At 57.6% G+C, this 55,967-nt stretch carries 58 protein-coding genes (1 of these 58 only partly in view); 32 read left to right on the top strand and 26 right to left on the bottom strand.

What is annotated here, in order from left to right:
- On the bottom strand, window positions 1–545 hold the 5' portion of the coding sequence (gene queA, locus ACR0KS_RS07525; RefSeq protein ID WP_170564950.1) for a tRNA preQ1(34) S-adenosylmethionine ribosyltransferase-isomerase QueA. The gene continues 502 nt to the left of window position 1, outside the view; only the first 545 of its 1,047 coding nucleotides appear in the window; it begins with the start codon at window positions 543–545; the stop codon falls past the left edge of the window.
- 44 nt (window positions 546–589) lie between these two features.
- Window positions 590–3,976, bottom strand: coding sequence for a YhdP family protein (locus ACR0KS_RS07520; RefSeq protein WP_480693161.1), 3,387 nt, complete (start codon window positions 3,974–3,976; stop codon window positions 590–592).
- 68 nt (window positions 3,977–4,044) lie between these two features.
- Here ACR0KS_RS07520 and ACR0KS_RS07515 point away from each other — a divergent pair, with 68 nt between their 5' ends.
- From ACR0KS_RS07515 to aqpZ, 6 genes are all read left to right on the top strand, one after another.
- Complete coding sequence (locus ACR0KS_RS07515) at window positions 4,045–4,506, top strand: peroxiredoxin (RefSeq protein ID WP_170413802.1); 462 nt, start codon at window positions 4,045–4,047, stop codon at window positions 4,504–4,506.
- Window positions 4,507–4,590: 84 nt separating this feature from the next.
- Entirely contained in the window at window positions 4,591–5,406 is an 816-nt protein-coding gene (locus ACR0KS_RS07510; protein WP_170565936.1) for a ferritin-like domain-containing protein, read from the top strand.
- A gap of 180 nt (window positions 5,407–5,586) precedes the next feature.
- Window positions 5,587–6,912 (top strand): DUF5930 domain-containing protein, encoded by a 1,326-nt coding sequence (locus ACR0KS_RS07505; RefSeq protein WP_170382733.1) that lies wholly within the window; start codon window positions 5,587–5,589, stop codon window positions 6,910–6,912.
- On the top strand, window positions 6,902–7,402 hold the full coding sequence (locus ACR0KS_RS07500) for a polymer-forming cytoskeletal protein (protein WP_170564956.1): 501 nt from the start codon (window positions 6,902–6,904) through the stop codon (window positions 7,400–7,402). Before ACR0KS_RS07505 ends, ACR0KS_RS07500 begins: the two co-directional genes overlap by 11 nt.
- A 119-nt stretch (window positions 7,403–7,521) precedes the next feature.
- Window positions 7,522–8,352, top strand: a complete 831-nt coding sequence (locus ACR0KS_RS07495) for a M90 family metallopeptidase (protein WP_170564959.1) — start codon at window positions 7,522–7,524, stop codon at window positions 8,350–8,352.
- 69 nt (window positions 8,353–8,421) lie between these two features.
- Window positions 8,422–9,108 carry an aquaporin Z gene (aqpZ, locus tag ACR0KS_RS07490; protein ID WP_170564962.1) on the top strand — a complete coding sequence of 229 codons (687 nt, stop codon included), beginning with the start codon at window positions 8,422–8,424 and terminating at the stop codon, window positions 9,106–9,108.
- 49 nt (window positions 9,109–9,157) lie between these two features.
- Here the strand turns inward: aqpZ and ACR0KS_RS07485 are convergent, their stop codons facing one another.
- Together ACR0KS_RS07485 and ACR0KS_RS07480 are read right to left on the bottom strand one after the other, a co-directional pair.
- On the bottom strand, window positions 9,158–9,706 hold the full coding sequence (locus ACR0KS_RS07485) for a peptidylprolyl isomerase (protein WP_170564965.1): 549 nt from the start codon (window positions 9,704–9,706) through the stop codon (window positions 9,158–9,160).
- Window positions 9,699–10,205 (bottom strand): peptidylprolyl isomerase, encoded by a 507-nt coding sequence (locus ACR0KS_RS07480; protein WP_170564967.1) that lies wholly within the window; start codon window positions 10,203–10,205, stop codon window positions 9,699–9,701. The genes ACR0KS_RS07485 and ACR0KS_RS07480 overlap by 8 nt, the downstream gene beginning before the upstream one ends.
- Before the next feature lie 132 nt (window positions 10,206–10,337).
- Between ACR0KS_RS07480 and ACR0KS_RS07475 the strand changes: the two genes are divergently transcribed.
- The 6 genes from ACR0KS_RS07475 to ACR0KS_RS07450 all read left to right on the top strand — a co-directional run bounded on the left by ACR0KS_RS07475 (window position 10,338) and on the right by ACR0KS_RS07450 (window position 16,178).
- Window positions 10,338–11,528 carry a phosphoglycerate kinase gene (locus tag ACR0KS_RS07475; RefSeq protein ID WP_170696091.1) on the top strand — a complete coding sequence of 397 codons (1,191 nt, stop codon included), beginning with the start codon at window positions 10,338–10,340 and terminating at the stop codon, window positions 11,526–11,528.
- A gap of 124 nt (window positions 11,529–11,652) precedes the next feature.
- On the top strand, window positions 11,653–11,952 hold the full coding sequence (locus ACR0KS_RS07470; RefSeq protein ID WP_170382720.1) for a septum formation initiator family protein: 300 nt from the start codon (window positions 11,653–11,655) through the stop codon (window positions 11,950–11,952).
- Window positions 11,953–12,104: 152 nt separating this feature from the next.
- The gene (gene pdhA / locus ACR0KS_RS07465) at window positions 12,105–13,100 is read left to right on the top strand and encodes a pyruvate dehydrogenase (acetyl-transferring) E1 component subunit alpha (protein ID WP_170564973.1); all 996 of its coding nucleotides are present in this window, start codon (window positions 12,105–12,107) and stop codon (window positions 13,098–13,100) included.
- Window positions 13,101–13,103: 3 nt separating this feature from the next.
- Window positions 13,104–13,493 (top strand): VOC family protein, encoded by a 390-nt coding sequence (locus ACR0KS_RS07460; protein WP_170564976.1) that lies wholly within the window; start codon window positions 13,104–13,106, stop codon window positions 13,491–13,493.
- 3 nt (window positions 13,494–13,496) lie between these two features.
- Window positions 13,497–14,867 carry a pyruvate dehydrogenase complex E1 component subunit beta gene (locus tag ACR0KS_RS07455; RefSeq protein ID WP_170564979.1) on the top strand — a complete coding sequence of 457 codons (1,371 nt, stop codon included), beginning with the start codon at window positions 13,497–13,499 and terminating at the stop codon, window positions 14,865–14,867.
- 12 nt (window positions 14,868–14,879) lie between these two features.
- Window positions 14,880–16,178, top strand: coding sequence for a pyruvate dehydrogenase complex dihydrolipoamide acetyltransferase (locus ACR0KS_RS07450; RefSeq protein WP_170564982.1), 1,299 nt, complete (start codon window positions 14,880–14,882; stop codon window positions 16,176–16,178).
- 153 nt (window positions 16,179–16,331) lie between these two features.
- On the opposite strand, the gene cysE is transcribed toward ACR0KS_RS07450, so the two are convergent.
- Window positions 16,332–17,141: a serine O-acetyltransferase gene (gene cysE / locus ACR0KS_RS07445; RefSeq protein WP_170382710.1), complete on the bottom strand. Its 810-nt coding sequence runs from the start codon at window positions 17,139–17,141 to the stop codon at window positions 16,332–16,334.
- A gap of 84 nt (window positions 17,142–17,225) precedes the next feature.
- Here cysE and ACR0KS_RS07440 point away from each other — a divergent pair, with 84 nt between their 5' ends.
- Entirely contained in the window at window positions 17,226–17,564 is a 339-nt protein-coding gene (locus ACR0KS_RS07440; RefSeq protein ID WP_170564985.1) for a TraR/DksA C4-type zinc finger protein, read from the top strand.
- On the opposite strand, the gene ACR0KS_RS07435 is transcribed toward ACR0KS_RS07440, so the two are convergent.
- The gene (locus ACR0KS_RS07435; protein ID WP_480693160.1) at window positions 17,545–17,841 is read right to left on the bottom strand and encodes a DUF7742 family protein; all 297 of its coding nucleotides are present in this window, start codon (window positions 17,839–17,841) and stop codon (window positions 17,545–17,547) included. The two genes, ACR0KS_RS07440 and ACR0KS_RS07435, sit on opposite strands and share 20 nt — an antisense overlap.
- An 8-nt stretch (window positions 17,842–17,849) precedes the next feature.
- Window positions 17,850–20,384, bottom strand: a complete 2,535-nt coding sequence (locus ACR0KS_RS07430) for a baseplate multidomain protein megatron (RefSeq protein ID WP_170564988.1) — start codon at window positions 20,382–20,384, stop codon at window positions 17,850–17,852.
- 661 nt (window positions 20,385–21,045) lie between these two features.
- Between ACR0KS_RS07430 and ACR0KS_RS07425 the strand changes: the two genes are divergently transcribed.
- Window positions 21,046–22,308 (top strand): DEAD/DEAH box helicase, encoded by a 1,263-nt coding sequence (locus ACR0KS_RS07425; RefSeq protein ID WP_170564991.1) that lies wholly within the window; start codon window positions 21,046–21,048, stop codon window positions 22,306–22,308.
- A gap of 34 nt (window positions 22,309–22,342) precedes the next feature.
- Here the strand turns inward: ACR0KS_RS07425 and mltG are convergent, their stop codons facing one another.
- The 7 genes from mltG to fabD form a co-directional block, all read right to left on the bottom strand.
- Complete coding sequence (gene mltG / locus ACR0KS_RS07420; RefSeq protein ID WP_170564995.1) at window positions 22,343–23,503, bottom strand: endolytic transglycosylase MltG; 1,161 nt, start codon at window positions 23,501–23,503, stop codon at window positions 22,343–22,345.
- On the bottom strand, window positions 23,504–24,769 hold the full coding sequence (gene fabF, locus ACR0KS_RS07415) for a beta-ketoacyl-ACP synthase II (RefSeq protein WP_170564998.1): 1,266 nt from the start codon (window positions 24,767–24,769) through the stop codon (window positions 23,504–23,506). It lies immediately after the preceding gene.
- Between the two features lie 200 nt (window positions 24,770–24,969).
- The gene (locus ACR0KS_RS07410; protein ID WP_170382700.1) at window positions 24,970–25,713 is read right to left on the bottom strand and encodes a 1-(5-phosphoribosyl)-5-[(5-phosphoribosylamino)methylideneamino] imidazole-4-carboxamide isomerase; all 744 of its coding nucleotides are present in this window, start codon (window positions 25,711–25,713) and stop codon (window positions 24,970–24,972) included.
- Window positions 25,714–25,831: 118 nt separating this feature from the next.
- Window positions 25,832–26,371: a GNAT family N-acetyltransferase gene (locus tag ACR0KS_RS07405; RefSeq protein WP_170382698.1), complete on the bottom strand. Its 540-nt coding sequence runs from the start codon at window positions 26,369–26,371 to the stop codon at window positions 25,832–25,834.
- Window positions 26,372–26,511: 140 nt separating this feature from the next.
- Window positions 26,512–26,745 carry an acyl carrier protein gene (locus tag ACR0KS_RS07400; RefSeq protein ID WP_008756330.1) on the bottom strand — a complete coding sequence of 78 codons (234 nt, stop codon included), beginning with the start codon at window positions 26,743–26,745 and terminating at the stop codon, window positions 26,512–26,514.
- Between the two features lie 209 nt (window positions 26,746–26,954).
- Entirely contained in the window at window positions 26,955–27,692 is a 738-nt protein-coding gene (gene fabG, locus ACR0KS_RS07395; RefSeq protein WP_170382696.1) for a 3-oxoacyl-[acyl-carrier-protein] reductase, read from the bottom strand.
- Between the two features lie 41 nt (window positions 27,693–27,733).
- Complete coding sequence (fabD, locus tag ACR0KS_RS07390) at window positions 27,734–28,672, bottom strand: ACP S-malonyltransferase (RefSeq protein WP_170565001.1); 939 nt, start codon at window positions 28,670–28,672, stop codon at window positions 27,734–27,736.
- Between the two features lie 170 nt (window positions 28,673–28,842).
- On the opposite strand from fabD, the gene ACR0KS_RS07385 reads away from it, so the two are divergent.
- Window positions 28,843–30,069: a cytochrome b/b6 domain-containing protein gene (locus ACR0KS_RS07385; RefSeq protein ID WP_170565004.1), complete on the top strand. Its 1,227-nt coding sequence runs from the start codon at window positions 28,843–28,845 to the stop codon at window positions 30,067–30,069.
- A gap of 54 nt (window positions 30,070–30,123) precedes the next feature.
- Here ACR0KS_RS07385 and ACR0KS_RS07380 read toward each other — a convergent pair whose 3' ends face one another.
- Together ACR0KS_RS07380 and ACR0KS_RS07375 are read right to left on the bottom strand one after the other, a co-directional pair.
- Entirely contained in the window at window positions 30,124–30,696 is a 573-nt protein-coding gene (locus ACR0KS_RS07380; RefSeq protein WP_170481267.1) for a YceI family protein, read from the bottom strand.
- A 125-nt stretch (window positions 30,697–30,821) separates the two neighbouring features.
- Window positions 30,822–31,340 (bottom strand): hypothetical protein, encoded by a 519-nt coding sequence (locus ACR0KS_RS07375; protein ID WP_170481264.1) that lies wholly within the window; start codon window positions 31,338–31,340, stop codon window positions 30,822–30,824.
- 284 nt (window positions 31,341–31,624) lie between these two features.
- Here ACR0KS_RS07375 and rpsF point away from each other — a divergent pair, with 284 nt between their 5' ends.
- From rpsF to ACR0KS_RS07345, 6 genes are all read left to right on the top strand, one after another.
- A complete protein-coding gene (gene rpsF / locus ACR0KS_RS07370) occupies window positions 31,625–31,978 on the top strand; it encodes a 30S ribosomal protein S6 (RefSeq protein ID WP_170565007.1) in 354 nt (117 codons plus the stop codon).
- Between the two features lie 28 nt (window positions 31,979–32,006).
- Entirely contained in the window at window positions 32,007–32,234 is a 228-nt protein-coding gene (gene rpsR / locus ACR0KS_RS07365; protein WP_005608650.1) for a 30S ribosomal protein S18, read from the top strand.
- 12 nt (window positions 32,235–32,246) lie between these two features.
- Window positions 32,247–32,873, top strand: a complete 627-nt coding sequence (gene rplI, locus ACR0KS_RS07360; protein ID WP_170382686.1) for a 50S ribosomal protein L9 — start codon at window positions 32,247–32,249, stop codon at window positions 32,871–32,873.
- A gap of 152 nt (window positions 32,874–33,025) precedes the next feature.
- Entirely contained in the window at window positions 33,026–33,502 is a 477-nt protein-coding gene (locus tag ACR0KS_RS07355) for a lytic transglycosylase domain-containing protein (protein WP_170382684.1), read from the top strand.
- Between the two features lie 214 nt (window positions 33,503–33,716).
- Complete coding sequence (locus ACR0KS_RS07350; RefSeq protein WP_170565010.1) at window positions 33,717–34,418, top strand: LuxR family transcriptional regulator; 702 nt, start codon at window positions 33,717–33,719, stop codon at window positions 34,416–34,418.
- Between the two features lie 95 nt (window positions 34,419–34,513).
- The gene (locus ACR0KS_RS07345; RefSeq protein ID WP_170565013.1) at window positions 34,514–35,368 is read left to right on the top strand and encodes an acyl-homoserine-lactone synthase; all 855 of its coding nucleotides are present in this window, start codon (window positions 34,514–34,516) and stop codon (window positions 35,366–35,368) included.
- A gap of 100 nt (window positions 35,369–35,468) precedes the next feature.
- Here the strand turns inward: ACR0KS_RS07345 and tig are convergent, their stop codons facing one another.
- The 3 genes from tig to ACR0KS_RS07330 all read right to left on the bottom strand — a co-directional run bounded on the left by tig (window position 35,469) and on the right by ACR0KS_RS07330 (window position 39,998).
- Window positions 35,469–36,800 (bottom strand): trigger factor, encoded by a 1,332-nt coding sequence (gene tig, locus ACR0KS_RS07340; protein ID WP_170481254.1) that lies wholly within the window; start codon window positions 36,798–36,800, stop codon window positions 35,469–35,471.
- 183 nt (window positions 36,801–36,983) lie between these two features.
- Window positions 36,984–38,108: a porin gene (locus tag ACR0KS_RS07335; RefSeq protein WP_170382678.1), complete on the bottom strand. Its 1,125-nt coding sequence runs from the start codon at window positions 38,106–38,108 to the stop codon at window positions 36,984–36,986.
- Between the two features lie 303 nt (window positions 38,109–38,411).
- A complete protein-coding gene (locus ACR0KS_RS07330) occupies window positions 38,412–39,998 on the bottom strand; it encodes an NAD(P)H-hydrate dehydratase (protein WP_170565020.1) in 1,587 nt (528 codons plus the stop codon).
- A gap of 169 nt (window positions 39,999–40,167) precedes the next feature.
- Here ACR0KS_RS07330 and ACR0KS_RS07325 point away from each other — a divergent pair, with 169 nt between their 5' ends.
- The 5 genes from ACR0KS_RS07325 to ACR0KS_RS07305 all read left to right on the top strand — a co-directional run bounded on the left by ACR0KS_RS07325 (window position 40,168) and on the right by ACR0KS_RS07305 (window position 44,638).
- Complete coding sequence (locus ACR0KS_RS07325; protein WP_170382673.1) at window positions 40,168–40,506, top strand: P-II family nitrogen regulator; 339 nt, start codon at window positions 40,168–40,170, stop codon at window positions 40,504–40,506.
- A 32-nt stretch (window positions 40,507–40,538) separates the two neighbouring features.
- On the top strand, window positions 40,539–41,945 hold the full coding sequence (glnA, locus tag ACR0KS_RS07320) for a type I glutamate--ammonia ligase (RefSeq protein ID WP_170382671.1): 1,407 nt from the start codon (window positions 40,539–40,541) through the stop codon (window positions 41,943–41,945).
- A 95-nt stretch (window positions 41,946–42,040) separates the two neighbouring features.
- Window positions 42,041–42,670 carry an MSMEG_1061 family FMN-dependent PPOX-type flavoprotein gene (locus tag ACR0KS_RS07315; RefSeq protein WP_170565021.1) on the top strand — a complete coding sequence of 210 codons (630 nt, stop codon included), beginning with the start codon at window positions 42,041–42,043 and terminating at the stop codon, window positions 42,668–42,670.
- A gap of 95 nt (window positions 42,671–42,765) precedes the next feature.
- Window positions 42,766–43,527: a lytic murein transglycosylase gene (locus tag ACR0KS_RS07310; RefSeq protein WP_170565939.1), complete on the top strand. Its 762-nt coding sequence runs from the start codon at window positions 42,766–42,768 to the stop codon at window positions 43,525–43,527.
- A gap of 199 nt (window positions 43,528–43,726) precedes the next feature.
- On the top strand, window positions 43,727–44,638 hold the full coding sequence (locus ACR0KS_RS07305) for a hypothetical protein (RefSeq protein ID WP_480693159.1): 912 nt from the start codon (window positions 43,727–43,729) through the stop codon (window positions 44,636–44,638).
- A gap of 36 nt (window positions 44,639–44,674) precedes the next feature.
- Here the strand turns inward: ACR0KS_RS07305 and ACR0KS_RS07300 are convergent, their stop codons facing one another.
- On the bottom strand, window positions 44,675–45,418 hold the full coding sequence (locus ACR0KS_RS07300; protein WP_170565026.1) for a heme-dependent oxidative N-demethylase family protein: 744 nt from the start codon (window positions 45,416–45,418) through the stop codon (window positions 44,675–44,677).
- Window positions 45,419–45,541: 123 nt separating this feature from the next.
- On the opposite strand from ACR0KS_RS07300, the gene dddP reads away from it, so the two are divergent.
- The gene (dddP, locus tag ACR0KS_RS07295; RefSeq protein ID WP_170565029.1) at window positions 45,542–46,885 is read left to right on the top strand and encodes a dimethylsulfonioproprionate lyase DddP; all 1,344 of its coding nucleotides are present in this window, start codon (window positions 45,542–45,544) and stop codon (window positions 46,883–46,885) included.
- A 4-nt stretch (window positions 46,886–46,889) separates the two neighbouring features.
- Here dddP and ACR0KS_RS07290 read toward each other — a convergent pair whose 3' ends face one another.
- Entirely contained in the window at window positions 46,890–47,078 is a 189-nt protein-coding gene (locus ACR0KS_RS07290; protein WP_170565031.1) for a hypothetical protein, read from the bottom strand.
- 239 nt (window positions 47,079–47,317) lie between these two features.
- On the opposite strand from ACR0KS_RS07290, the gene ACR0KS_RS07285 reads away from it, so the two are divergent.
- Window positions 47,318–48,532, top strand: a complete 1,215-nt coding sequence (locus ACR0KS_RS07285) for a bifunctional alpha/beta hydrolase/OsmC family protein (RefSeq protein WP_170565034.1) — start codon at window positions 47,318–47,320, stop codon at window positions 48,530–48,532.
- A 5-nt stretch (window positions 48,533–48,537) separates the two neighbouring features.
- On the opposite strand, the gene ACR0KS_RS07280 is transcribed toward ACR0KS_RS07285, so the two are convergent.
- The 4 genes from ACR0KS_RS07280 to ACR0KS_RS07265 all read right to left on the bottom strand — a co-directional run bounded on the left by ACR0KS_RS07280 (window position 48,538) and on the right by ACR0KS_RS07265 (window position 50,677).
- Window positions 48,538–48,888 (bottom strand): hypothetical protein, encoded by a 351-nt coding sequence (locus ACR0KS_RS07280; RefSeq protein ID WP_170382657.1) that lies wholly within the window; start codon window positions 48,886–48,888, stop codon window positions 48,538–48,540.
- Window positions 48,889–48,898: 10 nt separating this feature from the next.
- Window positions 48,899–49,456: a hypothetical protein gene (locus ACR0KS_RS07275; RefSeq protein ID WP_480693158.1), complete on the bottom strand. Its 558-nt coding sequence runs from the start codon at window positions 49,454–49,456 to the stop codon at window positions 48,899–48,901.
- A 135-nt stretch (window positions 49,457–49,591) separates the two neighbouring features.
- Window positions 49,592–50,179 (bottom strand): biotin transporter BioY, encoded by a 588-nt coding sequence (locus ACR0KS_RS07270; RefSeq protein WP_170565037.1) that lies wholly within the window; start codon window positions 50,177–50,179, stop codon window positions 49,592–49,594.
- A gap of 75 nt (window positions 50,180–50,254) precedes the next feature.
- Window positions 50,255–50,677, bottom strand: a complete 423-nt coding sequence (locus ACR0KS_RS07265; RefSeq protein ID WP_170565040.1) for a DUF6314 family protein — start codon at window positions 50,675–50,677, stop codon at window positions 50,255–50,257.
- A gap of 164 nt (window positions 50,678–50,841) precedes the next feature.
- Here ACR0KS_RS07265 and purB point away from each other — a divergent pair, with 164 nt between their 5' ends.
- The 4 genes from purB (at window position 50,842) to ACR0KS_RS07245 (ending at window position 55,254) form a co-directional block, all read left to right on the top strand.
- Window positions 50,842–52,146: an adenylosuccinate lyase gene (purB, locus tag ACR0KS_RS07260; RefSeq protein ID WP_170415349.1), complete on the top strand. Its 1,305-nt coding sequence runs from the start codon at window positions 50,842–50,844 to the stop codon at window positions 52,144–52,146.
- A 374-nt stretch (window positions 52,147–52,520) separates the two neighbouring features.
- Window positions 52,521–53,063 carry a tetratricopeptide repeat protein gene (locus ACR0KS_RS07255; RefSeq protein ID WP_170565042.1) on the top strand — a complete coding sequence of 181 codons (543 nt, stop codon included), beginning with the start codon at window positions 52,521–52,523 and terminating at the stop codon, window positions 53,061–53,063.
- A gap of 68 nt (window positions 53,064–53,131) precedes the next feature.
- Window positions 53,132–54,223, top strand: coding sequence for a FliG C-terminal domain-containing protein (locus ACR0KS_RS07250; RefSeq protein WP_170565044.1), 1,092 nt, complete (start codon window positions 53,132–53,134; stop codon window positions 54,221–54,223).
- Window positions 54,224–54,330: 107 nt separating this feature from the next.
- The gene (locus ACR0KS_RS07245; RefSeq protein WP_170565047.1) at window positions 54,331–55,254 is read left to right on the top strand and encodes a lysophospholipid acyltransferase family protein; all 924 of its coding nucleotides are present in this window, start codon (window positions 54,331–54,333) and stop codon (window positions 55,252–55,254) included.
- On the opposite strand, the gene ACR0KS_RS07240 is transcribed toward ACR0KS_RS07245, so the two are convergent.
- Window positions 55,255–55,956 carry a DUF1223 domain-containing protein gene (locus tag ACR0KS_RS07240; RefSeq protein ID WP_170565050.1) on the bottom strand — a complete coding sequence of 234 codons (702 nt, stop codon included), beginning with the start codon at window positions 55,954–55,956 and terminating at the stop codon, window positions 55,255–55,257. It abuts the gene before it with no gap.
- Between the last annotated feature and the right edge of the window lie 11 nt (window positions 55,957–55,967).

The raw sequence follows: 55,967 nt of genomic DNA, 5'->3' as shown, positions 1-55,967 counted from the left end.
ACAGCGCCCGAATTGCGGGCCCAGATCGTCTGGTAATCCGTCTTATCCTGTTCGTCCGCCGGACGCTTGGCCGCAATATAGGGCGGCAAGGGCATCGCACCGGCGCCTTCCAGCGCGGCGTCAAAGTCCTCTCCGGTCAGGTTGAACCGCAGGAATGCTTGCCCGTCTTCCACCCGCTCCAGAGTGGCGCTGAGCTGGTCTGAGAACTTGATCTCTTCGTGCAGCTTGACCTTCTTCAGCGGCTTTATCAGCGCGGCCCAAGTTCCGTCGGCTTGCGGGTCCAGCAGAGTTGCCTCGATCGCTGCGGAAACGGGTCCCTGAGCGCTGTCGCGGTGCCGCCGTCCATTCAGGCGTGCCGGTATTACTCGCGTATCGTTGAGAACAAGGCGATCTCCGGGCTGCAACCAATCGGGTAGATCAAACACATGCGCGTCCGAGATCGCGTCGCCATCGGCCACAAGCAATCGCGCCGACGAACGCGGCGTTGCCGGGCGCGTGGCAATCAGGTCTTCGGGCAGGTGGAAATCAAAGTCGCTGAGTTTCATGCGCGCGCCATACAAGGCCCGACCAGATTCAGCAACAGCCCGGTTCAATTATCTTTCGGAGGCGACCCGAAGGTCTGTTTAGGTTCGTCGGGCTTCACCGGCAGGGAATTTGGACCATCCGTCACCGTCGGCGGTGGAGTACGCATCAGATTGCGCAAAAACAGAGGCGCAAGACCCGACAAAGGGTTTACCGCCACTTTGGGCGCTGTCAGAGGACCAGTCAGGTTATAGTTGAAGCCGATCACGCCTTCGCCCTTCTTGGTAAAAACGCTTCCGATCGCGTTGACCAGGTAGATCGGCGATATCGCGCCCCGCAAATTCAGCATCCCAGCTACGGTATCTATCGTTCCATCGAAAGACAGGCCCATGGACGGGCCAACCGCACTACCGCTCAGAACCTTGATCTCGGTCGGAGTGATGCGCATCCGGCTTTCGATGGACGAGAAAAAGATACCCTGCCCCGCCATTTCATCCAGCAAACCAACAAGGCTGATCGCGTTCAGCAGGGCAGCCATTGCCGGTGCATCCGTGATCCGCGTGTTCACGATCTTGAGGTTAACGTCATAGTTCCCGGGCGCGCCGACGGGTTCGAGGCTCATATCGAGCGAGCCGCCGCGAGCCTGAGTGATGACCCCTGCCGATCGTAGCACCTCACCGGCATCCGACGATTTCAGCTCAACCGCGCTGCGTCCGCCGCGCGGGGTGACCTGTCCGCGAACAGACGCACCTCCGTTCACGCCGGCTGTGAACGCCCCGGTAATGCCGCCCGTAGTCTGGAATGATCCACTGAATCCCGTCAGCGCCACCGATTCCGTGACCTGTAGGCGATCCAACACAACGTCCAGCGCTGGCCCGCGCCCGCCGCCTCCGCCTCCGCTGCTGCCTTCGCCGAACGTAGCGCCGCCCAAATTCATGACCCCGCCCAACACCCTGATATCTGGAACGGATGACCCGCGATTCACCAGCTCGGCTGGGACGGCCAACCAGTTGCCCAGATCGAATGAGCTGAACTGAACCTTGTCAAAGTCACCGCCTTCGCGAAACGAGATCGACGCCTTGGTGCGCAGTCCCGCGGCATCCAGTGTCAGTGCATCCACACTTAGTTGGTCGCCCAACGTTGCATCGACGTTTAGTTTCCCGGCAGCCCGAGAACCCTTGCGCCAGCCAAGCTCGGGTATGGCAAGGCCAACGCCGACCAAGTCCGACGTTGCCGTCAGCTTTATGGGATCGCCTGCTCCGATGCCCACGGAAATGTCCGCTGTGCCTTTCCCGGTCAGCATACCCTGCGGCAACCCGGCTTTCAGTTCGGTCATCAGACGGGGTGACAGTTCGATTTCCCCCGTTAGTTCACTGCGCTGCGGCTGGGAACTTCCGATTGGCTGCCGCCATGTCGCTTCGATCGGAACGTCACCGAACAAACCGTATCCGCCGATCTCGACCAACGCTTGATCTCCGGTCAGCTTCAGGCGGTCAGACCGAACAGAGAAGCCGGGCACCAGACGTTCACTTTCCACATCATCTATCGTGCCGGAAAAGTGAAATTCTGTGTCTTTGAACTTCAACCCCTTTTTCAAGGGCAGCGCCAGCGTGCCGGCAAGACTGACCTCTCCTTGAGACAGATCAACCGGCAGCCCGGCTTTCGTGAGCAATTCAAGCGGCTTACGGTCAAGCAGCGAAAGGGCCGCGGTTGTCGATCCATTGGCCACGATGCGCGCGATGGCCGGGGATGGCCCCTTGATCGTTGTGTCCGGAATGATGAATGACGTTCCCGAGGCATCTACGGCTCCGCCGGCGTCGGCGATAACCACGCCACTTTCGGCCGAAGCTGTGAACCGGTCGTCAAGCAAACTGACCCGCCCCTGGGCATCCTGGATCGGCGGCAATGTCTTTGCGAACCTGATCTTTGCCTCATTGAACCCAAAACCCAGATATATGTCCGGCTCGTTCCGAGGCAGCAGACGTAAAGCGAACTCAACATCCGAAAACTGCCCTTCAAAAAGGTTCTCAGACACCCATTTCCTTGGCTTTGGCGCCAATATCTCTGGCCAGTAGTTCAACAAACGGTCGGCCGTCATCGTGTCCAGATGCGCGTCCAGAGAGGCCACCCACCCGTCCGGGCGACCAATCAAATTGCCTGAGGCGCGTAAAGTATGGTCCGCATCCACAAGGGTCAGTTGCCCCAATTGCAACTCAAACGGAGCCAGTTTCATCTGGAAGTCCAGATTTGCACGGGCGGATTCAAGGGATTCAGGGAACAATCCGCCGGGGTAGATATCAATATTGTTCAGGTCCAATTGCGCCGTCAGGCTTTCAAGAACCCCGTTTTCAATACCGTGCAGAAAGGCTTTGCCATTGGCCTGCACCGCGCCAAGGTCCGAAACAATCGACGCCTCGTTAAAGTCTAGGACCTGCTGGCTGGGATCGTAGGTGAAATACGTCCGGGCCGAGTCAAAACGAATGGGCCGCGTTTCAGGTGTGGGCTGGATGACGCCAGCGCCAAGGTTGAGTGTCGCAAACAAAGGGCCGAGCGCTGCCATTTCGTCCACGCTGCCCCGAAGCGCCCCCGAGATCGGAGCCTTGAGAACCTGAAGCCAAGACAGCGCAAGGCTTTGCCCGGCTATGTCTTCAGCCGGCAAATCGGTGATCGAAACGCCGAAACTCGCCTCGGGCGTGCCTAAAACGCTGTTGTAATTTGCCTCGATCGAACTGGCGTAGTCCCGGCCGGTCAAAACCGAAAACCCGGTGGCAAGGCGCATTTCGTCCCCGCTGCGCGTGATCGAAATATGCCCGCCGTCAAAAACCCACGCGCGGCCCAAGCGCAAATCCTGATAGTCCAGCGTCAGGGATTGCAGCTCGACCGATCTGAGCCCCGACAAGATCGGAGAAAGAAACACATCGTCGGATTCTTCGATCAATTCAGTCAGCGTAGGCGCCTGTTGCACGGGCGAGCTGCCCGAACCAACCGTCAGCGACAGCGCCCCATCTTTGCCGCGCGTAAGGGCAATCTGCGCATCTTGCAGGATTATGCGCCTTGGCCGGATCTGCCCCCGCAGAAGCCCTCGCATCGACAGGCGTGTGCGCAGATCGGACACCTGGGCAATCTGCTGTCCGGCTGCATCACTAATGGTCACATCCGTCAAGCGAAGCCGGGGCCGCCACTGCTCATTCACGAAAAAGGTAGCATCGCCAAAGCGGACTTTCAGCCCGCCAAGCGTTTGATCAAGCCGCTTTTCAGCCTGAACCCGCATCCAGTTCGGGGCGTGCAATTGCTGACCGATCAGAAAGAACCACCCAGCAAAAGCCATCGCAGCAAGGGAAAACGCGAACCACAACGTCCAGCGAGCGGCAGTACGACGACGCGACCGACCGCGCCGGGGCTTGCCCGGCGTGTCTGCACTTTTGTCTTCGTGCTGCACCAATTTTCTATCCACGCCTTTCAACCCGCTCGCGCCGCCCTATGATGTCTGACAGCACTTAAAAACCTTTAACGGAGTTTCCAATGCCCGACGTTACAGACATCGCCCCTGATTTCACGTTGCCCCGCGACGGCGGTGGCGAGGTCACGTTGTCAGACCTGCGCGGCGGTGCCGTCGTTCTTTTCTTCTATCCCCGCGATGATACGCCGGGCTGCACCAAGGAATCCATCGGTTTCTCGGAACAACTTCAAGCCTTTGCCGAGGCGGGCGCTCAGGTTTTCGGCATTTCGCGGGACACCATTGCCAAGCACGACAAGTTTGTGGCCAAGCACAACCTGACCACCCCCCTGCTGTCCGACGAGGGATCAACCGTGTGCGAAGACTACGGCGTCTGGGTTGAGAAAAACATGTATGGGCGCAAGTCGATGGGGATCGAACGCTCGACCTTTCTGATCGACGCCGACGGCAAGATCGCTCGCGTCTGGCGCAAGGTCAAAGTCCCCGGCCACGTGGATGAGGTGCTTGAGGCAGCTCGCGCGCTCTGACCCTCTTTCCCACGACCGCCATCCGGTCTAAGACCCGCGCAAACGCAAAAGCGGAGAAACCCGGTGTCGAAAACGCTGACCCAGATGGCGACCGAAGTCCTGACCACTGCGGAAGGGCGCGCAAAAACCGCCCTTTCCAAACGTTACGCTGCCGAGTGGTTTGCGTCGCGCTCGGGTGATGCGCCTGAGATTGAGATCGGGACAGCGACCCCTCCGCTTTATCCATCGCGGCCAGATAAGCCCGAGTTGCTTTCGCCCCGCGATGTTCCCAAACGCCGACCGGGGACCGAGGCCGGGCGGATTGCCCTGCTGCACGCCGTTGCGCATATCGAACTGAACGCCGTCGACCTGCACTGGGACATCATCGCCCGGTTCGGCCACGTGCCTATGCCAATCGGTTTCTACGACGACTGGGTGAAATGCGCGGAAGAAGAATCGCGCCATTTCGAGATGGTTTGCGACTGCCTTGAGCAGTTGGGCAGCCATTACGGTGCCCTGCCCGCCCATGCGGGAATGTGGCGCGCCGCCGAAGACACTGCCGAGGATCTGATGGGGCGGCTGGCTGTGGTTCCGATGGTGCTGGAGGCCCGCGGGCTGGATGTAACCCCCGGAATGATTGACATCTTTCGCAAGGCCAAGGCTGAGCAGGCCATAGCCGCACTCGAGGTGATCTACGCCGAGGAGGTCGGGCACGTGGCCTATGGATCAAAGTGGTTCCATTTCCTGTGCGGGCGCGAGAATGCCGACCCAAAGGATGTGTTCCACGACTTGGTCCGGCGGTATTTCCACGGTGTCCTGAAACCGCCATTCAACGAAGAAAAACGTGCCGAAGCGGGGCTGCCGCCCGACTTTTACTGGCCTTTGACCGAAGACCTGCCTCAGCCCGGACACGACCAATAAACGTGCTTAAGTTGACGTTATCGGCAATTTCTCGCCGAGAATTGGCGGGAATAACCTGCTTTGCAGAGTAAACTGGTTAACAAACTTGCCCAAATCAAGCGCGCCATCTATGCACTTCGGCCAAGGGACGGCTATCACTCACGACCGCTCCCGATCATGGGGATAAAGAGGTGAAGACGCGTGCGAACACGTCTGGCAATAAAACTACACTCACTACTCGAGCGGCACTTTCCAGAACGCAGGGTTTTTCTGAAATCTGACAACGACACCCGGTTCATCCGGCTGAGTTCCGAGACGCAGGTCGCTGCTGTCGCCGGTGTCGCAGTGATCGTGGGCTGGACCGCTGTTGCCACCGCGATCCTGCTGATGGACAGCATTGGGTCCGGGAATTTCCGCGAGCAGGCGAAACGCGATCAGGCTACGTATCAGGAACGCCTGAATGTTCTGTCGGCCGAGCGCGATGTTCGCGCTCAGGAGGCGCTGATGGCGCAGGACCGGTTCAACGCCGCCCTGGAACAGATTTCCGCCATGCAGTCCGAGCTGCTGGCGTCGGAAAACCGCCGCCGCGAGCTTGAGACCGGGATCGAAGTCATCCAAACGACCCTGCGCGCCACGATGAAACAGCGCGAAGACGCCCGCACCGAACTGGCCAAGCTGAACCTCGATGCGGGTTCGGACGAGGTGCAAATGGCAAGCGCCACCAGCCCGGCGCAAATGAATTTTATGACCGAAGCGTTGGTCAGAACCGCAATGGAACGTGATCAAATCGCAGCCGACGCCAAGGACGCGCTGGATCAACGCGACGATCTTGAGCTGGAAATCCAGCTTATGCAGGAACGAAGCGACGAAATATTCCGTCAACTGGAAGAAGCAATGGTCATCTCTGTCGAACCGCTCGACAAGATGTTCCGCAATGCAGGTATGCCTACTGACCGTATCATTGAAGAAGTACGGCGTGGGTACAGCGGCATGGGTGGCCCCCTAACCCCCATATCCTTCAGCACGCGCGGTGAGGAACTGACCCCCGACGAAATCCGCGCGAACACACTGCTGCAGCAGATGGATCAGCTGAACCTCTATCGCATCGCCGCCGAGAAAGCTCCGTTTGCAAGCCCGGTAAACTCAGTTGTGCGTTTTACCAGCGGCTTTGGAACGCGCCGTGACCCCAAGACCGGCGGTCGCCGCATGCATAACGGTGCCGATTTTGCGGGTGCGCATGGTACGGATATTCTATCGACCGCCGACGGAGTGGTCACCCATGCTGGCTGGCAGTCCGGGTTCGGGCGGCTGGTAAAAATCAAGCACGCCTTCGGAATCGAGACACTTTACGCCCATAATACCAAGATCAGGGTAAAGGTTGGTCAAAGGGTCTCGCGCGGGGATCATATTGCTGATATGGGTAGCACCGGACGGTCGACCGGCACGCACCTGCACTATGAGGTGCGTGTGAACGGAAAACCTGTTAACCCAATGACTTATATCAAGGCTGCGAGAAATGTTTTCTAAGAGCAAAATCAACGAGCCCGGTTCCAGTGCACCTGAAGCGGCAAAACCCGCCGCACCAGCAACACCGGCTGCCCCTGCACCGTCGGAAAACAAGGCGAGCACCGCGCCCAAGCCCAAGCCTCCGGCGTCGGTTCTGTCTTCGGACCTGCACATCACCGGCAACCTGAAAACCTCTGGCGATATTCAGGTTGAAGGAACTGTCGAAGGCGACATCCGTGCGCATCTGCTGACGATCGGTGAAACAGCGACCATCAAGGGCGAAGTCACCGCAGATGACGTGGTAATCAACGGCCGCATTGTGGGCCGTGTGCGTGGTCTGAAAGTACGCCTGACTTCGACCGCACGTGTCGAAGGCGACATCATCCACAAGACCATCGCGATCGAAAGCGGCGCGCATTTTGAAGGTTCGGTACAGCGTCAGGACGACCCGCTGAACCCGGGTCGCAGCGCAAAGTCGGGTTCCAACCCGGCTGCCGAGGTCAAGCAGTAAGCACGCCTCGAACGTTATGAACAAGAAAACGCCGCGGTAAAACCTGCGGCGTTTTTTTGTACGATCACGGATAACAGTTTCCGGTTCCAAGCCAAGTTTGTCGCGTATAGGCTTGTCGGATGTGGGTTTTCTTCTCTATTCTGCTTTTGGCCGCCGGGTACTTGGCCTATCGCCATTGGTCCAAAGCAAAAACACGCAGCACGCTGTTGTCCACCCCCCTCACCCCCCGTCAATGCGCCATAGTAGAGGAACAGGTTCCTATAGTACGCCGCCTACCGCCAGAGCTTCGCGGTGCGCTGGATGGCAAAGTAAACCTGTTTCTGGATCAGGTGAGGTTCTACGGGTGCGATGGCTTGGACGTCACCGACGAAATGCGTTTGGCAATCGCGGCGCAGGCGTGTCTCCTGATCGTCAACAGCCCGCTTTGGTACGATCATCTGACGACAATCCTGATTTATCCGAACGCCTTCAAATCCCGTCAGCGCAGGCAGGACGGGTACGTTGTCAGCGAAAAGGAAATCGTCCGCACCGGCGAAAGCTGGGACCGGGGGCCGGTCATCCTGTCATGGTCCCACAGCAGGCAAGGCGCGCTGGATGACCATGATGGACACAACGTGGTCCTGCACGAGTTCGCGCATCAGATCGACGACCTGTCGGGCGGAACAAACGGCGTTCCGATCCTAAGCCACGGTCAGACCTTTACCGAATGGGAACGCGCCTTTCTGGCCGCCTACGACGCCCATGTTCGGTCTGTGGAAAAGGGGCGGCACACAGTCATTGACCCATATGGCGCAGTCGGTCACGAAGAGTTCTTTGCTGTATCGGTCGAGGTCTTTTTCGAGAGACCCCACGCCCTGAAATCCGAAGCGCCCGGTATTTACGAGCAACTGGTAAAACTGTTCCGTCTGGACCCCGCCACCTGGGGAAAAACTTCAACCAGCGGGACGTGATCCCACAAGAGTTTCACAAAATTGATTTTTTGAATTACACTGAACCCATTGTTTTTGGGAGGGCTTTTCATGTCATCGAAACTCATCGCCGAATTCTTCGGCACGTTCTGGCTGGTCTTGGGCGGCTGCGGCAGCGCTGTCTTGGCCGCAGGCGTGGCGGATGTAGGCATTGGCTGGCTGGGTGTATCCTTCGCCTTTGGCCTCACCGTACTGACGATGGCTTACGCGGTGGGCCACATATCGGGCGGCCATTTCAACCCGGCTGTCAGCCTTGGCCTGATGATTGGCGGACGGTTTCCGGCCAAAGACCTCATACCCTATTGGATCGCGCAAGTAATCGGTGCAATCGCGGCGGCCGCTGTCCTGTACGTGATTGTCAGTGGCGCGCCCGAATTTACGGGGGTCGGCAGCTTTGCCACCAATGGTTACGGCGAAGCATCGCCCGAAGGGTATTCGATGCTGTCTGCGCTTGTCATCGAGATCGTGCTGACGGCCTTCTTTATCGTTATCATTCTGGGAGCCACGTCTGAAGGTGCTCCGGCCGGGTTTGGCCCGATCGCTATCGGTTTGGGGCTGACGCTGATCCACCTAATCTCGATCCCGGTAACGAACACTTCGGTGAATCCCGCACGCTCGACCGGCGTTGCGCTGTTTGCGGACGGACCCGCCCTTGCGCAGCTTTGGCTGTTCTGGGTGGCACCTTTGATCGGTGGTGCAGTTGGCGCAATAATCTGGAAAACAATGGGCGACGACTAAGCCCTGTTCTTGAAAGACCCCGGAGCAAAGGGCACCGGGGTCTCACCTGTTACTCAGTTACAGTAACCTTTTTCATCACGTCTGGCTGACCGATGACCGCTCCGTTGGGGCCGTCACCGCGCTTGATCGCGTCAACAACGTCCATCCCGCCTGTCACTTGACCAACAACGGTGTACTGACCGTTCAGGTGCGAGCTGGGCGCGAACATGATGAAGAACTGCGAATTGGCGCTGTTGGGATTCTGCGCGCGCGCCATGCCCACGACACCCCGGTCAAAATTGTAGTCCGAGAATTCCGCAGGCAGGTCAGGTCTGTCCGAACCGCCCGTCCCGGCACGGCGCATGTCGCTGCCTAACCGACCGTGTTCGACATCACCAGTCTGAGCCATAAAGTCTTCTATCACACGGTGAAACACCACGCCATCATACTGACCGGCGGCGGCAATCGCAGTGATCTGCTCGACATGCTTGGGCGCAAGATCTTCAAAAAGGTCAACGGTGACGATGCCGTTCGCACCCTCGCCTTCGATCTCGATCTCAAGGCCCGTGGCCAACGCAGGGCTGGCCAGCAAGGTAAATGCAGCGGCCAGCTTATGCATCGGCAGCCACCTTGACGCTGATCATGCGGTCCGGGCTCGCAGGCGGCTCGCCGCGCACGATCGCGTCCACATGCTCCATCCCGTCGATCACACGACCGTAGACGGTGTACTGGCCGTTCAGGAAATGGTTGTCCTTGAAGTTGATGAAGAACTGCGAGTTGGCCGAGTTCGGGTTTTGCGACCGCGCCGCGCCCAAAGTTCCACGGTCATGAGGCAGCTTGGAGAACTCTGCCGGAACGTCAGGCAGCGACGACCCACCGGTGCCCGCCATACGCAGGTTGAACCCGTCCTCCATGTCGCCGTGCTGCACGTCGCCAGTCTGCGCCATGAAGCCGTCGATCACACGGTGGAAGGCCACGTTGTCATACTCGCCACCACGGGCCAGCTCTTTCATGCGCGCACTGTGCAAGGGCGCCACGTCGTGCAGTAGCTCGATGACGACATTACCGCCCTTCAGCTCGATGATGATGGTGTTTTCGGGATCCTTGATCTCGGCCATGTGGCCCTCCTGTCGTTTGTCTTGCGCAAATACCTATGCGCCGGACGCGTGAAAGCCAAGTGACGCATTGACCTGAGGGCAAAATGCAGGAAAAGAACCGCCTAAATCGGTTTTTAAGGCAAGGATAGGACGATGGGCTGGAAAACGCTGGACGATATGGATCTGAACGGCAAGCGCGTGCTGGTGCGCGTGGATATCAACGTGCCGGTCGTTGACGGTGTTGTGACCGACGCCACCCGTATTCAGCGCATTGTGCCCACCGTTCGCGACATCCTTGCGGCAGGCGGCAAGCCGATCCTGCTGGCGCATTTCGGAAGGCCGGGTGGTGAGCGGCGCGAGAACCTGTCGCTGAAACAACTGGTCCCGACGCTAGAAGCTGCTTTCGGCGCAACCGTCCTGTTCGCCGCCGATTGTGTAGGCACCGAGGCTGAACTTGCCGCCGAGCAGTTGCAGCCCGGTCAGGTGCTGCTGCTTGAAAACACCCGTTTCCACGCTGCCGAGACCAAGAATGACACCGACCTGGCCGCTGGCATGGCCAAGCTGGGAGACGTCTATTGCAACGACGCATTCTCGGCCGCTCACCGCGCCCACAGCTCGACCGAGGCCATCGCCCGCCTGTTGCCTGCCTGTGCGGGCCGTCTGATGCAGGCCGAACTGGAGGCGTTGGAGGGCGCTCTGGGCGCGCCCAAACGCCCAGTGACGGCGGTTGTGGGTGGGGCCAAGGTGTCGACCAAGCTGGAGCTGTTGGGCAATCTGATCGACAAGGTGGACTATCTGGTGATCGGTGGCGGCATGGCGAATACATTTCTGGTCGCCCAAGGTCTCAACGTTGGAAAATCGCTGGCTGAAACCGCGATGAAGGACACTGCGGCCGAGATCATGGCCAAGGCGGAAACCTCGGGCTGCACCATCGTCCTGCCCACCGACATCGTCGTGGCCGAAAAGTTCGAAGCAGGCGCCCCCCATCAGGTCCTGCCCGCTGATCAATGCACCAACGACGGCATGATCCTTGACGCAGGCCCAGACAGTGTCGCTGCAATCTCCGACATCTTCAGCCAAAGCCAGACCCTTATTTGGAACGGACCTCTGGGCGCGTTCGAGATCGAGCCGTTTGACACCGCGACCAACGCGGCTGCGCTGAAAGCAGCGGCCCTGACACGGTCCGGGCAATTGGTTTCTGTCGCGGGCGGGGGTGACACGGTCGCCGCGCTGAACGCGTCAGGTGCGGCAAGGGATTTCTCGTATATCTCGACCGCAGGCGGCGCGTTCCTCGAGTGGATGGAAGGCAAGACCCTGCCCGGCGTTGCCGCGCTGGAGCAATAAAACCGCCAGCCAGCGCGTTTTTATCGAATCAGGGGATTCACAACCCGAATCACCTGTGACATAGTGCGATCAGAGGCCCAAAAGGGTCCGTTATTGAGGCAGACTTCATACGGCGGTAAACAGAGTGTCCCGTTCCAATCGGCCCGGTTTGGGCTCAGTCGCATTCTTTATGGTGGCTTTTGTGCTGGGTGTTTATTTCACCTTCGCCGCCGTGCAGGGCGACTATGGCCTGTTCCGACGGGTCGAGATTGCTGCGGAACGGGACGCTCTGTCGCGCGACCTCGCCAAGCTAGAAGGCGAGATCACGGAAATGGAAAACCTGACCCGCAGGCTCTCGGATACCTATCTGGATCTGGATTTGCTGGATCAACAGGCGCGCTCGGTGCTTGGCATGATCCGGTCGGATGAAATCGTCATTCGCTAATTGCTGTCAAAACGTGCTGGCTTCACGGCGCTAACACGCCGAAATTCGCAGAAGTCGACGCTGCGTCACATTTACCCTCGCCAGATCGCAGCAAATGCTCTATGAAATAGTTTAACGCTAAACTATCTTGCCGAGAGGGGGAGATCGCCGCCATGGCTGCGCGAAAAACCACAAAGAAACCAAATGTTTCTGCGGAAGAGCTTATCACTTACTACCGAGAGATGCTGTTGATCCGCCGATTCGAGGAAAAGGCTGGTCAACTTTATGGCATGGGTCTAATTGGCGGGTTCTGCCACCTCTATATCGGTCAGGAAGCGGTTGTTGTTGGTCTTGAGGCAGCCGCCGAAGACGGCGACAAGCGGATCACCTCTTATCGGGATCACGGTCATATGCTGGCTTGCGGCATGGATCCTGGCGGCGTGATGGCCGAACTGACCGGACGTATCGGCGGCCTGTCCAAGGGCAAGGGCGGCTCGATGCACATGTTCTCGAAAGAGAAGAACTTTTACGGTGGTCACGGCATTGTTGGAGCGCAGGTGCCTTTGGGTGCCGGTTTGGCGTTTGCTGACAAATACAAGGACAATGGCCGCGTGACCTTCACCTATTTCGGTGACGGCGCAGCCAACCAGGGTCAGGTCTATGAGACGTTCAACATGGCGGCCCTTTGGGATCTACCTGTCGTGTTCGTGATCGAAAACAATCAATACGCGATGGGGACTGCTCAGGCGCGCTCGACCTCGACCAAGGACATCTTCCACCGCGGTGAAGCCTTCGGCATCCCCGGTGAAATCGTGAATGGCATGGACGTTCTGGCCGTCAAGGAAGCTGGTGAAAAAGCCGTCGCGCATTGCCGCGCCGGTAAAGGTCCGTACATCCTTGAGATCAAGACATACCGGTACCGCGGCCACTCGATGTCCGACCCTGCCAAGTACCGCACCCGCGAAGAGGTTCAGAAGGTCCGCGAGCAAAGCGACCCGATCGAACATGTGCGTGAACTGCTGCTGACCGGCAAATACGCGGCCGAGGACGACCTGAAGGCGATCGACAAGGAAATCAAAGAGATCGTCAACCAGGCGGCTGAATTCTCGAAAGAAAGCCCCGAGCCCTCGGTTGAAGAGCTCTGGACCGATATCTACGCCGAGGCCTGACAGATGCCGCATTTCGAGATTCACGCCAGCAACGTCGAGCAGGCCAAAGCGTTCTATGCCGGCCTATTCGACTGGGCGTTCACACCGATGCCCGGCGGTGAAGACGTCGGCTATCATCTGATCAATGGCGACCAGATCGGCGACAGCCTAGGGCTGACCGGCGGCCTGATGCTACGCCATGGCGAAGCGCCCGCTGCCGGTAGCCCGGTGCGCGGTGGCACCATGACCTTTGAGGTCAGTGATTGCGACGAACGCTACGCGTGGGCATTGGCAAATGGCGGCGCCGAAGCGCTGCCGCCCGCCGATTATCCCGGCATAGGCCGCTGCGCCTATGTGGAAGATGGACAAGGAAACATCGTCGGGATGATCACCCCGGCCCCGGAAGGAAACTGAGACATGGCAACCGAAATTCTCATGCCCGCCCTTTCGCCCACGATGGAAGAGGGCACACTGGCCAAATGGCTGGTCAAGGAAGGCGACACCGTATCCTCGGGCGATATCATGGCCGAGATCGAAACCGACAAAGCGACGATGGAGTTCGAGGCCGTCGATGAAGGCATTGTCGGCAAGATCCTGATCGCGGAAGGAACCGAAGGGGTCAAGGTGAATACGCCTATTGCGATCCTAGTTGAAGAAGGCGAAGACGCCTCGGCCCTGCCCGCGGCGGCGCCAGCAGCCGCAGCGGTAGCCGAAGCCGCACCTGCGGCGGTTGAGGCTGCCGCTTCTGCCGCAGCACCCGCAGCGCCTGTGGTTGATCTGTCACCGGACTGGCCCGCAGACGCTGAGATGGCCCAGCAGACGGTCCGTGAGGCCCTGCGCGATGCAATGGCCGAGGAAATGCGCGGTGATGAAGATGTGTATCTGATGGGCGAGGAAGTCGCCGAATACCAAGGGGCCTACAAGGTCTCTCAGGGACTTTTGGACGAATTCGGCGGCAAGCGCGTGATCGACACCCCGATCACCGAGCACGGTTTTGCCGGTATCGCGGTCGGTTCTGCCTTTGGTGGTTTGAAACCGATTGTCGAGTTCATGACCTTCAATTTCGCGATGCAGGCGATTGACCAGATCATCAACTCCGCCGCCAAGACGCTCTATATGTCCGGTGGTCAGATGGGTTGTCCGATCGTGTTCCGGGGGCCGAATGGTGCCGCCGCTCGCGTGGCTGCGCAGCACTCACAGGACTACGCTGCATGGTATATGCAGATCCCCGGCCTGAAAGTTGTGATGCCTTACTCGGCCGCTGACGCTAAAGGTCTGCTGAAATCAGCGATCCGCGACCCCAACCCAGTGGTATTTCTGGAAAACGAAATCCTCTACGGTCGCTCCTCCGACGTGCCTCAGGTGGATGATCTGACCATACCGTTGGGCAAGGCACGCATCTGGCGCGAAGGCACAGACGTGACCATCGTCAGCTTTGGCATCGGGATGCAATACGCGCTGGAAGCCGCTGACAAGCTGGCCGAAGACGGCATCAGCGCCGAGGTCATCGACCTGCGCACCATCCGCCCGATGGACACGGGTGCGATCATCAATTCGGTGATGAAAACCAACCGTCTGGTGACCGTCGAGGAAGGCTGGCCGCAAGGCTCGGTCGGCAGCTATATCAGCTCGGTCGTGATGCAGGAGGCGTTCGACTATCTCGACGCGCCAGTCATCAACTGCACCGGCAAGGATGTTCCGATGCCTTACGCCGCCAACCTCGAAAAGCTGGCCTTGATCACCACCGATGAGGTGATCGCAGCCGTCAAACAAGTGACCTACCGGTAAGGAGCGACACAGATGCCCACAGAAATTCTGATGCCCGCCCTGTCCCCGACCATGGAGGAAGGCACTCTTGCCAAATGGCTGGTCAAAGAGGGTGACACCGTATCGTCCGGCGACCTGCTGGCCGAGATCGAAACCGACAAGGCCACGATGGAGTTCGAGGCCGTTGACGAAGGCACTATCGGCAAAATCCTGATCCCCGAAGGCACCGAAGGGGTCAAAGTCAACACCGCCATTGCGGTTCTGCTGGAAGATGGCGAAAGCGCGGATGATATCGCGGCCACGCCTGCCAAAGCGCCCGAAGCGGCCCCGGCCACCGCAGGTAACGAGGCTGCCGCGCCAGCGGTATCCGAGGCACCTGCCCCTGCTCCGGCTGCTCCGGTCAAATCCGATGGTGGTCGCATCTTCGCCTCACCACTCGCCCGGCGCATCGCAGCGCAGAAAGGTCTCGATCTAGCGCAGATCACCGGCTCTGGCCCGCATGGGCGCATCGTCAAGGCGGATGTCGAGGGTGCTACCGCCACTGCGCCCGCTCCGGCACCTGCAGCAGCTGCTCCCGTTGCGGCGGCGGCTGCACCGGCTGGACCTTCAGCAGACGCCGTGGCCAAAATGTACGAAGGCCGCGCGTATGAGGAAATCAAGCTCGACGGGATGCGCAAGACCATTGCCGCGCGCCTGTCCGAGGCCAAACAGACGATCCCGCATTTCTACCTGCGCCGCGATATCAAGCTGGACGCGCTGCTCAAATTCCGCAGCCAGTTGAACAAGCAGTTGGAAGGCCGGGGCGTAAAGCTCAGCGTCAACGACTTCATCATCAAGGCCGTTGCCAACGCGCTGCAACAGGTTCCGGCCTGTAACGCGGTCTGGGCCGGTGACCGGGTGCTGCAACTGAAACCCTCGGACGTGGCCGTGGCCGTCGCCATCGAGGGCGGTCTGTTCACCCCGGTTCTACAGGATGCCGACACCAAGTCGCTATCCGCGCTGTCGACAGAGATGAAAGACCTCGCCGGTCGCGCCCGCGAACGCAAACTAGCCCCGCATGAATATCAGGGCGGCACTTTTGCGATCTCGAATCTGGGCATGTTTGGCATCGACAATTTCGACGCCATCGTGAACCCGCCGCACGCCGGTATTCTGGCTGTAGGCACAGGGGTCAAAAAACCAGTTGTCGGCGATGACGGAGAACTGACAGTTGCGACTGTGATGTCGGTAACAATGTCCGTGGATCACCGTGTGATTGACGGCGCACTGGGCGCGGAACTGCTGCAAGCCATTGTCGAGAACCTCGAGAATCCAATGGTCATGCTGGCCTGACAAACAATGAGACGCCCGGTTTTCTAACCGGGCGTCCGCAACCTGACGCGATGATCGCGCGTGGCGCAGGCAGGTATAGTTTCCTCAAATCGGGAAATGCCTGCGTCCATAGTAATCTAAAGTCTTCCGCAGGCTCGCTGCGCAAAGCAATGACTACTGATCCTTACCCAACATATGATCCATCGAGATCGCAGGTTGATCGCAACCCGCCTCTCCAACGATCTTAGCAGGAATACCCGCAACCGTTTTACATGAGGGAACGGCCTGCAACACAACCGATCCGGCTGCAATGCGGCTGCAATGGCCGACCTCGATGTTGCCCAGAACCTTGGCCCCTGCGCCGATCAGCACACCGTCACCAATCTTGGGGTGCCGTTGTTCTTCTTCTTTACCGGTCCCACCAAGTGTCACGGAATGAAGCATCGAGACATTGTCCCCGACGACAGCAGTTTCACCGATGACGATCGAGTGCGCGTGGTCGATCATGATACCTTTGCCAATCTTTGCGGCCGGATGGATGTCGATCCCGAATATCTCGGACGAGCGCATCTGAAAGAAATAAGCCAGATCGTGACGACCCTTTTGCCAAAGCCAATGGGCAACACGATAGGCTTGCATCGCCTGGTAGCCCTTAAAGTAAAGGATCGGCTGTAGCAGGCGATGACAGGCAGGGTCGCGTTCGTAAACGGCCATCAAGTCGGCGCGCGCCGCCTCAATCAGAGAAGGATCGTCGGCATAGGCTTCGTCTACGATCTCGCGCAGAACCATCATGGACATTTCATTCGAGCACAGCTTGGCCGAAACTCTGTATGACAAAGCTTTTTCAAGGCTGCGGTGGTGCAGGATACATGCGTGCACCAGCCCACCCATCAGCGGTTCGTCTTCGACGGCCGACTGCGCTTCGGTCGTGATGCGATCCCAAACGGGATCGACAGGTGTTACATAACTGCGCGTTTCCAACATGGCATTTGATCCTTTGCTGCGCCTAGAATGCCATTTAGTCGTAAAAACGCAAAGCGCAAACCCGTGATCAACAGGATAACGAAAATGAATAGATCCATGTTGGCCGATTTCGACACTCGGATTCGCAGCCGGTTGGCGGAGCTAGAGCAAAGCTCGGAGGCAGGAAAAAAGGCGCAAGAAGTCGTCCATCTGGATCAGCAAGCAGTTGGTCGCCTCAGCAGAATGGACGCGCTGCAAAACCAAGCAATGGCCAAGGCGCAACAAGCCAACAGAAACCGCGAAATGAGCAGGCTCAAGGCCGCGTTAGTCAGAATAGAGGATGGCGAATTCGGTTTCTGCGAAGATTGTGGCGACGAAATTCCGATTGGACGGCTGAACCTGGACTATGCTGCCAGCAAATGCGTTAGCTGTGCTTCTGGCTAAGGTGAAACTTAACAAGGCAACGGATAACCACCTCGAAACACAGAAAATATTGCAAGTCGTCAAAGCTTGGCTCGTCCGCCAAAGGCCGTGTGCGAGCCGCGTTCATCAATGATCCGTTGCCGTATAATGGGTGTGTTCGCCCCGTCTGTATGACGTATCTATCGGCTATTTCTGCCTCCTCCATCATTCTGGTACATAGCTGATTTCGATCAGCCAACAGCGCACGCAACAAGGCGCGCGCCGCGGCACTTACATCTCCGTGGAGAACTGGCCGCATCCCTGCGCCTAGCCTGCGGCAAGCTCGGCGTACAAGCCGGGGCCATACGCAGCCGATAGCTGAGCAACGCGGAAATCGTAGGGGCCGTCGACGCCGTCCTCCAACTTCATGGCATCCGTGTATGTCCAGCTAGGTTGGTTGACGATTTGTTCGCGGACCAAAGACCCGTCAACCCGAATCTGGATCAGATAGGATTCGGTTTCCTCGCCCAGCGGCACTTCCATTCCGCCCCAGTCATCGCCGTCAATCCGTGTGCGGCGTGTCCATGAAAGTACGTCATCCAGACCGTCAGGGCGAAAGCGCAGATGCACAGGTGCATAGGGACGCAATCCATTCCCATTGAACGCCTCAACCTGATGAACAAAGGATGGGTCGTCATAGCCGCGGGTCGCCGGACCGATTCTGTAGTGCTTTGCAACTCGACGCTCTGAACGCGAGAGAGCGGTCTGGGCAACCCTCTGGTCAAGCAATACAAAAACGGACCCCTCAGGCCAAACATCGGGAATTGCCGCATCAGTCCCAAACTGTCCCCGGAGCCGTTTCGACAAAGCGTAGACACCTTCGGATTGCAGGTCTGCATGCGCGAACTGGAAAACCTCCCAATTGTCCGGCGTCCCATCCCCGATGGCGGCAAAATTGGCTCCGCTCAGCAGCGCTTCGCGTGGACGTGATTCCAGCAGCCCTCCTATGAGGTTAACAAGTAACGGCGCGCCTTCATCCCACAGACCAGCGCTGGCGCGTCGCAGCGGGGCTTGTGTAAACCCGATAACCGCCTGGCCTGAAACGACCTGCTGCAACACGTAGTCTTCATCGGTTGCGGCAGCGTAAACCGCAGCACCTCCCGGCCAAGGATCGGCCGAGATCGCAAGGTGCGGAGCATGGGGGACCTCTGACCCCGTCATGAGGGGTAAATCCAGGAACACTGGATATACTGGAACCGGAGCGACAAATGGGCTCTCTGCCACGATATCATCCGGTAGGTCCGAAGGGGTGTAGACGCCCGGTTCGATCCGAACGGCGTCCGCAATTTGCATCTCAGCCTGCTCAAGGCGGTCGATGCGATAGCGCGCACGCTGTTCATCACCTTTCAGGCTAACGACGTCGCCAACGCCAACATGCGACATCGAAGGCGGCAAGGCAAAACGAGTAGTTTCGCGCGAAACCCTTGCCTCACTAAGCCACCGTTCAACCGTTTGACGCCCTTCAGCTCGTGTCATTGACAGCGGCATCTCGTTCACCGAAACCGCATGCGTACGCGCATCCGGAGGCACCGCTTCTTCGGACACGATTTCATGATCTGCGTCAGACTGAACAAAGCGCAATCGAACTCGACCAGTCATCTCAGCCTCAGCTTCCCGGCGATGTTCGATGATGCCTTCAATTTCGCTACTGGTCGCAAGCTCCTCTGGGTCAAGTGCGACCGGCTTTCGACCGTCGCGCATTTGAAATAGAAGAACGCCGTCACGCTCAATTGCATCAAACCCGTATCTCAACATCAAGGGTTGCAACGCCGACCGCGCATCAGAGACCTGGTCAACCACATATCCGCGCACAATCCCATACAGTCCTGACGTATCGATGTCAGTCACCCCGGCCGCATGACAAATCTCGGCCACGACCGACGCCAATGTTCGTGCGCCGGACCGTCCATTCAGCCAATGACCACGCGCATAGTTCTCGCCATCATCCCACTGGCTGCGCAAGTTCGGAAATGCCGGAAACGGGCGGGCATCCCAGGCCCAGACGTAGGCGTTGGACATGTCCACCATTGGTGCGCCATAGACTTCCGAAACCGGGTTGATGTTTGAGTCGGACCAATAACCAAGTATCGCCTTCAGATACTGATATTGCATGAAGTCGTCGCGCAACCCGTTGGAATATTGCGGCAAATCGGACTCAGACGATTTGGGGTCCAAAAACTTATTAGGCTGATTGGTGCCCTTGTCTATCGCTGCGCACCCCAACTCTGTGAACCAGATGGGCTTTGAACCCGGCACCCAAGCCGTGCGGTCAGCTTGTCGAACGCCAGCAATGCGTTCGTGGTGGGGTTTCGCCCACCAATTGCGCAAGTCCTTGTATCGCCAAATCCAAGGTTCGTCGTGCTCGGTATCCTCGATCGGAGAGCGTATTTGAGCCTCGGCTTCTTCCGGGGATGCATAGTACCAGTCATGCCCTTCACCGCCCTCAATATTGGCGCGCAAGTAATCAATGCGACCCGCCAGCCAGCCTTCAACGTCAAAGGCGCTGTCATCCAGCAGACGCTGCGAGGCTTTGGGCAGCGCGCTCAGTTCGTGCAACGGGATCGAGATACGGTCGATCGACGGGGTTGCCGTCTCAGAGGCGGCGGCGTTCTCATCAGCCCAGCCCGCGCCCACATCGGTGTGGTCGATAAGTACGTCGAACGAGTTCGCCTCGACATTCACCACCGACGCGATCGAACGGATCGAAGCGGTGGATTTCAACACCGACTGGATGATCTCGGCGGTCTGCGGGTCGACCAGATAACTGACCCAGTTGCTTGCCTGCTCCGGCAAGGTTTGCATCCTCCCCGGCACCAATCTGCCTGCGCAGTTCTTCCGCTGCTTGGCGCAGATCGCGAATGGATCGCTCAAGCGACTGCAACAAGTCAGCCGTCTGGGAAATCCGCTCTTCCGGGGTAATCAAAGTCATGTGTGCCTGTGACCTCATGCGTGAGTTTACTCCGCACGAGAGAAGCAAAAGACGGCCACCGGGTTTCCCCGAGGCCGTTACCCACTTCTTCTAGCATGACACAGACTGTACGGAAATAAGTTTGCAAAGTCAATTTGTTACGCAACGCCCACGCAACAAGATCCGTCCTGTCGTTCAACAGTTTGTTAAGACCTGCCACTTCTGGATAGCAGCTTTCTATACCCTCCTCATCAGGCACACCGATTGGGAAACTAGCCAATTACTCAGCGGCAAACTTGACATTCCGTCCCCAAACACGCATGTGCCCCAAAACACAGCGCTGCCGCGTGAGCATAAATGGTCGTATTCGACCTCACAGCGCCCAACTCTCTCCAGTTCCCCTTCACGCAGGGTTCTTGTTGCGATGGCCGGACGGCACAGGACTCGCCCGTGCGTTCCGAGGCTTTGCGAAACCCTGTAGGCTCGTGCGTTATGCACGTGTCGATTTACTTGTTCGTGACTGGTACACGGTCGCGGATTGAAAAGGATGATTACTTGTTCGACTTTGACATGCTGGGCCTCGCCCCGGCTCTGAATGACGCGCTGAAACGCGCAAACTTTACGCAACCCACTCCGATCCAGAACCAGGCCATTCCGATGGCGCTTCAGGGTCACGATATTATGGGGCTGGCGCAAACCGGTACCGGCAAAACTCTGGCCTTTGGGCTGCCGCTGATTGACCACCTGTTGGCGCAACCCGGTAAACCCGCCCCCAAAACCGCCAAGGCGCTGATCCTTGCGCCGACGCGCGAGCTGGTCAATCAGATCGCCGAAAGCCTGCGGAACCTGACGAAGAAAACAAAAATCCGCGTCGCGACCGTTGTGGGCGGTCAGTCCATCGGCAAGCAGATTTCCTTCCTTGCACGTGGAACCGATATCCTCGTCGCGACACCCGGTCGCCTGATCGACCTCATGGAGCGCGGCGCTGTTGATCTCAGCTCGGTCCGTCATCTGGTGCTGGACGAAGCTGATCAGATGCTGGACATGGGGTTCATTCACGCTCTGCGCCGCATTGCGCCCGAACTTGGCACACCGCGTCAAACCATGCTGTTTTCCGCCACTATGCCCAAGCAGATGGAAGAAATCAGCCAGACCTACCTGACGAACCCGCAGCGCATTCAGGTCTCCCCTCCGGGGAAGGCGGCTGACAAAATCACGCAGTCAGTCCATTTCCTGAGCCGGGCAGAAAAGCCCGCCAAGTTGCGCGAGATCCTGTCCAAAGACGTTGACGCTCTGACGTTGGTGTTTGCGCGCACGAAACATGGTGCAGAGAGGTTGATGAAGGACCTCGTCGCCGATGGCTTTAACGCGGCCTCCATTCACGGCAACAAAACCCAAGGGCAACGCGACCGAGCGATCAAGGCGTTTCGCGCAGGTGAGGTCAACGTTCTTGTCGCAACCGATGTAGCCGCGCGCGGCATCGACATTCCCGGCGTGGCATATGTGATCAACTACGACCTACCCGAGGTGCCCGACAACTATGTGCACCGGATCGGCCGCACCGCCCGTGCAGGTCGCGAGGGTGAAGCTATCGCATTCTGCGCGCCGGATGAGTTGGATCAGCTAAAGCAGATTCAAAAGCTGATGAAGATCGAAATCCCTGTCGCCAGCGGTACAATGCCGGAATTTGCAGAGCCTAAAAAGCCGCGCAACCGAGGCGGATTCCGCCGTCGTGGACCAAAACCACAGGCGGCCAATGCTTCGGCTAAGCCCGGATCGAACAAGCGCCGGCGGCAACGCAGAAAACCCGCCGCCTAAATCAAAAAAGGTGCCGCAACACGCGGCACCTTTTTTAGTTTCCTGAACTTTGCCGTTCGGCTTCTATCTCGCGCCATTTGGCAACATTCCGGTTATGTTCGTCCAGCGTCTCGGCAAACGCATGTCCGCCTGTACCGTCCGCAACAAAGAACACATAGTTCGTTTCTTCCGGGGCTACAGCGGCCTCCAGACTTGCAAGACCCGGATTAGCGATCGGAGTCGGCGGCAAACCGTCAATAACATATGTGTTCCAAGGCGTTGCGCGACGAAGCTCACTCCGACGCAGACCACGCCCCAAGGTCCCTTGACCTTTTGTCACACCATAAATGACGGTCGGGTCTGTCTGCAGTTTCATACCACGCTCAAGTCGGTTCACGAAAACACTGGCCACCTGTCCGCGCTCATGCGGAACGCCTGTTTCCTTTTCGATGATCGAGGCAAGGATGAGCATTTCTTCCGGGCTGCTGATCGGCAGATCATCCTGCCGCTTTTCCCAGACCGCATTAACCCGCAACTGCTGCCTGTCTTGCATCCCCTGCAGAATGGCGTTCCTGTCAGCGCCTCGTACCACGTCGTAACTGTCGGGTGCCAACATCCCCTCGGCAGGAATTTCGGTAACATCGCCAGTCAGCGCATCAATCTGTTTCAGCCCTTCGACCACCTGCCACGCGGTAACACCTTCGGCCACCGAAACCCGATAGCGCGTATCAGCGTCGTTGCGTTTCTCGGTATAGGCCGCAGGAGCTTCTTCTTCGGCGACATCGAATGACGCAATCTCATCAAAGTCGAGCGTTGCGGGATTCAACTCGCGTACCCGCGTCTGTATGCGCGTCACACCAATGCGATATTCAATCTCTGACCCGCAGGTGCTTGCACCGCTGCGCGTGATTTCATCGATGATCTGCTCCATCGACGCGCCCTCGCGCACCAGAAAACTCCCCGCCTTCAACTGCGGGGCTTTGTCCGTGTAATCTGCCGCCATCCGGAAGATCATCGCGCTGCTGATCGCGCCCTGATCCTCCAGTTTTTGGCTGACTTCGGTCATGTTGGACCCGCGCTCAACCTGTAGGCAGATCGCGGTTTCCAATGGGCCTTCGTTTTTGTAACGCGATTGCCCCCAAAGAATAAGGCCGCCCGACAAGAACAGGCCGACCACCAGAATGGTCAGCATATTAGACGCCAGTGCGCGCCACATTTAGCTGACCTTTCCGAAGATCACGCTGGCATTCGTGCCACCAAACCCAAACGAGTTGGACAGCGCTACGTCGATCTTACGCTCGCGCTTGGCGTTCGGAGCCAAGTCGATAGACGTTTCAACAGCGGGATTATCCAAATTGATTGTCGGCGGTGCCACCTGATCCCGAATTGCCAGGATCGAAAAGATCGCCTCGATCGCTCCAGCGGCCCCGAGCAGGTGGCCAGTGGCGGATTTGGTAGAAGTCATAGTCGCATTTGCAGCGTGATCACCCAGCAACCGTTCAACCGCGCCCAATTCGATCGTGTCAGCCATGGTCGACGTGCCGTGCGCGTTGATATAGTCCAGATCCTTCGGCTCCAGCCCTGCACTACGCAGCGCGGCTTTCATCGAGCGTTCGGCCCCATCACCATCCTCGCTGGGTGCGGTGATATGGTAGGCGTCGCCGGACATGCCGTATCCCAGCACCTCGGCATAGATTTTGGCTCCACGCGCCTTGGCGTGTTCGTATTCTTCCAGAATGACAATACCGGACCCTTCACCCATGACGAAACCGTCACGGTCGACATCGTAGGGACGGCTCGCGGCTTTGGGGTTGTCTGCATATTTGGTGGACAGCGCTTTACAGGCGTTGAACCCCGCGATGCCGATCTCGCAAATGCAGCCTTCGCCGCCACCTGCGACCATGACATCGGCGTCTCCTGCACGGATAATCCGGCTAGCGTCACCGATGGCGTGGGCACCCGTCGAACATGCGGTTACAACCGAGTGGTTCGGCCCTTTAAAGCCGTGGCGGATTGAAACCTGCCCCGACGCCAGGTTAATCAGCGCACCGGGAATAAAGAAGGGGGACACCCTGCGCGGTCCCTTGTCGCGGATCAGGTTCGCCGTTTCCGCAATGGACCCCAGACCACCAATCCCCGAACCGATCAGAACACCGGTGCGCAGGCGCGCGTCTTCGTCCTCGGGAAGCCAATCGGCATCCTTACAGGCCATTTCCGCAGCCGCGATCGAGTACAGGATAAAATCCTCAACTTTGCGCTGCTCTTTCGGGGACATCCAATCATCGGGGTTGAACGTTCCGTTTGTTCCGTCCCCGCGAGGGACTTCGCAGGCATAGGTCGTGGTGACCCCGCTTGCCTCGGCGTCGAACAGCGTGATCGGTCCCGCGCCGGATTCCCCATCCAACAGCCGCGACCAGGTTTCCTCGACCCCGCTGGCCAACGGAGTGACCAATCCCAGACCGGTTACAACGACTCTGCGCATGAAGTGCCTCTTGCCTGCTTCGTGTTTAAGAAACGCTCATACCCCGGGGCGGGGTGCGGGGGCAAGAGCAACAGCAAAATCTGCGTCCAAGCCCCATAGTCGCAAAAGGCAAGGAAACGCCGAAAGAAAAACAAATCGGCCCAAAATAGAATCCGCCCCCTCAAAATAGATGAGGAGGCGAAAAAGCGTTCGGACTTGTCTTACTGAAACTCAGCCACAGGCTCGTGGGCCGCGCTTGCGACACTCAGGGCTTCTGACAAATCAATGGTCTTGCGGAACAACGCGCGACCGACCAGAGCACCCGAGATATTCGGAATGTAGGCCAAACGTGAAATGTCATCCGCTGTGCGCACGACGCCGCTTGCGATGATAGGCGTACGAGACTTTTCGGCCAGCCCCGAGATCAAACCCAGCTGCGCCTCGACATCCTCCATATCGCTGTCGATATCGGTCACTAGAATGGCGGCGAAAGGCGTATCCGCAAATGCCTCAATAAATGCCTCGGGGGTAAAGGCGCTCTGGCTGCGCCAGCCCTCTGTCATGACCTGACCCTGCCAGACATCCACGGCCAAAACGATCTGGTCCGGGTGCAGCTTGGCTAGTTCTTTAACCAGGTTGGGGTCCCACGCAGCCAAGGTACCGATCACGATCCGCCCGGCGCCTTTGTCGATCCAGTATTCAACCTGCTCGCGGGTGCGCATACCACCAGCCAACTGCACGGGAATCTCTGCCGAACGGATAATCTCTTCGACCAGTTCCGAGTTCGTGTCACGCCCTTCGATTGCATCAAAATCCGTCAGGTGCATCCACTCAGCCCCGGCGGAGGCCCAGCCATGCGCCGTTTCTGCGGGATTCACATGCCAAATCATGGCCTCATCCAAACGGCCCTTGTCCAGTGTGACACACCGGCCGTTCTGCAGTTCCATCGTGGGGTAAATCCTCATGAGCTTGCTCCTCCGCCCAATCATTCTGGAAATCGAGGATACCATACACAGAGAATCCAAACCGGTTTTTACCAGTTTCGGCAAACTACAGACATTTTGCGGCATTGCCCTATACGCTTTAGTGGCGCGTCGGCGGACCGTTTCGGCGCAAAAGATGAACGGGCGAACCCTGAAAACTACACTCTCGCATCAAGATGTAACCCAGCTTTTCTGCCAGGCTCTGAGACGACGAATTTGCGGAATTCACCAATGCAACCAATGGCCCCGGCATGATCCGGTCAAACCAATCATGCGCGGCCTGAGCTGCCTCCAGCCCCAATCCCTGCCCTTGCGCTTCGGGGGCCAGAACCCATCCGGCTTCGGGAAAACTGTCGAAATCTTCACCCAGTGAACGATTCCCGTAGAAGAACCCCGCCTGCCCAATCATCCGACGATTCGATTGCTGAATGATAGCCCACTGACCAAATCCGGCCATTTGCCAGTGACCCGCGTTTCTTAGAAACGAATCCCACGCTTCACCGCGTGATCGGGGTGTGCCGCCGATATGCCGCACAACACAAGGGTTCCGCCATATCTCGGCGAACCGGTTAAAATCTTCGGGCCGCATGCCGCAGAGCGTCAGGCGTGCCGTGTTGATCATCGGGGTGGATCGTATCATGCCCTGCCCGCTCAGATAATTTTGCCTCACGTAAATGGTGACGGAGGAATATCACGACTGGCAAGCAAGAATTCCGTTCGGGCATAAAAAACGGCGCCTCCGTTGCCCGGAAGCGCCGCTTTTAATTGAAAACGAAGGTCTTAGGACGCTTCGGAGATGAATTTGACGGCGTCGCCAAAGGTCTGGATGGTCTCGGCTGCGTCATCGGGGATTTCGATGCCGAACTCTTCTTCAAAGGCCATAACCAGCTCAACAGTGTCCAGGCTGTCTGCGCCCAGATCGTCGATGAAGGAAGCGTTTTCCGCTACTTTGTCTTCTTCAACCCCCAGGTGCTCAACAACGATCTTTTTAACGCGATCTGCGACGTCGCTCATGTCTATTCCTCATTCCGTTTCAGGGCGTAGTGCCCGGTTCTGCCCTTGCCCGCTCAGGCTGGCTTTGATTTGCCCGGTCCGGGCGGTTAAGGTCCCCGATTACCGGGAAAGTAGAAGGCCGACCATTTGGCCGACCCCTGCATTCATGCGCCGCCTATAGCACAGACAACGCCCGAGGCAAACGCTTTCGCACCTGCCCCGATCCGCGTTCACAACATGGCCATACCGCCGTTAACATGCAAGGTGGTTCCGGTAACATATCCAGCTTCGGGGCTGGCAAGGTACAGAACAGCGGCTGCAATTTCCGAGGCATCCCCCATGCGACCCGCCGGAACCTGGTTCAGAATTCCCGATTTCTGATCGTCCGTCAGCTTGTCAGTCATTGCGGTTGTGATGAACCCCGGAGCAACAGCGTTGGCCGTGATCCCCCGGCTGGCCACCTCATAGGCCAGTGACTTGGTCATACCAACCATACCCGCCTTGGATGCGGCATAGTTCGCCTGACCGGGGTTGCCCGTGGCACCCACGACAGACGAGATGTTGATGATCCGGCCCCAACGCGCCTTCATCATGCCGCGCAACACGCCTTTGCACAGCTTCGCAGTCGAGGTCATGTTGACGTCGATCACGCTCTGCCATTCTTCGTCCGACATGCGCATGAACAGGTTGTCGCGGGTAATGCCGGCGTTGTTGACCAGAATATCGACCGACCCCATTGCGTCAGCCGCTTGCTTCGGCAGGGATGCCACAGCCTCGGGGTCGCTTAGATTGCAGGGCAACACATGGGCGCGTTCACCCAGTTCGCCAGCAAGGGCTTCCAGAGGCTCGACCCGAGTGCCCGACAACGCAACTGTCGCGCCCGCAGTATGCAAAACACGCGCGATCTCACCGCCGATCCCGCCCGAGGCACCGGTGATCAGTGCGTTCTTTCCTGTCAAATCAAACATTCGATTATCCTTTTCATACGCATCCCGCGATGCGCTGTGTCTTACGATTCGGCCTGCGTTACATTCTGCACGTCATCCGGCGTGCCAACAGCTTTACCCGCGATCGAGCGGTCGATTTTGCGGATCATCCCAGACAAGGCTTTGCCTGCCCCGATCTCCCACGTTTCGGTCACGCCCTGCGCGGCCATGTACTGAACGCTTTCGCGCCAGCGGACAGAGCCTGTGACCTGCTCAACCAGCAACTGACGGATCAGATCAGGGTCGCTAACGGCCTCGGCCCGCACATTCGCAATCAACGGAACGGCAGGAGCTTTGATTTCAACCCCGGCCAGAGCTTCAGCCATCACATCCGCCGCAGGCTGCATCAGCGCACAGTGGAAAGGCGCGCTCACCGGCAGCATAACGGCGCGCTTTGCGCCCTTTTCCTTGGCGATTTCGGCTGCACGCTCAACGGCTGCTTTCGCGCCCGAGACCACAACCTGAGTCGGATCGTTGTCGTTTGCAGCCTGGCAAACCTCACCCTGCGCGGCTTCTTCAGCTACGGCCCGCACTGCATCCAAATCCAACCCAAGGATCGCGGCCATAGCGCCCTCGCCCACTGGAACCGCGCTTTGCATCGCCTGCCCCCGGGTGCGCAGCAGGCGCGCCGTGTCCGAAACTGACAACGCACCAGACGCAGCCAGCGCAGAATACTCACCCAACGAATGCCCCGCCACAAACGCTGCATCCGTGACGGAAACGCCCTCGGCTTCCAAGGCGCGCATCGCTGCCATCGACGTCGCCATCAATGCAGGCTGCGCGTTCTGTGTCAGTGTCAATTCGGCAATATCGCCTTCCCAGATCAGGCCGCTCAGCTTTTCGCCCAATGCCTCATCGACTTCGTCGAATACCGCCTGCGCGGTAGGATACGCCTCGGCCAGAGCCTTGCCCATTCCGATGGTCTGGGCGCCCTGCCCGGGGAAAACAAATGCGCGTGTCATTGCAACCTCTTGGATGACGTTAGGTTGCGGCGGGGTGTAAACCGACTGCGGGCGCGGCACAAGCGTTGCATTGGGTCTGCACTAAGGCACTTTCGCTGTGCGCGACGCACTATTGTGTCCTGACGGCATGGCTATAGGTTGATTTCAACACCACATTCCCGGAGCGCCTCATGCCCTCGACGAACACATTCTCCAGCTACGGCAGCGTGACCAAGACCTTTCACTGGCTGACCGCCCTGTTGATTTTGACCGCTCTGCCGTTGGGCTGGTTGGCGAATGATCTGGCCCAAGCCATCTATGACCCCGCGATTCCAACGACCGAAGATGACATCGCCCGGGCGGCACGGCTGTTCTCACTCCACAAAACAATCGGTATATCAGTGTTCTTCGTGGCTCTGGCCCGGATTTTCTGGGCGCTCTCCCAAACCAAACCCGGCCTTTTGAACGCAGACAACAAGCCCGAAGCGTTCGCCGCCGAGACCGTTCATTGGCTGCTTTATGGGTCCCTCGCTCTTGTGCCTCTGACCGGCTGGCTTCATCACGCAGCGGCCGAGGGGTTTGCCCCGATCCTCTGGCCGTTCGGACAGAACCTGCCTTTCGTCCCGAAATCAGCGCATCTGGCAGAATTCACCGCGAGTCTGCATTGGCTGTTTGTCTGGACTTTGGCCGGATCACTGCTTCTGCACATCGCAGGCGCGCTCAAGCACCACATCATCGACAAAGACAGCACCTTGCGCCGGATGTTGCCCGGCAGATCGGTCGCGCCAGAGCCGCCAGCGCAGTCTCATTCCCTCATGCCAGCAGGTGCAGCCCTAATAGTCTGGTGCGCCGTTTTGGTCGGCGGGTGGTCGATCGGAGCATTCAGCCACCATTCGACGGCCAGTACCGACACGGCTGAATTGGCAGAGGTTCAATCGGACTGGCAGGTGCAAGAGGGTACGCTCTCTATCACGATCACCCAACTTGGCAGCCCCGTCACCGGCAGCTTTGCAGACTGGACCGCTGCGATCGTATTCGATGAACCTTCTGCGCCCGGCTTAGCGGGCTCTGTGGATGTGAACATTGCCATTTCATCACTCAGCCTCGGCACGGTGACAGATCAGGCGATGGGCGCAGACTTCTTCGACAGCGCACAATTTCCAACCGCCCGGTTCAAGGCTGATTTGTTCAAAACCGAAACCGGCTATGAGGCGCGCGGCTCCCTGACGATCCGAGACAGATCGGCTGACGTTGTCCTGCCCTTCACTCTCGACCTACAGGACGACACCGCTGTGGTTTCGGGCAAGCTAGAACTGAACCGGATGGATTTCGATGTAGGCTCCTCTCAGCCCACAGAAGACTCGCTGGGGTTTGCGGTCGTTGTTTCAGTCGATCTGACCGCCAAGCGCGGCGAATAAAAAACCGCCGGGGCAAGATGCTCCGGCGGTGTCAGAAAAACGTTCTTAACCCGTTTAGTCGGCTTTCTGTGCCTCAACCGAGATGTGGATTTCGACCTCATCGCTGACGAACGGTGCGAATTGGCCAAGGTCAAACTCGCTGCGCACAAGCGTCGTGGTCGCGTCAAATCCAGCCCAAGGCTTGTTCGCCATCGGATGCTCGCCAACCTGATTCAGTTTGGCGTCCAGAACAACGGACTTTGTCACGCCGTTCATAGTCAAGTCACCCGTGATATTCGCCGTGTTCTCACCGGTGACTTCGATACCGGTCGAGGTGAACGTCACCATGTCGCCCTCGGCTGCGCCAAAGAAATCCTCGGTCATAAAGTGGTCTTCACGTGGCTTCCAGCCGGTGATCATTTCAACGACAGGCATGGAAACCGTCACGCTGGAGGCGGCGGGATCTTCCTGATCAAACATGATCTCGCCTTCAAAGCCCGAGAACATGCCGGTCGTGGTCGAGTACCCGAGGTGGTTATAGCTGAAAACGACTTGGCTATGGCTGGGGTCCAGAACGTATTTCTCGGCGCTTGCAAACGCCGAGGTTGCCGAAACGGCCAGTGCAGCAGCAAGAAGGGTGGATTTCATGACAATCTCCGAAATGTTGTGGATGCAAACCTTTTGGATTGCTCAATACAAAAATGTGCCGCCCTGAGGCGGCACACAATCTGTATTCTTTCACAACTTCTGTTCCTATATGAACAGAGTAAATATCACGCGAAGATTGTTACACTTCCGCTCAGCTGACCCTTGAGCGCTCGGCTAACATCCGCCGATTGCAGGGGCAATTTCATAAGCAGGCTACCGTCCACATCAAAAAGCTCGACACGATCATCGGTAAAACGCGCACCGCCCAGGGTGTCATAGCTGCGGCGCAGAACCGTCTGAGGGCGGCCGTTTTCGTTCTTTTGCAGAACGCGGACTTCGCGGCGGATCGGATCGAAATACGCATCAGGCCGCGCATCCAGAACCTGAACGGTCAGAAAGCTGACGCCAACGATCAAAAAGCCCAGGGAAGCGGCCAGTTTGATGGGCCATACTTCGGCAGCCATCATTGATCCAGGTGCCAGCCACATCGAGAAGGACATCACAATAAGAAATGCACCGACAATGCGCGCAAGAACCATTCGGACTTTCCAGTTAGGAGCGAATGTGATCAGCACTGGAACTGATTTCTCAAAAGTCGCGTTGGTCGCGGTCTGTTCAAAAGTAGTCGTATTAATCGCGGTCATTTCTAACACCCTGTCTTCAGGTTCCCGTCTTGGGTCCGGTTTCTCCGGTTCAACCCCGGTATGAAAAACAACTTCGAGCCGAAAAGCGTCAGGAATTGGGCAACCCAGTGGAAATAGCACGACTTCACAAAGGCATCTGTGGCGGGTCTTGCCCCTCGGCCATAAACGTGTATACGGGGCCATCCTTCGCTAATCGTATGAATCGCGCAGCCTCTCGTGGCAGGGTCGCGGAGGGTTGAATGGCCTCGCCTATGAAATGCGCCTTGATAGAAACAGGAGTGCACATGCCACTGTATGAGCATGTAATGATCGCGCGTCAGGATCTGTCCAACGCGCAGGCAGAAAGCCTCGTCGAACATTTCGGCACCGTTCTGGCTGACAACGGCGGCAACGTCGTCGATAGCGAGTACTGGGGCGTCAAGACGATGGCCTACAAGATCAACAAGAACCGCAAAGGCCACTATTCCTTCCTGAAGACCGACGCCCCCGCTGGCGCCGTTCAGGAAATGGAGCGCCTGATGCGCCTGCATGAAGACGTCATGCGCGTTCTGACCATCAAGGTCAACGAGCATGCCGAGGGCCCCTCGGTCCAGATGCAGAAGCGCGACGAGCGCGAAGGCCGCCGCGAGCGCCGCTGATCTAACGCCTGACGAAAGGACATAAACCATGGCCGCAAAACCATTTTTCCGCCGCCGCAAGGTCTGCCCGTTCTCGGGTGAGAACGCGCCGAAGATCGACTATAAAGACACCCGTCTGCTGCAACGCTACATCTCTGAGCGCGGCAAGATCGTTCCTTCGCGCATTACTGCCGTTTCGGCAAAAAAGCAGCGTGAACTGGCTCGTGCTATCAAGCGCGCCCGCTTCCTCGCCCTGCTGCCCTACGCCGTGAAGTAAGGAGAGACTGACATGCAAGTTATCCTGCTGGAACGCGTTGCGAAACTGGGTCAGATGGGCGACGTCGTTGACGTCAAGCCCGGCTTTGCCCGCAACTTCCTGCTGCCCCAAGGCAAAGCACTGAGCGCATCGGACGCCAACATCGCGTCGTTTGAAGCTCAGAAAGCACAGCTTGAGGCACGCAACCTGGAAACCAAACAAGAAGCTGAATCGCTGGCTGAAAAGCTGGACGGTCAGCAGTTCATCGTGATTCGCTCGGCATCGGATGCTGGCGCTCTGTACGGTTCGGTCACTCCGCGTGACGCCGCAGAAGCCGCGACCGAAGCTGGCTTTACCGTTGACAAGAAACAGGTCGCCCTGATCGCTCCGATCAAGGAACTGGGACTTCATTCGGTTGCCGTCAAGCTGCACCCCGAGGTCGAAGTCGAGATCAAGATGAACGTTGCCCGTTCGGAAGAAGAAGCCGAACTGCAAGCATCTGGCAAATCGATCCAGGAACTGGCCGCTGAAGAAGAGGCCGCCGCAGAATTTGAGATCGCCGAACTGTTCGACGACATCGGTTCCGCCGCTTCCGAAGACGAAGATCTGGTGGCCGAAGACGCTCCGGCTGCTGAAGAAGGCGACGAAGCCAAAGCCTGATTTGGCAACTAGAATTGTGAAAAGGCCGCGCGATTTGTGCGGCCTTTTTTGTGCGCTCATCTGACGGGCAAATTTCAGCCAGATTTCTCAGCTACGCTTGCAGTTTGACGTTTGACTCATATCATCGCGCCCAGAAATACCGGAGACTTTTGATGACAAACCTCCTTCGTCGCAGCGTTCTGGCCTTGCTGATCGCCGCCCCCTTGTCCGCATGTGGTGGCCCAGAAACAATGACGCGCGTAGAATTCGATCCCCCGCTGTATCCCAACGAAACACCCGAATTGCGGGCTTCCATCAACAAGTGGGCTGATCATTACGAATTACCGCGCGAGCTGGTTCACAAGCTGGCGATCCGGGAAAGCACACACCGTCCGTGGGCAGTGAACCGGCCCTATTACGGATTGCTTCAGATCCTTCCGGCAACAGCCAGATCAATGGGATATACTGGCAACGCCAAAGGTCTTCTGGACGCCGACACCAACTTGGAGTTCGCCGGAAAGTACCTGCGTGGAGCGTGGCTTTTGTCCGACGGAGATCAACAACGCGCGATATTCCTGTATGCCAAAGGCTACTACCCCGAAGCGAAAGCGCGCGGTATGTTGGTTGAAACCGGCCTAAGACCTGAATAGTCACCTCAGAAAGGTACTCGGACCATCAAAAGGCAAAAAACCGCCTACAACTTGCGGTTTTTGGCTTATTTCTGTTGCCGTTCCCGCGCATTAACCCCGCATGACCCGAACAAATTGCTTGTCTCCCAAGGCTGCGGTAACACAACGTATGATTTAGTATGGACAGATATGGCAATTCTTTGGGGAAAAAATTGCCACCACGAAGGTTGGACAAGTGAAACTCATAGACTTGGCCGCGATCGACCACGAGGAAAAGTCGGCCGCTGACATTATTGACGCTGTCTGCAAGGAATTGGGCTTCGACTTTGCGTCGTATGCCACATTCAACCCTGTCAAAGGGGATGTGCAGGGGTATGCAAACTATCCTGACGAGTGGAAAATCCACTACGGAACACAAGGGTTTCACCATTTTGACCCTACCTTGTATCAATCTGTCCTCAGCATCGCGCCCGTGGATTGGGCACGCTTTAACCATGATGAAAAGTTTCACGCCGTTTTTCGCGACGCGCATGATTTCGGGATAACTTCTCGGGGGTTAACTATTCCGGTGCGCGGTCCTTACGGTGAATGTTGCCTGTTGAATGTCACCCGGGATTGCTCGGACGAAGAATGGGAAAAGCTGAAAAAGCACGTCATGGGCGATTTGCAACTGGCTGCGGTTCAGGCCCATGATACCGTTATGCAGTCTGGCCTTTTGGCCAAAGCTCTGTACCTTCCCGCGCTTTCTACCCGTGAAAAAGAGATCCTGCAGTGGGTGGCCGACGGCAAGTCCCAACAAGATATTGGCGACATTCTTTCGATTTCCCATCGCACGGTCGAAGTTCACATGCGATCAGGTCGGGAAAAGCTCGGTGCGTTAACCACACCGCAGGCCATTGGGCGCGCCATTGGCCTCGGTTTGATCGCACCTGGTTAGTCAAAATCTCACCTCTCTACGGGATACCCCCAATAGCCTAGATTGGGAACATGGTTAACGTGCCCCCTACGGTAATAAGACGTAGGGGGATGGATATGATCATAGTAATTGATGGTATCAACCAACATAAATTTGAAGATGTCCTTGATGAAATGCACCAACTGCGCGCACGCGTTTTTGGGGACCGCTTGGGCTGGGATGTAAATATCAAAGACGGGCGTGAGCGTGATCATTTCGACGATCTGCACCCCGCACATGTTGTCAGCCTCAACGACGATGGGGACGTTGTCGGCTGCATGCGGCTGTTGCAGACCACCGGGCCGCATATGCTGTCCGACGTTTTTCACTCGATTCTGGACGGCCAACCTCCGATCCGCAGCGCACAGGTATGGGAGGCAACCCGCTTTTGCGTCGACACCAATAAGTTGGGCAAGGGTCGCGGCGAGAACACAGTTTCCTACGTTACCAGCGAAGTCATGATTGGCTCGTTTGAATACGCGATGGCCGCCGGGGTTCAGGATTCAATTGCCGTCATTGATCCGGTAATGAACCGGGTTCTTCAACGCTCTGGAAACGCGCCTTACGACTATGTGGGCACGGCCAAGCCCATGGGCAAAGTAGTGGCGATGGCGGCAATGATGGATTGTTCCGAAGAACGAATTTCGGGAATTCGTGAGTACGCGGGCATCAAACACGATGTCTTTCTTAGCGACGACGCCGCTGTTGATCTGTTCGCAGGGACGAAAACCATCACCAGACGTGCGGCAAACTATGACCGCAAGCCGCTGAGCCGGCTGGAGAAGTACTTTGTAGAACAGATGAAATCGGCGACCACGAAAGCGGAAATCGAGGCGGTTCTAAACCTGATCGAAGCTCTTTCCGACCGCTTCACGCCAGAGCAGAAGATCGCTCTGCTGAATACCCCCTGTGCTTTAGCTAATGAGGCCTAACCCCCTTACCTCAATCCACTAAAGCCACACTGTCGGAGCCGTCTTATTGCAGACGGCTCCGATTTTATTTTTGCCCAATGCAATATCGGGCGGAAAAGGATTACTCCTCTTCCAGCGCCTCTACGGCTTTTTGCAGGTCGTCTTTGCTGACTTCTTTGTCTGCAACCTGGGCCAGCTCGACGATGTAGTCGATGACCTTGTCTTCAAAGATCGGCGCGCGCAGTTGCTGCTGCATCTGAGCGTTCTGCTGCACGAACTCAAAGAACTGACGTTCCTGACCCGGGTACTGACGCGCCTGGTTCATGATCGCCTGAGTCATCTCGGCATCGGTGACCTCAACTTCGGCCTTCTGACCCAGTTCTGCCAGCAGCAGACCCAGACGCACGCGGCGCTCGGCCAGCTTGTTGTGCTCGTCGGTGGGCTCGATCTCACCGTGATCGTGGCCTTCAACTTCGGGGTTTTCTTCGTGCCACAGCTGATGTGCGATCTGCTTGGCTTCGGCTTCCACCAGCGACGGCGGCAGGTCGAACGAGACCTTCTCGTCCAGCACGTCCAGCAGCGCACGCTTCATCACCGCGCGCGAGGCGCCAGCATACTCGGCTTCCAGACGCTCGGAGATCTGACCTTTCAGGGCTTCCAGATCTTCGGCACCGAACTTGGTGGCCAGCTCGTCGTTAACCTCGGCTGCGACGGGCTCTTTCACTTCTTTAACGGTGCAGGTAAAGACAGCCTCTTTGCCCGCCAGATGCTCGGCACCGTATTCTTCGGGGAAGGTGACGTTGACGTCTTTTTCTTCCTCGGCCTTCACACCAACCAGCTGCTCTTCAAAGCCAGGGATGAAGCTGTTGGAACCCAGAACCAGAGGATAGTCTTCGGCGGAGCCGCCTTCAAATTCTTCACCGTCCACTTTGCCGACGAAATCGATCACAACCTGATCGCCGTCCTTGGCTTTGGAACCCTTGCGACGCGCTTTGAAGTCCTGCGCGGTTTCGGCCAGATTGTTCAGCGCTTCTTCGATGGCCGCGTCGTCGGCCTTGACGACCAGCTTTTCCAGTTCAACCGATTTCAGGTCAACTTCGGGGATCGCAGGCAGCGCTTCATAAGACATCTCGACATGCACGTCGTCGCCTTCTTTCCAGTCCTCGTTGGTCATCTTGACCTCGGGCTGCAGGGCAGGACGCTCACCGCTGTCTTCAAAGTGCTTGTTCATCGCACCGTCGATGCTTTCCTGCATCGCTTCACCCAGCAAGCGTTGGCCAAACTGCTTTTTCAGCAGCGCCATCGGCACCTTGCCTTTGCGGAAGCCCTTCATTTCGACTTCCGGCTGCGCTTCGGTCAGCTTTTCGTTGACCTTTTCATCCAGCTCAGCTGCGGAAACGACGATGTTGTAGCCGCGTTTCAGACCTTCGTTCAGCGTCTCGGTAACCTGCATTATGGTAGTCCCCATAGGATTCGGGGCGCGCAAAACGGCGCGCCGGGCAAATTTGACGCCTTCTATTTGTCCTGCCGCCCACGTGCAAGAGGCAAAGCCCGGATCGGCCTTGTTTTGCCGCCAAATTGGACAAAAAAACGCCCCGAATTGCGTCGGAGCGTTCTTGAGCAATTTGCTCTTGGATCAGAACCGCCAGCGCGCGCCCAAGGCCCAGGCTTCGTTCTTGTCAAAGTCCACCGTGCCGTCGAAATCGTGGCTGCGGTATTTCAGATATGCATCCGTATTGATACTGTCGATCCGCTGTACAACCGCGATCCCCCATGACTTGGTGCTGGACCCCTCGGTGTCGAAGTCCGAGCCATCGAAATAGTCTACGCCGATCCCGGTTTTGCCCCACGATACCCAGTCATCCTCATAGGCAACCTTAGCATACCAGTAACCCGGATCGCTTGCTCCGGCAGCGGTATCATCGCGCGAACCGAGCGCGGCGGTAAAGCTGAACCCGCTGGGCAGCAGAACCGACGCGGACCCGATCGTATCTTTCCGATCGCCCGAACTGTCGTCGAAATCGCGAACTGCGTAGGCGATGCTTGCCGCGAATTCCACGCCGTTCGCAAAGGTGTTTCCATATGAAACCGCGATGTCATAGTAGTCATCGTCATCGCTATCGGAGAGAATGTTTTGCCCATAGGCAATTGCCGCCGAGAAGCCATTGAAATCAGGCGTATCATAGCGAATTCGCCCCCTGCGGCCCCCGTCGAAGTTGCTGGCCGAGTCTCCGACCGTGATGGCGCTTAGTAGACCATCGGGCTGCCGATAGAAAAATGCACCGTTTTCGTCGTTAGTGAACGAGTACAGGGCCGTTCCGACATAAGACAGATCAACCTCAGCCGCACCATCTGACGCCATACTGCCCTGACCGGCCGAAAACTTGCCGTATCCGCCCTTCAGCGCAAAATCGACGTGCCGTAGATCCTCGCGTGTCCATCCATCGTTATTGGTGCCATCCTGATTGGCAGAGCCGGTACTGGGAAGACCCAAGCCGGTTTCAAACCAGAACGTGAATTCATTGCTGCCGTAGGGCTGCATAAGGCGCAGTCCCACCCGACTGTTGGAGAGATCATTGTCAAGCAAACGGGTTTCCGTTTCCTCGCCATCATCCACGGACACAATCACAGGGTGAAACTGCCCATATAATTCCACGTATCCGCCGCTGTTGTTTTCATACTTCAGCTCTGCCGCAGCAGGAATTGCTGTCGTCGCGGCCAAAACTGCGGTTATCGAACTGAGTCTAAATTTCTGGGTCATTTCACTCACCATGAAAAATTCCGGTTTCCGGTACTGCTCAACTGCGCAACAACACCCTTTTTCCAAGCATGCGGTCATTCAGATTTGGCATCATCTTTCGCCCGTCAAAGAAAAGGCCAGATGCCCGTAATTTATATTTTTTTCAAAACCTTAAATGCCCTTACGCTTCCCTCTCAAAAGTCAGGCAACAAAAGTTTGCCGCTCCGTCATGCGCGTTGCAAACATTCGCTGTAAGGTCTTGATCCCCTCGTAAGCTATTTGCCGCCTAGATCGACCGCACTCGGCCAATTATCGCCGATATAATCACATATTCAATTGCTTTAGAACCACTGGTAATTGTTCCGGCAAATCCTCTGCGATCAGCCCGGGGCCAAATGTTCGCGCACATTCCACATGCAGCCATGCCGCAGCTTCCGCAGCTTGCATCGGAGTGCACCCCCGCGCGAGCAACCCCGTGACGAAACCCGCCAGAACATCCCCTGACCCCGCCGTTGCAAGCCAAGGGGCCGACCGATCATAAGCCGCCGAATTGATCGCACAACTGCCATCGGGTGCCGCTATGACGGTATCCGGCCCCTTGAACAACACAACGCACCCTGCCCGCTCAGCGGCCTCGCGGGTTGCGTCAACCTTTGAAAACGCCGGCCCAGCCGTGGCTTCGGCGTTCAACCTTTCCGAGATATCAGGAAAGAGGCGCGCGAACTCGCCGCCGTGCGGAGTCAGGACGCACTTCTCATGCAGCATGCCAAACAGGAAAGAAGGGTCGTCTGAAAAAGCCGTCAGCGCGTCCGCATCCAGCACTGTGGAACGCCCGGCCTGCAAAGCTGCCGGCACCAAATAGCGCGCACGGTCCACCCCCAAACCCGGACCAAGGCAGAATGCATTCAACCGCTCATCCTGCAGGACATGCGACAATGACTCGGCGCCCTCGACCCTGCGAAGCATGATAGCCGTCACCTGCGCGGAAACTTCCATCTGCGCTGCCGGAGGCACACCCAGCGTCACCAACCCCGCCCCGATCCGCAAAGCCCCCCGCGCCGCCAACCGCGCCGCGCCAGTTTTGCCGGAACCGCCCGACAGGATCAGCGCATGTCCGTGAGTGTATTTGTGTTCGCCGTCTCCCTTGCGAAGCTCTCCCGACTGAACAAGATCAACCAACCTCGCACAGCCACTTCCAGTGCCATGCAACCCGATGTCCACCACTCGCAGAGCCCCACAATAGTGGGGACCATCCGCAAGAAACTGCCCTGGGCGACGCCGGTGGAAAGTGACAGTCAAGTATCCGCAAACCGCACCATACTCCTCGCTCAACGCACGTCCACTGTCCATGCAAAGTCCGGTCGGAGCGTCAATGCAAACCATGCGGTCAAAGGTTTCGCCCGCGACATGTAACTGCACCAAAGGCTCAAGAATGGCAGCCGACGGCTCTCGCGTCAGCCCCGCCCCGAAAATTGCATCCAAGTAAAGGTCATAGCCGGATAATCCGGCAATAGCGGACACCGACCACTCCCGAACCCGCCCAACCGCACACCACCGCTCAAAATTCACTCGCGCATCCGGCGGCAGCTTATCGGCATCCCCATACAGGAACACCTCAACCTCCCAACCTAACCCGTGCAACAACCGCGCCACGACAAACCCGTCGCCGCCATTATTCCCCGGGCCACACAGCACCGCAGCGCGCAGCGGATCCTCTTCATCTGGCCCCAAATATCCCGGGGAGCTCGAGGGGCTGGCCCCTCGATCCTTCAACTCTGGCCATTTCTCGAATATCGCATCGACAACGCCCTGCCCGGCCCGCTCCATTAACTCCAAGCCGGTGACTTCCCCAGACTCAATCGCCGCCTGTTCAATGGCCCGCATCTGCGCAGCAGTCAGCAATTCGTTCATCTCAATACCCCCGGCGATTCATTTTTGATTATTTTTTGTGCAAGTCGATCAAAATTTGACCTGACGCTTATTTTCTCCGCACTCGAACACGGCCTTTTCCGCAATCAGATTGCCGACCGATCTTAGACGTGGTCACTGCCATCCTGACAAGAGTTAAAGGGAGCTCGGGATGAAGAAGATCGAAGCGATCATCAAACCGTTCAAACTCGATGAGGTGAAAGAGGCACTGCAGGACGTGGGTGTCCAGGGTCTCAGCGTGATCGAGGTAAAAGGGTTTGGTCGTCAGAAAGGCCACACCGAACTGTATCGCGGTGCGGAATATGTGGTCGACTTTCTACCCAAGGTGAAGGTCGAAGTCGTTTTGGACGACGATCAGGTCGATGCCGCCATCGATGCCATCGTCTCGGCTGCTAAAACGGACAAGATCGGCGACGGCAAGATTTTTGTTTCGCCCGTTGAACAAGCCATTCGCATTCGGACCGGTGAGGCCGGCTCGGAAGCGCTGTAATCGAACGCACTCAAATCAGAGGAATAGAGAGTATGAGCAAGGACGCAGTTCTTCAGCTGATCCGGGAAGAGGATGCTGAATACGTCGATATCCGCTTCACCGACCCGCGCGGCAAGCTTCAGCACGTGACCATCATGTCCGACCAGGTTGACGAAGACTTCCTGGAAGAAGGCTTCATGTTCGACGGTTCGTCGATCGCTGGCTGGAAGTCGATCGAAGCATCGGACATGAAACTGATGCCCGACACCGAAAGCGCCTATGTCGATCCGTTCTATGCGGAAAAGACCATCTGCCTGCACTGCTCGATCGTTGAGCCCGACACAGGCGAAGCCTATGAGCGTGACCCGCGTGGCACCGCCCAGAAAGCCGAGGCTTACCTGAAATCTTCGGGTATCGGTGATGTGGCTTACATGGGTCCCGAAGCCGAATTCTTCCTGTTTGACGATGTTCGTTTCTCGAACAGCATCAACAAGGTATCCTACGAAGTTGATGCAACCGACGCATCGTGGAACACCGACACCGAGTACGAGATGGGCAACATGGGCCACCGTCCGGGCGTCAAGGGTGGCTACTTCCCTGTGAACCCCGTTGACGAAGCGCAAGACCTGCGTTCGGAAATGCTGTCGACCATGAAGCGTCTGGGCATGAAAGTGGACAAGCACCACCACGAGGTTGCGTCTTGTCAGCACGAGCTGGGCCTGATCTTCGACAGCCTGACCAAGCAGGCCGACGAACTGCAAAAGTACAAGTACGTCATCCACAACGTTGCGCACGCCTACGGCAAATCGGCCACCTTCATGCCGAAGCCGATCGCAGGTGACAACGGCACCGGCATGCACGTCAACATGTCGATCTGGAAAGACGGCAAGCCTCTGTTCGCTGGCGACAAATATGCTGACCTGTCCGACGAAGCTCTGTACTTCATCGGCGGCATCCTGAAGCACGCCAAGACCCTGAACGCCTTCACCAACCCCTCGACCAACAGCTACAAGCGTCTGATCCCGGGTTTTGAAGCCCCCGTTCTGCGCGCTTATTCGGCTCGTAACCGTTCGGGCTGTGTCCGTATTCCGTGGACCGAAAGCCCGAAAGCCAAGCGCGTCGAGGCTCGCTTCCCCGATCCGGCCGCGAACCCCTACTTGGCGTTTGCCGCTCTGCTGATGGCTGGTCTGGACGGCATCAAGAACAAGATCGATCCGGGCGAAGCCATGGACAAGAACCTGTACGATCTGCCTGCCGAAGAACTGGCCGACATCCCGACCGTTTGCGGCTCGCTGCGTGAAGCTCTGGAAGCTCTGGCATCCGATCACGACTTCCTGCTGCAGGGCGACGTGTTCACCAAAGACCAGATCGACGGCTACATCGCACTGAAGATGGAAGAGGTCGAAACCTACGAGCACACCCCGCACCCGGTTGAATACGGCATGTACTATAGCTGCTAATCCGGTTCTGGGTTTACATCTGCAAGGGCGTCCATTCGGGCGCCCTTGTTTCATTTGGGTCGATCTTCCAGACTGACAAAACAGGAGGAGATCGCATGGATACTGAATTTTCGGACTTCGTGACCACCCCCGAAGCGCTGGAACGGATCACCGGCGCGCCCTTGCCTCAGGTTGTTGCCAAGGAGTTGCCCGCGTTGGATCAGATGTGTCGTGATTTTCTCGCCATGTCCTCCTTCTGCGTGATCGCCTCGGCCAACCCCGACGGATATCTGGATGTCTCGCCGCGCGGCGATCCGGCGGGCTTTGTTCACACCCTTTCAGACAGTTTGATCGCGATTCCCGACCGACCGGGCAATAAGCGCGTGGACACGTTTCACAACGTCCTGAAAGACCCCCGTATCAGCCTGATCTTCTTTGTTCCCGGCAAGATGGAAACCCTGCGTATTCGTGGAACCGCCCGCATTTGTGCTGACCCTGCGCTTCTTGAGACTATGGCGGTGCAGGACCATCCGCCCAAACTCGCTTTGCTGATTCAGGTTCAAACCGTTTTTGCCCACTGCCCCAAATGTGTCATCCGGTCAGGCCTCTGGCAGCCGGATTCATGGCCGGATTCGTCTGGCCTGCCAAACATGAACGCGATGATGGTCAAACATGCGAAAATCAACAAGACGCCCGAAGAGTGGTTTGAAAGCCTGAAAGGAACGGGTGAACTGGACCTGTATTAAACCTCTTTGCGCATCTGGGAATACCGCATAGGCTTGGACTCAGCATTTCAGCCGACCGGATTTTGACCGTGTTTCGATTAGCCCTCATCCTAGCCATGTCACTTCCAACCGTCGGCGCGGCCGCGCCCTGTGGCAACACCAGCGCGGGGTTTGAAGCCTGGAAATCCGACTTTGCAAGGCAAGCCAAGCGCGCCGGGGTGAAAAAGAGGGGTCTACAGGCGCTGTCCCAGACGACATACGCAACGCGCACCATCGCCGCCGACCGCAACCAAAAGAGCTTTAAATACTCTCTGGACAAGTTCATGCAGGTGCGCGGAGCGAACGCAATCGTCGCACAAGGGCGCAAACGCAAAGCCCGAAACCCGCAGTTCTATGCGGCCCTTGAACGCCAATACGGGGTACCTGCGGGGGTCTTGATTGCTATCCACGGAATGGAAACCGGCTTTGGAAACTTTATGGGCGACAGTCAGGTTGTGTCAGCAATAACCACGCTGGCTTATGATTGTCGCCGATCCGAGTTCTTTGTCCCTCACGCCATCGGTGCCCTTAAACTGATCGATAAAGGCAGCATTACGACAGCGACCAAGGGGGCGAAACATGGCGAATTGGGGCACACGCAGTTTCTGCCCGGGAACGCTCTGACCTACGGGGTCGACGCCACGGGCGATGGGAAGGTCGATTTTTACAATATGACTGATGCGTTGGCCTCAACGGCCAATTTTCTGCGCAAGAAGGGTTGGAAACCTGGCCGGGGCTATCAACCCGGACAGCCGAATTTCGCAGTGATTCAGCAGTGGAATGCAGCCACGGTCTACCAACAATCTATCGCGATTATGGCCGCCCGAATCGACAATTGACGCTTGCCTTGTTTCCGCACCGGTGTTCCTCAATTCAGCCACATTGTCGCCACAGACATTAAACGGCCCCTAAAATGCCTAGGTTTCCATAGCGTAATCAATCTTTGCATTTTCTCATTTTTTTCCATTTTCGCCCAAATCTGCCCAATTTCGCTTGGTAAATTTGTTTTCACGAGAGGATGCGACAAAGGAAAAGGCAGTGACTCCCAAGCACAGCTACCACGGCGGTCTGCAGTTCAACGGTGAGACCGAAGGCGCGATCGAACGTTTCGCAGCCATCGTTGCTGCCACTCTGGAAGACTACGGTCATCTGGTTGAACGCAAGACAGTACGGGATACAACCGAAGCCAGCATCGTATCCAGCCAATACCTCGTGCGTCTGACTTTGGACACGCAGGTTGTCCAGACCGAAGACCGTTTCGAGCGCATGGATCGCGCAGCGGGTTTGAAAACCATTCAAAAGCCAGCCGTAACCTTGCCTGAGAACCGGTTGACGGTCACGATCTGCCCGGTCTCAGCCCTATTGGACGACAGCGAAATTTCCGAGCTGATGTTGGTGGTCACCCTTTACCGGATGGTCGACATCTGCGCGACTCAGCGGGTTGAGTGGCTTTCACCCAACACCGTGCTAACAATCCAGCAATTCATGAGTGCCTTTGACACTCTACCGCCCGCGAAAAAGCGGAACAGAAAACAGATTTTCGAGGCAGTCTCAGGCCCGTTTGCGGGGCTGGACATTACCGAGGAAGAAGACCTGGATGAGCCAGAAAAAAAGGCGCTGAAACCAGCAGCCCGGCCGATCCAGCTGTCAGATGAGCAGTTGCTCAGCATCGCTTTTCGGACAGAAACCACCGAGCAGACTTCAGATCGGGACGACACGCCCCCCCTCGACCACGACCAACCCAATGACATGCTCCGGCTTACCAGTTGGGGACTCACGGGTGCCGTGGCCAGCGTGTCAGTCCCGATCGCGGCATCCATGGCCGCTGTGAACCTGATCCGGGGCGAAGACTTTCGTCTGAATACACAAGTACTTGCCTATACGGTTGCGATCTCCGCTCTCAGCACAAGCGGGGCGTTCGCAGGCGTCGCCAACGCCCTGGGCATGTAGTTCACGAACCAAAGACCCTCCTAGGAGGCCCCGCCATCAGGCGGGGTTTTCCATTTTTGGCAGGCTGCTTGCTTCCAAAACATAGGTATGGATCGAAAACACAACGGCTTGGGTTTTCGGTAGCCGCAACAAGGTCTGCCGTTCGCTACGCAGATACCGGGCGTTGCCGGGCTTTTTGACTTCGCGCCGCGCGCTCTCACTGCGGGGTTGGTGCAGTTCGGCATCCTCATACCACAACGCATTGAACCGCCAGAGCGGACGGTCCGGCTGAATCCCATCGAACAAACGCTGGACACGGCGCGCGATGTTCTCGTCGTAGCTTGCCACCGGCACGTGGATGCCGATCAGAGGGCGCATGAACTTCTCGGACAAGCTCCAACTGGCGGGAAAACACAAAATTGCACCGTTCAGGACATGCTCATCCCCACGCTTTTGCAGGATGCAGATGTCCTCTTGAACCAGTCGGCACAGAGTATCCATAGGGTTGTCACGGTCGACCGTCACCTCTTGCCCATCCGGGCGGATGACAAGATCGGAACACCCCGGATAGGCATGTTGCAGCACGAGGTCCAAAACCTCCTGCGCGGCGGGTATGGCGGATGCATCCAATGCCAGAACATCCCCGCGCTTTTCCTTCAACAGAGCATCCCGACGCTGCATCTGCGCGGCAAAGGCGTCGTCGCGGTGCAGCCATGTGTCCAGCGACGTCGGCTGAATGCCCGGCAGAGGGCGTGGGGTCAGCGGGTCATAGGGGATCGCGTTTTGCAGTATGATCGTCATGCGATTCACCTATCACCAGAAGTTTTCCTTGTCGGTCAAAAAGCGACGAACGGGTCGTCGCATTTTTTTCAGACGAAACGGGAATGATTCTCCACGGTCTACGAACAGGCAGGGAGGCCCACCATGAACCAGCACTACCGGGACAGCCGCAAGATAGACCCAACCAAAGGGGCCACCCTTGGGGACGGCACGCCAAACGAACTGGATCGGATCGAGATCGGACCCACTCAACTGGCATTCACCGAGTGGGAGGCAGCGGGCCTCAGCCTGCCCAACCTGAGCCGGATGCGAGAGTTTCGGTGGAAACGCCTGACCCAAGCAATCGTGGACCGGGGGTATGGCGGCTTGCTGATGTTTGACCCGCTCAACATCCGCTATGCGACCGACAGCACGAACATGCAGCTCTGGAACACCCACAACCCGTTCCGCGCGGTTCTGCTGTGCGCCAATGGCTACATGGTGATATGGGACTACAAGAACTCCCCATTCCTTTCGACGTTCAACCCGCTGGTGCGCGAACAACGATCCGGTGCCGATCTGTTCTACTTCGACCGGGGCGACAAGGTTGATATCGCGGCTGACGTATTTTCAAACGAAGTGCGGGTATTGATCGAGGAACATAGCGGAGGCAACAAGCGGCTGGCGGTCGACAAAATCATGCTGCATGGCCTGCGTGCGCTTGAAGCGCAAGGGTTCGAGATCATGGAAGGCGAAGAGGTCACCGAGAAAACCCGCGCGATCAAAGGCCCGGATGAAATACTGGCCATGCGCTGTGCCAGCCACGCCTGCGAAACCGCCGTGGCCGAGATGGAGAAGTTCGCCCGCGCCAATGTGGGCGACGGAAAGACGTCAGAGGATGATATTTGGGCTGTTCTGCACGCAGAAAACATCCGACGTGGCGGCGAATGGATCGAAACGCGTCTTTTGGCTTCGGGTCAGCGCACCAACCCGTGGTTTCAGGAATGCGGGCCTCGGATCACGCAAAAGAACGAGATCATCGCCTTTGATACCGATCTGATCGGATCTTACGGCATCTGCATCGATATCTCGCGGACTTGGTGGATTGGTGACGAGAAGCCCCGGGCCGATATGGTCTATGCCATGCAGCACGCGCATGAGCACATCATGACCAACATGGAGATGCTGAAACCCGGCGTGATGATCCCCGACCTGACCGCCAACTGCCACAGGCTGGACGACAAGTTTCAGGCGCAGAAATATGGCTGCCTGATGCACGGGGTTGGATTGTGTGATGAATGGCCGCTTGTCGCTTACCCGGATAAAGCGGTGGCAGGCGCTTATGATTACCCGCTGGAGCCCGGCATGGTGCTTTGCGTTGAAGCAGCGGTCGGAGAGGTTGGTGGCGACTTTTCAATCAAACTCGAAGATCAGGTTCTGATCACCGAGGATGGGTACGAAAACCTCACCACCTACCCGTTCGATCCGATGCTGATGGGTCAGAGCTGATCCCTTAGCCCGGCCAGTTTGAACGCCGCACATTGCCGTGCCAGTCTTCGATTTCGGCGCCAACCGACGGGGCCACCGAAGGGTGCGATGTATACTGTCCGGCGGCAAAGCTGATTATCCCGGTCAGGACAATCGCAATCAGTATGTCAGGACGCGGGGCAAATCCGCGGGGTGTTGTGATGATATGCGCCATGAGACTCTCCTTGGCTGCGAATTGGTGACAGCCCAAAGATGAGGGTGCGGCATAAATTTTAAAAACGAATATTTATTTGCCATAGCATCACAGTTATTGATGAAATGATTTCCCGCTTCGGGTTGGGCTTCACTGCCCCTACTCTCGGCTCACCTTCACGTGACGCTTGCTACATAAGGGTTGAGCGGCCCCCTTGATGACCACAGTATTAGCGACAGCAGCAAGTTTAAGGAGCCGCCATGCCCACGGAACGCATCTCATTCGCCGGTCACGACGGCAACCAACTGGCGGCCCGTCTTGATCTGCCGGACGGGCCAGTTTTGGCGACAGCGCTGTTCGCGCATTGCTTTACCTGCTCTAAGGATATTCCCGCTGCACGCCGTATTTCTGCGCGTTTGGCGGGTATGGGCATTGCCGTGCTGCGTTTTGACTTTACCGGCTTGGGCCATTCTGAGGGCGAGTTTGCAAACACCACCTTCACATCGAATGTCGAGGATCTGATCGCCGCGGCCCAGTATCTGGCCGGACGCGACATGGCCCCGTCTTTGCTGATTGGTCATTCGCTGGGGGGCGCAGCCGTGCTGCGCGCGCGTGCGGGTATTCCCACCGTCAAAGCTGTCGCAACGTTGGGTGCTCCGGCCGATCCGGGGCATGTAGCGCATCACTTTGAAAACGCCCTGCCCGAGATTCAGCAGCAAGGCTCTGCCGAGGTCACGCTGGGCGGGCGTCCTTTCCGTATCGGCAAAGCCTTCGTGGACGACATCTCGGAATCGGCTTTGACGCCCGCCATTGCCGATCTGAAGGCTGCGCTTTTGGTTTTGCACGCCCCGTTGGATGAAACGGTCAGCGTAGACAACGCCAGCACGATCTTTCTGGCGGCCAAACATCCCAAAAGCTTTGTAACGCTGGATGATGCGGATCACCTGATCACGCGCGCGTCGGATGCTGAGTACGCCGCCGATGTAATCGCAGCTTGGGTCACACGCTATGTTCCGCTGTGTCCCCCCGCCCCTCCGCCGGGTGCGCCCGAAGGCGTCGTGCGCGTGACCGAGGCTGATCCCGCAGGGTTTCTACAGGACATCCAGTCCGGCCCCCGGCATCACGCCGTCGCGGATGAGCCCGCCTCATACGGAGGCACCGATCAGGGCATGTCGCCCTATGGTTTTGTATCTTCGGGATTAGGTGCCTGCACCTCGATGACAATCCGCATGTATGCCCGGCGCAAGGGCTGGCCGTTGACGGGCATCACCGTCGATGTCTGCCACGACAAGGTTCATGCGCAGGACGCGGGGTTAGTCAGTGACGGCAAAGTCGACCTGTTCCGGCGGAAAATCCGTCTGGAAGGTCCGCTTGACCAAACCCAGCGCGCGCGTCTGTTAGAGATCGCCGACAAGTGCCCTGTACACAGGACGCTTGAGGGATCAGCTCAGATCACAACCGAACTCCTGACCTGAAAACCTCAGCGCCGTGGAGCTGGGCGGTGAATTGGCGGCCGTGCCGTAGGTGGTCGCGCAACCGGAGGGCGCGGGCGCGCCGGTGGTTTGGCAACAGGCGGTCTGGGGCGCGCGGGCGGTTTCCCGACTGGCGGCTGGGGTCGATTTGGCGGTTTCCCTTCAGGTGGACGTGGCCGGTTCGGGCGGTTCACGTCATGATAATAGTCATTCCACAGCATCGAGTCGTAGAACGGATCGTACCCGTAGCCGTATCCATACCCAACCCCGACCGTCACGCCATCGCAGGCAGAAAGGGTAAAGCTGGCGGCGCCAAGTCCCAGCGCCAGAATGGACCGCTTCAATAGTTTATAGGTCATCTGAGCCTCCCTACTGCGCGGATCGGAACGACGCGAAAACGGCGTTCAGATCGTCTACATAGGCTGGGTCGGCACCATCGCGCAGCACAGCAATGACCACCGCAACCCGGTCGCGCGGTAAATCAATGACGGTGGCGGTAAAGTTCACGCCGCGCCCTTCGCGCGTGCCTGTTCCCCGGATCACACGGGCAGGCAAACCACCGATCCGTGTGGAAACTGTCTCGGAAACATCAGGGTCGTTCACAAGAAACTTGTCGACGTCCTGCAGATAACGCAGCCCTCCATCGATCGAGGCAACACCGGCAGGCGAAACAAACCCCATCCATGCGCTGTCATCCGTCACGGGACGAACGCCGATCACGCGCGCAACGGCGCGCGGGTCGCCCAGCTCGGTGTCCTCAATCTCTCGTGGCCCACCGGTGCGGACAGCCCAGAAATCTGGGACTGCAAAGCTGAACAGAGCACGTCCCTGATCGGTGTAGGTGATCGGTGTATCGGCAACGGCCGGAACGACACTCAGCCACAACGCGGTGCAAAAGGGTAAAACGGAACCCAACGGAATATGCATGACTCAAAAACCTTTTGATCTAGTGGGTTCACACTGAACCGTGACCGCGCGCTTTGTCCAGTATCTGAATGGAACAAAAAAACCCGCGCCGGAAGCACTCCGGCGCGGGTTCATTCAATGTCAGTTTGCCGTAGATCAGGTGCGGGCGTCGCCCACCAGTTTCCACAGGCCGGGGATCAACAGAGCGGCCAGAGCCAGCTTGATCGCGTCACCCACCAGGAACGGTGTCAGACCCCATTCCAGGATCGGCTTGTCCCAGCCGTAAAGCTGACCCAGCCACAGCAGGCCGGGGACATAGATCAGGACGTTTGCCAGAACCAGCGCCAGCGCCAGCTTGCCCACCGAACGGTCCCAGCCGCGCGCAGCCAGAGCGCCCAGCAGGACGGTCGCCATCAGGTAACCCACCAGATAGCCACCGGTGCCACCCATCATGTAGGTCAGGCCGAATTTTTCAGCCGAAGACCCGGCAAAAACGTCAAAGCCCAGCGCTCCGACCAGCAGGTAACCCAGCATCGTCACAAGACCCAGACGGGCGCCATAAGCGGTGCCGATGGTCAGAACGGCAAAAGTGCCCATCGTGATCGGCACAGGCCACATCGGTACTTTGATTTTCGCGGCGACGGCCAGGGCAACGATGCCCAGCGCAACCAGAACAACCTGCTTGACGCGCAGCGCTGTTCCCTCGCGCGGACCAATCGCGTTGGCCAGAACATTTGAATTCATCTTCCTTCTCCCAATTCGGACCGAGATTCTGCGACAGCAATGCCCTGTCATAGCCTTTTCTGCAAGATGATTACGCTACCGCAGCATATATTCTGTGTCCATTTCATAGGATTTGCGAGGCCCGGACACGATCCAGCGCACGCACCAGCGTGGCCAAGTAGAAAAGTCATAGACGGCATCGTAGCTGTCCGGTGGACAGTCATGGTGATCTGACGCCTGCTTTATTCCCAGTTTCAGCGCGTGAAAATAGCGGCCGTCGTCGAAATGAATCGCAACTTTTTCCCCGTCGTCACGCCAAAGATAGCGGCGGGTTCCCTTCATCTCGGGTTGCCCCGGAAGACGCAAAATAACGTCTTCGTCGTAGATCAGCCCGTCTTCTGAACGGCTCAGGGTCACTGTTCCGTCGGCGTGCACGACCTGACCTGCCTTTGCGTCCCGAATGACGCGGGTCAGGCTCCAGCAGCCCTCAAACTCCGACAGGCTATGCGGCAGGGTCATAAAGCCTCCAGAATCTCTTTTTCGGTCAATACGCGGAGTTTTTTCACCGCCAAAATCAGGGCAAACCGTCTCATACCAGCACTCGTGCCTTGTTCCCTTGCGCGGGTGGGTTTAAACCGCGCCGCATCGCCCCTCTGCCAAATCACAAAAAGGTGCCGCTGCCAATGATTCCACGTTATTCCCGCCCCGAGATGGTCTCCATCTGGTCGCCCGAGACCAAGTTCCGCATCTGGTACGAGATCGAAGCCCATGCCTGCGAAGCTATGGCCAATCTGGGCGTAATCCCGCGCGAAAACGCCGATGCCGTGTGGAAGGCCAAAGACGTGGAATTCGACGTGGCCCGCATTGACGAGATCGAGGCCGTCACCAAACACGACGTCATCGCCTTTCTGACTCACCTGGCCGAGCATGTTGGCAGTGAAGAAGCCCGTTTTGTACATCAGGGCATGACGTCTTCGGATGTGCTGGATACCTGCTTTAACGTTCAGCTCACCCGCGCGGCGGATATCCTGATCGCTGACCTCGAAGGTCTGCTGGCCGCCCTCAAGCGCCGCGCCTACGAGCACAAGGAAACCGTTCGTATCGGCCGCAGCCACGGCATCCACGCCGAACCCACCACCATGGGCCTGACCTTTGCGCGTTTCTATGCAGAGATGGACCGCAACCTGTCGCGCATGCGCGACGCGCGCGCCGAGATCGCCACTGGCGCAATCAGCGGCGCGGTTGGCACATTCGCCAATATCGACCCCCGTGTCGAAGAACATGTCTGCGATCAACTGGGGCTGGTGCCCGAACCGATCAGCACACAAGTCATTCCGCGCGACCGCCACGCGGCTTTCTTTGCCACACTGGGCGTTATCGCCAGCAGCATCGAAAACATCGCCGTAGAAATCCGCCACATGCAGCGGACCGAGGTGCTGGAGGCCGAAGAGTTCTTCTCGAAAGGTCAAAAGGGCTCGTCCGCCATGCCGCACAAGCGCAACCCGGTCCTGACCGAAAACCTGACCGGTCTGGCCCGTCTGGTGCGTATGGCCGTGGTCCCCGCGATGGAAAACGTGGCCCTCTGGCACGAGCGCGATATCTCGCACAGCTCGGTCGAGCGCAACATTGGCCCTGACACCACCGTGACGCTGGACTTTGCCCTGTCGCGCTTGACCAGCGTGGTCGACAAACTGGTCGTCTACCCGGAAAACATGCTGGCCAACATGAACAAGTTCCGTGGTCTGGTCATGAGCCAGCGCGTGCTGCTTGCCCTGACCCAAGCCGGCGTCAGCCGCGAAGACGCCTATCGTCTGGTACAGCGCAACGCGATGAAGGTCTGGGAAGAAGGCAAGGACTTCAAAACCGAACTTCTTGGGGATGCCGACGTAACAGCCGCGCTGAGCACCGAGGAGATCGAGGAGAAATTCGACCTCGGCTATCACACCAAGCACGTCGATACGATCTTCGCCCGCGTATTCGGGGAATAAAACAACCCATTCAGAATTTCTTTCGGCCCGGACCACAAGACGTGATCCGGGCCGTTCTTTTGCCAGACCGGTCATTTTCGGATATGATGGCAGGGTATTTCCGAACAGGAGACCCAAAGATGATCCGCACCCTTCTTTGCGCACTGGCACTTTCTTGCACGGCTTCGCTTGCCTTGGCCTGCAACGGCCACTCAAAGCAAACTCAATCCTGCGCGCCCGGAACCTATTGGGACACCGAAAGCCAGAGCTGCGCAAAAATTGTGAACAGCTGACAAAATCTTTCCTACTTGTGAATAAAAGCGAGCGAATGGCTGTTAGCTTTTCGTGAGAACGCGCTAGCTTGATCAGAGCAGCTCAGACAACGGAGTAGGAAAATGCGCATCGTATTCGCTTCAGCTATTGTTCTTCAGGCATTTGCATTCGCACCGGCTTTGCATGCCGCAGGCGGGGATAGCGCCAGCCCGCCCAAGCCGACAAACACCACCAAGAAATGCCTGTTCGGACGCGTTTACGACAAAGACCGCGGTCGCTGCGTGAAGCCGAACAAGACAAACTTTACCCAAGACGAGCTTTACGAAGCCGTTCGTGAACTTGCCTACGATGGCCAGCTAGAGAATGCTCAAAACATTCTTCGGATCATGGATCAGGCCGACGATCGCGTCATGACATACTGGGGCTTCACCTACCGCAAAATGGGCGAGTTGGAGCTGGCATACAGTTTCTACAACACTGCAATCCAAACGAACCCCGACAACCTTCTGGCGCGTTCTTACATGGCGCAGGGCTTTGTCTTGGAAGGCAAAACCGACCTCGCGATCGCGCAATGGCGTGAGATCAAAGCGCGGGGCGGCGAAGGAACCTGGGCCGAGGCGTCACTGCGCGAAGCGATCCGCACGGGGCTGACATATAGCTACTAAGCTTCAGCCTTTCTTTACCCGACTCTCGCTAACCTGCCTGCGGAACAGAAGAATGGCACCGCAGGCAGATGCAGGACGCAAATACTTTGGTACAGGTGGCATCGGGCTCAAATACCCCGTTGCCCGAACAAAACAACGAAACGCCGCGCGTGGTTCCACGCAGGCTCAGCAACAGGCAAAAGGCTGCGGTGGTCGTGCGCCTGTTGTTGAACGAAGGCGCGGATATTCCGCTTGAAGAACTTCCAGACGAATTGCAGGAGAATCTGACCCACCAACTGGGCCAGATGGGATTGGTGGATCGCGTGACGCTTGATGCGGTCGCGCAGGAATTCGCAGAAGCGCTGGACAGCGTCGGCCTGTCCTTTCCACACGGTTTGGCTGGTGCCTTGGATGCCGTGAACGGGAAACTCGCCCCTGCGACCGCCGCGCGTCTGCGCAAGGTCGCGGGTGTCCGCCAAGTTGGTGATCCGTGGGAACGCCTGCGTCAGATCCCGACCGAGGAATTGGCCGAGATGGTTCAGGCGGAAAGCACAGAAATCGCAGCAGTCATGCTGTCAAAGCTAGAGACCGCCAAAGCCGCACGTCTACTGGGGCTTCTGCCCGGCCCTGTGGCCCGTCGCATTACCTACGCTGTTTCCAAAACCGCCAACGTTACCCCAGAAGCAGTCGAGCAGATCGGATGGTCGTTGGCCGCTCAAATTGATCAACGCCCAGCGGTCGCGTTTTCCGATGCTCCGGGGCCGCGAGTCGGGGCAATCCTGAACCAGTCTGCTGCATCAACACGCGATGGGTTGTTAACTGCGCTTGACGAAGAAGATTCAGACTTTGCCAGTGTCGTCCGGCAATCAATCTTTACCTTTGCCCACATTCCAAGCCGTGTCCTGCCTCGCGACGTCCCTGCCGTTTTGCGCGGCGTCGACGAGCCTGTCCTGATAGCCGCGCTCGCCGGGGCTGAAACGGAACAAGACCAATCCACCGTCGATTATTTGCTTTCCAACATGTCGTCTCGGATGGCCGACAGCCTGCGAGAGCAGATGAGCGAACGCGGCAACGTCAAACAATCAGAGGCCGAAGAAGCCATGACCCAGATCGTCAGTGCCATTCGCGCTTTGGCGGATGACGGCACCATTACACTTATGGCTGAGGAGATTGACGAATAGGTCAATGGGCCAGCAGAAGTTCCGAACTCTGCGCAGAATACTTGTGGTTACGAGTTCCGGCTTGTATGTCTGGCCCGGCAGATCGCAATTGTTGCCGAGAACCTCTTATGCCCGTTGAAAAGTCTGATCTAAGCCGCTTTGAGCTTGGCAAATACTACGTCACTGGTCTGTTTCTTAAAGGAGTTGTGGGCGCTATGCGCTTGCTGCCCTACGAAAAACGCATTGCCGCGATGGGAGGTATCGTGCGTGGCCTCGCCCCAATCGTGGGCTTCTCCAAACGGGTGCGCAGCAATCTCGAACTGACGTGTCCCGAACTGTCCGATGCCGAAGTAAAGCGCATTTGTCGCGCCGTTCCAGACAATGCGGGCCGGGCGATTATGGAGCATTTTTCGCCCGAAGGTTTTACAAAGCGTCAGCGCAATGCAAAGGTTTCGGGTCCCGGCGTTGCGGCGTTTGATACCGCCGTGGCCGAAGGGAAACCGGTCATGATGATCACTGCCCATTTCGGCCATTATCTTGCCGCACGCATTGCCCTTCAGGAACGTGGCGGCGAGCCGATCGGATGTCTCTACCGCCGTATGGCAAACCCTTATTTCAACGAGATGTATGTTGACGCCTTCTACAAAACCGGCGCGCCCATGTTTGAACAGGGGCGCCGGGGGATGGTCGAGATGGTGCGTTCCTTGAAAAAGGGCGGGATCATCGCCATCGTTTCCGACCTACACGCGCATGGCGGCGAAGAACTAATGTTTTTCGGCAAGCCCGCGGTGACTTCGGTGCTGAACGCAGAGCTGGCGATGAAATACAATGCGGTCATGATCCCATGCTACGCAGTGCGCCAACCAAACGGTCTGGACTTTGAAATAGTTCTGCACGACCCCGTGCCCCACACAGACGCAAAGACAATGACCCAATATACCAATGATGACCTCGAAGCCGTGGTCCGACAGCATATGGGGCAGTGGTTTTGGATTCACCGGCGCTGGAAGCCGTGGAACGGCCTTGGGGTGCAGCCACAGGACATGCCGTGATCACTTGATGCGGGTGGCCGCTACGATGGGGCCATGCCCGGCTCTCTGGACAAGCACAACGGCAGGCAAGTCAGACGTCAGTGACACAGAGAACTCCTGCGGTTCATCGCCGTTCCACTGCCCTGCGATCTGCCAGGTCTCAACCACATTTGCATAGTCCAGATCATGCCCGGCCAGCTCACCACGGCGAATAGAAGCGTGCCGCATCGGAGAATACTGGACAACGCGAACGTCATACAAATCTGATGCCAGCAGCGCGGTCGGGGCCACATCAATTACGATCTGGCCCCCTGATTGTACTGCCGTGACCGAAGCCTCTGGCTGGGTCGCAAGATGGGCGTCAATCAACCGATCCAGCTCAAGAGACTGCGCTCCGACAACGTCCTGTTGGCCATTAACCACCATCTGAGGCGTATAGATCATCGACCGTCCAGCTTCACGAGCGTAGGCGCGTTGCCTCTCTGTGTGGTCAGGATCGGCGAATTCGTCCTTCCAACCGATATAGTCCCAGTAGTCCACGTGCAGGGCCAACCCAATGACATCGTCGCGTTTGGCCAGTTCATGCATGATCTGATCCGCCGGAGGACAAGACGAACAGCCCTGAGACGTAAACAGCTCTACGACCACAGGACCACTATCAGCAGAGGCCGATGCCGCCAGAAACAAAGAGAGGAAAGCGGACGCAGGAACGAATCTGTACATGACGGCTCTTG

This window comes from Ruegeria sp. BC7, from assembly GCF_056539165.1.
This window is presented reverse-complemented; position numbering and strand designations above follow the sequence as displayed.

Bases quoted from the DNA above. Each gene is read 5' to 3' on its own strand.
- mltG (WP_170564995.1), bottom strand. From the start codon at position 23,503: ATGTGGCGCGCACTGGCGTCTAATATGCTGACCATTCTGGTGGTCGGC.
- fabF (WP_170564998.1), bottom strand. From the start codon at position 24,769: ATGCGCAGAGTCGTTGTAACCGGTCTGGGATTGGTCACTCCGTTGGCC.
- ACR0KS_RS07335 (WP_170382678.1), bottom strand. From the start codon at position 38,108: ATGACCCAGAAATTTAGACTCAGTTCGATAACCGCAGTTTTGGCCGCG.
- ACR0KS_RS07280 (WP_170382657.1), bottom strand. From the start codon at position 48,888: ATGACCTATAAACTATTGAAGCGGTCCATTCTGGCGCTGGGACTTGGC.
- ACR0KS_RS07515 (WP_170413802.1), top strand. From the start codon at position 4,045: ATGCCCGACGTTACAGACATCGCCCCTGATTTCACGTTGCCCCGCGAC.
- ACR0KS_RS07330 (WP_170565020.1), bottom strand. From the start codon at position 39,998: ATGAACGAATTGCTGACTGCTGCGCAGATGCGGGCCATTGAACAGGCG.
- cysE (WP_170382710.1), bottom strand. From the start codon at position 17,141: ATGTTGGAAACGCGCAGTTATGTAACACCTGTCGATCCCGTTTGGGAT.
- fabG (WP_170382696.1), bottom strand. From the start codon at position 27,692: ATGTTTGATTTGACAGGAAAGAACGCACTGATCACCGGTGCCTCGGGC.
- ACR0KS_RS07325 (WP_170382673.1), top strand. From the start codon at position 40,168: ATGAAGAAGATCGAAGCGATCATCAAACCGTTCAAACTCGATGAGGTG.
- ACR0KS_RS07245 (WP_170565047.1), top strand. From the start codon at position 54,331: ATGCCCGTTGAAAAGTCTGATCTAAGCCGCTTTGAGCTTGGCAAATAC.
- ACR0KS_RS07375 (WP_170481264.1), bottom strand. From the start codon at position 31,340: ATGACCGCGATTAATACGACTACTTTTGAACAGACCGCGACCAACGCG.
- ACR0KS_RS07400 (WP_008756330.1), bottom strand. From the start codon at position 26,745: ATGAGCGACGTCGCAGATCGCGTTAAAAAGATCGTTGTTGAGCACCTG.
- ACR0KS_RS07380 (WP_170481267.1), bottom strand. From the start codon at position 30,696: ATGAAATCCACCCTTCTTGCTGCTGCACTGGCCGTTTCGGCAACCTCG.
- ACR0KS_RS07300 (WP_170565026.1), bottom strand. From the start codon at position 45,418: ATGACGATCATACTGCAAAACGCGATCCCCTATGACCCGCTGACCCCA.
- fabD (WP_170565001.1), bottom strand. From the start codon at position 28,672: ATGACACGCGCATTTGTTTTCCCCGGGCAGGGCGCCCAGACCATCGGA.
- rpsR (WP_005608650.1), top strand. From the start codon at position 32,007: ATGGCCGCAAAACCATTTTTCCGCCGCCGCAAGGTCTGCCCGTTCTCG.
- ACR0KS_RS07440 (WP_170564985.1), top strand. From the start codon at position 17,226: ATGAATAGATCCATGTTGGCCGATTTCGACACTCGGATTCGCAGCCGG.
- ACR0KS_RS07270 (WP_170565037.1), bottom strand. From the start codon at position 50,179: ATGAATTCAAATGTTCTGGCCAACGCGATTGGTCCGCGCGAGGGAACA.
- ACR0KS_RS07495 (WP_170564959.1), top strand. From the start codon at position 7,522: ATGTGGGTTTTCTTCTCTATTCTGCTTTTGGCCGCCGGGTACTTGGCC.
- ACR0KS_RS07455 (WP_170564979.1), top strand. From the start codon at position 13,497: ATGGCAACCGAAATTCTCATGCCCGCCCTTTCGCCCACGATGGAAGAG.
- ACR0KS_RS07355 (WP_170382684.1), top strand. From the start codon at position 33,026: ATGACAAACCTCCTTCGTCGCAGCGTTCTGGCCTTGCTGATCGCCGCC.
- aqpZ (WP_170564962.1), top strand. From the start codon at position 8,422: ATGTCATCGAAACTCATCGCCGAATTCTTCGGCACGTTCTGGCTGGTC.
- pdhA (WP_170564973.1), top strand. From the start codon at position 12,105: ATGGCTGCGCGAAAAACCACAAAGAAACCAAATGTTTCTGCGGAAGAG.
- ACR0KS_RS07265 (WP_170565040.1), bottom strand. From the start codon at position 50,677: ATGACCCTGCCGCATAGCCTGTCGGAGTTTGAGGGCTGCTGGAGCCTG.
- dddP (WP_170565029.1), top strand. From the start codon at position 45,542: ATGAACCAGCACTACCGGGACAGCCGCAAGATAGACCCAACCAAAGGG.
- ACR0KS_RS07435 (WP_480693160.1), bottom strand. From the start codon at position 17,841: ATGCGGCCAGTTCTCCACGGAGATGTAAGTGCCGCGGCGCGCGCCTTG.
- ACR0KS_RS07510 (WP_170565936.1), top strand. From the start codon at position 4,591: ATGGCGACCGAAGTCCTGACCACTGCGGAAGGGCGCGCAAAAACCGCC.
- ACR0KS_RS07450 (WP_170564982.1), top strand. From the start codon at position 14,880: ATGCCCACAGAAATTCTGATGCCCGCCCTGTCCCCGACCATGGAGGAA.
- ACR0KS_RS07410 (WP_170382700.1), bottom strand. From the start codon at position 25,713: ATGAGGATTTACCCCACGATGGAACTGCAGAACGGCCGGTGTGTCACA.
- ACR0KS_RS07310 (WP_170565939.1), top strand. From the start codon at position 42,766: ATGTCACTTCCAACCGTCGGCGCGGCCGCGCCCTGTGGCAACACCAGC.
- ACR0KS_RS07290 (WP_170565031.1), bottom strand. From the start codon at position 47,078: ATGGCGCATATCATCACAACACCCCGCGGATTTGCCCCGCGTCCTGAC.
- ACR0KS_RS07250 (WP_170565044.1), top strand. From the start codon at position 53,132: ATGCAGGACGCAAATACTTTGGTACAGGTGGCATCGGGCTCAAATACC.
- ACR0KS_RS07500 (WP_170564956.1), top strand. From the start codon at position 6,902: ATGTTTTCTAAGAGCAAAATCAACGAGCCCGGTTCCAGTGCACCTGAA.
- ACR0KS_RS07430 (WP_170564988.1), bottom strand. From the start codon at position 20,384: ATGCAAACCTTGCCGGAGCAGGCAAGCAACTGGGTCAGTTATCTGGTC.
- purB (WP_170415349.1), top strand. From the start codon at position 50,842: ATGATTCCACGTTATTCCCGCCCCGAGATGGTCTCCATCTGGTCGCCC.
- ACR0KS_RS07405 (WP_170382698.1), bottom strand. From the start codon at position 26,371: ATGATACGATCCACCCCGATGATCAACACGGCACGCCTGACGCTCTGC.
- ACR0KS_RS07460 (WP_170564976.1), top strand. From the start codon at position 13,104: ATGCCGCATTTCGAGATTCACGCCAGCAACGTCGAGCAGGCCAAAGCG.
- glnA (WP_170382671.1), top strand. From the start codon at position 40,539: ATGAGCAAGGACGCAGTTCTTCAGCTGATCCGGGAAGAGGATGCTGAA.
- ACR0KS_RS07275 (WP_480693158.1), bottom strand. From the start codon at position 49,456: ATGCATATTCCGTTGGGTTCCGTTTTACCCTTTTGCACCGCGTTGTGG.
- rpsF (WP_170565007.1), top strand. From the start codon at position 31,625: ATGCCACTGTATGAGCATGTAATGATCGCGCGTCAGGATCTGTCCAAC.
- ACR0KS_RS07345 (WP_170565013.1), top strand. From the start codon at position 34,514: ATGATCATAGTAATTGATGGTATCAACCAACATAAATTTGAAGATGTC.
- ACR0KS_RS07480 (WP_170564967.1), bottom strand. From the start codon at position 10,205: ATGGCCGAGATCAAGGATCCCGAAAACACCATCATCATCGAGCTGAAG.
- ACR0KS_RS07255 (WP_170565042.1), top strand. From the start codon at position 52,521: ATGCGCATCGTATTCGCTTCAGCTATTGTTCTTCAGGCATTTGCATTC.
- tig (WP_170481254.1), bottom strand. From the start codon at position 36,800: ATGCAGGTTACCGAGACGCTGAACGAAGGTCTGAAACGCGGCTACAAC.
- ACR0KS_RS07485 (WP_170564965.1), bottom strand. From the start codon at position 9,706: ATGCATAAGCTGGCCGCTGCATTTACCTTGCTGGCCAGCCCTGCGTTG.
- rplI (WP_170382686.1), top strand. From the start codon at position 32,247: ATGCAAGTTATCCTGCTGGAACGCGTTGCGAAACTGGGTCAGATGGGC.
- ACR0KS_RS07475 (WP_170696091.1), top strand. From the start codon at position 10,338: ATGGGCTGGAAAACGCTGGACGATATGGATCTGAACGGCAAGCGCGTG.
- ACR0KS_RS07315 (WP_170565021.1), top strand. From the start codon at position 42,041: ATGGATACTGAATTTTCGGACTTCGTGACCACCCCCGAAGCGCTGGAA.
- ACR0KS_RS07285 (WP_170565034.1), top strand. From the start codon at position 47,318: ATGCCCACGGAACGCATCTCATTCGCCGGTCACGACGGCAACCAACTG.
- ACR0KS_RS07385 (WP_170565004.1), top strand. From the start codon at position 28,843: ATGCCCTCGACGAACACATTCTCCAGCTACGGCAGCGTGACCAAGACC.
- ACR0KS_RS07240 (WP_170565050.1), bottom strand. From the start codon at position 55,956: ATGTACAGATTCGTTCCTGCGTCCGCTTTCCTCTCTTTGTTTCTGGCG.